We start from the raw sequence: 53,120 nt of genomic DNA, 5'->3' as shown, positions 1-53,120 counted from the left end.
GGCCTCAAAGTGAAGCAGCGCCCTTTTTCGGCTCCTTCGCACCGAGCTTGTCGAGTGCAAGACGAACCTGACGCAGATCTTCCTGCCAGCCGTCATCGTCGTCCATCGGACCCTCCGAGGCAGCCCGCTGCAGCCCACGCGCCTCGGATTCGATCTCGCGCAGTTCGGCGATTTTCTGTTCGGTGGTCAGCGAGTCATCTTCGACGATCTCCAGCACCCGCATTTCCCGGAACGTAGCCACGGCGTTTCTCCCGGCTGATGTCGATCACAACGCCGTGAGCGCCTCTCTGTTCCAGCCGGATCAGGCAACCGCATCGCAGCAGGCACGCCGCAGCCGGTGATCGCCAATTGGGGAAGCCGGCGATCATTCGGCCGGGAAAAACGCCGGCCGACCACGCGCACCGACCGCTTGCCGGCCTCGATCGAAAGGTGCTGGGCGGCACCTGGCGCTTCGGCATCGATTCCAGGGACGGCCGCAACCGTGCCGAGATCCGGCTTCGCCGTCGGCAGCGGAATAATGGCATTGCGCATGTTGGCGGGCGTCACAGTCCTGGCTCGCAGTTCGGTGACCCGCTGGTAGTATCGCTTGACGTCGCATGCCTTGAAATTCGCATCATCGCGATATCTGAAGGCTGCCGGCAGTTCGGTATAAGGCTTGCGCGTGTCGAGCGCGACCATCTGGTCGGTTTCGAGGCTGGCATCGCTCAACGTGTAGAGGTCGACGCTGGGGTCATCGCAGATGTAACGGCATTGATCGGCCGTCTCCTTCAGATCACCGCTGGCGGCGAATTGCGACTTTGGCGCCGGGAAGAAATACCCGTCCGACAGACGCACGCAAAACAGCATCGCATTGCCGCCGAACGTGGTGCTCGCCGATTGGGTGCCGGGCGCGGCGCGCGCAGACCGTTGCTTTGCCGAAGGCGCGCAGCCAAGCGCCACGAGGCGCGCTTGCAGACCCGCCGTGTCGCGGCCTGAATTCCCGGCGGCAGCGATCCGGCGCTGCACATCCGAGCGGCTCCTGGCGAGATCGGCGCAAGCGTTGAAGAGACCACCAAGCGAACTTTTCGCCGTGCACTGGCGCTGTCTCTCGATAGTCTGGATGGCTGCAAGTTGCCGGCGCAGTTGAGCAAGCTCCGGGTTCGCCCCGTTGCTGCGGCCACCCGAAAGCAACTGGCTTCTGATCGCGCCGCAGCTGTCCGCGTAGGACGAAAGCGTCCCGAACAAAACCGCCGCCAGCGAAATCAATGCGAGCATCATGGAAGGCCAGAAACGGATCATCGGACAACTCGGTCCTTTTTGCGGAGAACCCGGAATTACAGTCCATAACTTACACAAGCTTCAGCTATATGAGTAAACTCTAATTATCTCAAGAACTTCAGCTCGAATAAGCTTTTGTCTATTGTATTATGTCATCTCGTGTAAATTCGATATTACATTTTTATTTCAAGATTGAGACGAACCTCGAAGGAAAGCGCAAGCCCGACCCTCGCCGCGGACCTGCAACGAAACGGACCGCCATTATCGCCAGGCGTTCGAAACCTTTGCCCGGTCTTCCGCGTTGAAGGACCAAAGGGAGAACGCAGATGTCGATCCACTTCACCGTCTCGGACCTGACAAGAAACCTGTTTCACTCGCTGGGGCTGGATCAGCGCGCGCCAAGGCCTCTCAATCCCGAACAAAGCCTGTTGCTGGAATGCTATCTGGCCGGTCAGGTTCCGGAATCGGCCTGGAACGACTACGTCTTCGAAACGCCCGATCTTGCCCGGCATGCCGCGGCAAGGCGCAGTCACCATTGAGCCGGCGGCGGGTGCCTACTTGGGAGAGGCGAATTGCAACGTGAACACGTTGCCGGCGATGCCTTGCGCCAGTTTCGCTGAGAAGGTCAGGGGCAGACAATTCTGCAAGGCGGTCGTTGCGGCGTCGACAAAGGACTTCTTCGCCTTGGCATCGCCTTCCACCTTGATGGCTGTCGGCCTCGGTGGGCCGATCAGCGTGCCGTCCCGCTTGAAGCTGAAGCTCAAGGTGACGCTGGCGGTTCCCGCTCCCGCCGGCGGTGTCCAGCAAGCCTGGATCGCGGCCCCGACATCGTCCATCGTGTTGAGTTCAGCTGCACTTGACGCATGAACAGTGCCCGCCAGCATCACGCCCGCAACCGCAATCCGTCTCGCAACGCTTTTCATCGCCAGCCCTCACGCCTGACCACGGTCCATCTGGGACGCTCAATGGATGGTAGGGCCAACGTCGGCAATGGCAATATCTCTCGGCAAACTTGACGCCGAAAAAGCGACACCTGACTGGGCTTGCGCGGTCTGATCGCTGCTCGATCGCGCCTGGCGATAAAGCAATGCCGGTTAAGTGTGAAACGGTTTTCCCGGAAAGGCGCATAACGCTTTTCCCTTGGGAATTGCGTCGAACGAAGCGTGCGAAAAGCAAAAGGCCGGCATTGCGCCGACCTTTCCTATCGCTGCGACGTTCTGCGCCAGTACATCCGTGGTCGCGGGCCGAAAGCGAATTGCCTGCAGTAGACAGGGCTTTGGTTAACGAACCCTTAAGCTCAGGCCTTGGCCTGGGACTTCACATGGGCGATATAACCGCGCACGTCGCCGGCCGGCTCGCTATAGGCCTTGCCGAGCTTCTTCTCGATCGCCGCCACATAGTCCTTCGCCCATGTGGGCAAGGCATAGTCGATGACAGCCAGAAATTCGAGCGTCGCCGCCAGCCGGATATCGGCGATCGACGGATGCTTTCCGCCGATGAACGGCTTGCCGTCCCTGAAGAACGAGTGGAAGACCTCCAGCGGCTCGGCAATCGCAGCCATCGCCGCCTTCTGGGCTTCGGACTTCTTGTCGGGATGGGCGTCGCTGTGGCCGACCTCGCCGGCATAGTGCGGGAAGCCGAGCGCCGGATAGGTGGCGCGCGCCACATAGGGGTAGAGCGTGCCGATCAGGTAGAACATCGCACTGTCGACCATCGCCCGCTTGGCCGGCGCCTTCGGATAGAATTTCTCCAGCCCGTGCTTGTTGGCGAGATATTGCATGATGGCGCAGCTTTCCCACAGCACGCCTCTGGGCAGGCCCTTGTCCTCGATCATCGGTGTCAAATGCGCGGGATTTCGCGCCATGAACTCCGGCGAACGGGTGTGGCCCCAGGCATCGGTCTCGGCGTGGTCGAAACCCGCCGCGCGCGCAAACACCCGCACGGTCATGTTGTTGACGCTGGGCTTCAGCATGCTGAGCTTCAGCGCCGGCTTCTTGGCCGGCTTGGCCTTGGCCCTGGGCGCGGCATTTGCCGTCGCCTTCACGGCAGGCTTGGCGGCCGCCTTGGCTTTTGGCTTTGCCGCAGCTTTCGCCGCCGGCTTGGCGGCAGCTTTGGCCGCGGATTTCCCGGCAGTCTTCGTCGCTGTCTTGGCCATCTTGTTCCTCCCTCTGGTCTGCTCAGTATGGGTTCTTCGGCGCCCGATCGTCCGACAGGGTGGCACGGGAACGCTCTACGAGCGTCTGGATCGCATCGGCGAGATGCACTTCGGCGATGTTGTAGTCGCCGCGCCCGACCCGCAACCTGTGCGCTTCCATCAGCACATCCGCATGGGTGAAGCCCGCCGGCGGTTCGAAGCGGTAGGACGCCAACTCGATCAGCAAGCCGAGCGGATCCTCGAAATAGATCGAATCCATGAAACCGCGATCCTTGACGCCGCTGTGCTTGATGCCGCGCTCGTCAAGCCGGGAGACCGCCTGCAGGAAGGTGACGCGCGACACCGAAAAGGCGATGTGGTGAACACAGCCCGGATCGGTCGGCGTGCGCCGCTTCTCCGGCGTCCGGCTCTCGTCGGTGAAGATAGTGATCAGCCGGCCGTCGCCGGGATCGAAATAGAGGTGGCTTTCCCTCGGCTTGTCGAGATTGGGCTGTTCGAAGATGAACGGCATGCCGAGCACGCCTTCCCAGAAATCGATAGAGGTCTGGCGCCCGGCGCCGACCAGCGTGATGTGATGGACGCCCTGCGATTGCAGCTTCTGCATTGGCCTTCCTCCCCCATGGATCAACTGGCCTTACGGACAGCGCGGCGTTCTGCGCGCCGCTGGAGCCGCACCCAGGATCCATGATGTGATGCTAATGCAAACAGCTCCGCGGCGCCAGAAGCGACGAACGCGGTGACGCAACGGATAAAGCCGACTGATGGAAAGTGCGCCGTCCGCACTTCCGATGCCCGGCATCGGAAGCACGTACGCGCTGCGCTTTGGAGGCTGAGATCGGCGAATCCGGCCGATAGCCGACCGAATTGATGTACCGACTTACGAGCCGCTGCTGTTGACCGTAGTGCCGACGGTCGTGAAGATCCCGTTGAGCGAATTGCCAACCGCCCCGGCGCCGGTGATGATCGCGAGCGCGATGAGAGCTGCGATCAAGCCATACTCGATCGCGGTCGCGCCAGACTCGTCCCAAGCGAAACGACAAGCTATTTTCTGCATTTCAACCTCCTACAGATACTAAAGCGAAAACTAATATTCGCCGTGAGTTGCGGGGACGTTAAGGTTCTCGGTTTCGCGTCCGTTAACATTTGCCAGACGAATGAAATAATGGCCGGGTTGGTTGGTGCCACTGGGAGTTTTTAAGGCTGCGGCTACCTGTGCAGAGCGGGTTTCCCGGACGCCACAGTATCGAGGCTCCGCGACTTCAGAAACGAAATCGACGGCATCCTGCAAATTTGTCGAAAAACTTGGTACGCCCAAGGGGAATCGAACCCCTGTTCCCGCCGTGAGAGGGCGGTGTCCTGACCGCTAGACGATGGGCGCGTTCAAGAACCGGCGATATAGGCTGAGCGCTGGGAAAAAGCAACTGGGGTTTGGCCGCTTTCCCCGGTCGAGGAAAAGCCGGCCGTCAGCCTATCGTTTCGGTTCGATCAGATCCCAGAGATTGCCATGCAGATCGGCGAAAACCGCCACCGTGCCGTAGGGCTCGAAGCGCGGTGCTTCGCGGAATTCGACGCCTTTCTCCAGCATCGCCGCGTGGTCGCGGGCAAAGTCGTCGGTTTCCAGGAACAGGAAGACACGCCCGCCGGTCTGATTGCCGATACTTTTGCTTTGCGCCTCGTCGGAAGCCTCGGCCAGCAGCAGCCTGGCGCCCTGCCCGTTGGCCGGCGCCACTGTGACCCAGCGCTTGCCGCCGCCGAGATCGACATTTTCGACGAGCAGGAAACCCAGCCTCTCGACATACCAGGCAATCGCCTCGTCATAATTGGCGACGACCAGGGCGACCGTGGCGACGCGACGATGTTCGGCGAACCCGCTCATCCCCGAGGCTTGCTCATGGGCCTGCTGCCGTTCATCGTTGCGGCTCGGTCACTTGTTGCGGATCGCAAAGCGGCCGATCAGGCGTCGCTCAGTGATGTCGTAGACGAAGATCGTGCGGCTGCCGTCGGCAAGCTCGGCGTCGATCGAGACACGGTTGCCGGACAGCGACTGGCTGACCACCTTGGCCCCGACCGGCAGCACGATGTCGCCGCTGACCGGTTCGCCGGCGGGTGTCTGGATATCCCCGGCCAGCGGCGGGTTCGCCGGCGGTGCATTGCGCGCTTTGTAGACAAGGGCGCCGATCACCACCATAAGGGCGAGGAACAGCAGGCCGAGATTGATCCCGACGAAGCGGACGAGTTTCCTGCGCACCTTTTCGACCTCGGGGTCGAGCGGCTTATCCTGGTCTTCTTCGGCGATCGGGGTGGCCATGGCAAACAGTTCCGGAACGGTTTTTCAATGAGCGCTCATAACGAAGAGGCCCCTGAATTGATAGAGGCGGTACCGACCGTGCTGGTGGCGGATGCGGACGCGGCCGGTCAGCGCCTCGACCAGTGGCTGGCGGCAAGGCTTGGTCCGGACATGTCACGCAGCCGCGTGCAGATGCTGATCAGGCAGGGCGCGGTCTCGGTCGACGGCAAGCCTGTCGATGAGACCAAGCGCAAGATGGCGCCGGGCGAAAGCGTGTCGGTTACCATGCCGGAACCGGAGCCGGCGGAGCCGCAGGGCGAGAACATCGCACTCGATGTGCTTTATGAGGACGACGAGCTGATTGTCATCAACAAGCCGGCCGGGCTTGTCGTGCACCCCGGAGCGGGCAACTGGACCGGTACGCTGGTCAACGCGCTGATCCATCATTGCGGCGACAGCCTTTCCGGCATTGGCGGCGTGCGGCGGCCAGGCATCGTTCACCGCCTCGACAAGGAGACCAGCGGCGTCATGGTGGTCGCCAAGACTGACCGCGCCCACAAGTCACTCTCCGAGGCTTTCGCCGATCACGGCCTCACCGGCGATCTCGAACGTGCCTATCTGGCGCTGGTCTGGGGCATACCGCAGAGGCCGACCGGAAGGGTCGACGCGCCTCTCGGCCGCGCGGCCGACCGCGTGCGCCGTGCCGTGGTGCCGGAAGGACGCGACGACGCCCGCCATGCGGTCACCCACTTTGCTGTGCAGGAGCGCTTCGGCGAGAGCCAACAGGAGTTCGCCACCGCCAGCATGGTCGAATGCCGGCTGGAGACCGGCCGCACCCACCAGATCCGTGTCCACATGGCGCATATCGGTCATCCGGTGATCGGCGACCCCGATTATGGCCAGGCCTTCCGCACCAAGGCCAACCGGCTGCCGGAACCGCTGAAAAGCCAGGTCAAGGCATTTCCCCGGCAAGCTTTGCATGCTTGGCTCCTTGCATTTCGCCACCCCACTACCCATCTAACGATGAGGTTCGAGGCGCCGTTACCGAGGGACATGGAGGAACTCGTCGGCGGCTTCCGCAAACTCTGAACCCGTCACCGACAAGCCATCAAAAAACCTGACTGACATTGTTCACTTCACCGTGACACACTGTTTCGCGTTGAACAAATGCCTGTCTTTTCTGGTTTTGTTCCTGTATAAGATTCGATGTCGCGGGCGAGCCTTTTGGTGCTCGCGTCACATGCCCGCCGCGTTTCGGGGGCATCACTCCAATAGAGAGGGGGCGCTATCATGGCCCAGTCACTACCCAGTATCGTTTCCGGCGAAGGCGGCCTCAGCCGCTACCTGGAAGAAATCCGCCGCTTTCCCATGCTGCAGCCGCAGGAAGAGTACATGCTCGCCAAGCGTTATGCCGAGCATGAAGACACCTCCGCTGCGCACAAGCTCGTCACCAGCCACCTCAGGCTCGTCGCCAAGATCGCCATGGGCTATCGCGGCTATGGCCTGCCGATCGGCGAAGTGATCTCGGAAGGCAATGTCGGCCTGATGCAGGCCGTCAAGAAATTCGAACCCGAGCGCGGCTTCCGCCTCGCGACCTATGCCATGTGGTGGATCAAGGCCTCGATCCAGGAGTACATCCTGCGCTCGTGGAGCCTGGTCAAGATGGGCACGACCGCCAACCAGAAGCGCCTGTTCTTCAACCTTCGCAAGGTGAAGGGCAAGATCCAGGCGCTCGACGACGGCGACTTGAAGCCCGACCAGATCGCCGAGATCGCCACCAGGCTGAACGTTTCCGAAGCCGAAGTGGTGTCGATGAACCGCCGCCTGTCGGGCGATGCCTCGCTCAATGCCCCGATCCGGGCGAGCGAAGGTGAGTCCGGCGAGTGGCAGGACTGGCTGGTCGACGACCACGAAAGCCAGGAAGAGATGCTGATCGAGCAGGACGAGCTGGAAAACCGGCGCGGCATGCTGTCGGGCGCTCTTGCCGTGCTCAACGAGCGCGAGCGGCGCATCTTCGAGGCCCGTCGCCTCGCCGAGGAGCCGCTGACGCTGGAAGAGCTTTCGTCCGAATTCGACATCAGCCGCGAGCGCGTGCGCCAGATCGAGGTGCGCGCCTTCGAGAAGGTGCAGGATGCGGTCAAGGCCGCCGCCAAGCGCCAGACCCAGGCGCTGCGCACCATTGAGGCGCAGCCCGCAGTCTAAAGCCGGCTAAAGGCAACAAGATCTAAAGGCGGCGCCAGGAAACTGGCGCCGCTTTTTTTCTTGTGTGGTTGGCGAAAGCGGAGGCGACATCCGATCTCCCCCGCAAGGGGGAGATTGCAGCTTCGCCGGCAGCGATCTCTCAAAGCCCATCCAGCGGAAACTTTAGATACCGCCGGCCATTCGCTTCGGGTTCGGGCAGCCTCCCGCCATTCATGTTGACCTGCAGCGCATGCAGGATCAGCCGCGGCATCGGCAGCGTCCTGTCGCGAGCTTCGCGCAGGGCGACGAACTCGGCCTCGCTGCGGACGGCGGCAAGATGGGTGTTGGTCGCCTTCTGTATGGCGACCGTGCTTTCCCACAAGGGTTCGCGGTCGCCGGCCTGATAGTCATGACCGACGAACACCCGCGTCTCGTCCGGCAACGCCAGTATGTCCTGGATCGAGCGCCAGAGCCGCGCGGCACTGCCGCCGGGAAAGTCCGTCCTCGCTGTGCCGCTGTCGGGCATGAACAGCGTGTCGTGGACGAAGGCGGCATCGCCGATCACATAGGTGATCGACGCCAGCGTATGGCCGGGCGAGAACAGCACCTTGACCGGAAGCGTGCCGACCGTGAAGGTTTCGCCTTCACCAAACAGCCTGTCCCACTGCGAACCGTCGGCGGGAAAATCCGGCCAGTTGTAGATCGCCTTCCACAAATTCTGGACGTCGACGACCCTGTCGCCGATCGCTGTCGGCGCTCCGGTCTTCTCCCTCAGATAGTGCGCCGCCGAGAAATGATCGGCGTGCGGATGGGTGTCGAGGATCCATTCGACGCTCAGCCCCTGCTCGCTGACGAAGTCGAGCAGGATATCGGCATTCGTCGTTGCCGTAGCACCGGATTTCTCGTCGAAATCGAGGATCGGATCGATGATGGCGCAGCGTTTCGTCGCCTGGTCGGCGACGACATACTGGATGGCCCCGGTCGGCTTGTCGTAGAAGCCGCTGACCTGCGGCCTGGCCAAAGCTACGTCCAATTCTGGCTTCCCCAACTCTCGGTCGTCAGGAATGATTTTCTCTGACGACACCCGAGAGGAGCATGGTTGTCCGCTCGGGTGAGCCAGTCAAGTATCATTTCGCTCGCGGCGACAGGAAAGCCAAAAACTGTTCCGAGGAGCGGTCAGGCAGAGGGCTGCTTGGTCTTCCGCAGATACGGCAGGATGGTCTCATAAGCGCCGAAGCGCCTGATCGCGTCCTCGTTGGAGACGGCAGCGGTGATGATGACGTCCTCGCCCTGCTTCCAGTTTGCCGGCGTCGCCACCTGATGCTTGGCGGTCAGCTGCATGGAATCGACCGCACGCAGGATCTCATCGAAGTTGCGGCCCGTGGTCATCGGGTAGGTCAGCACCAGCTTGATCTTCTTGTCCGGTCCGATGACATAGACCGAGCGCACCGTGGCATTGTCGGCCGGTGTGCGGCCTTCCGACGTCTCGCCGGCACCGCCCGGCAGCATGTCGTAGAGCTTGGCGACCTTGAGGTCCTTGTCGCCGATCAGCGGGTAGTTCACCGAATGGCCGGTCGCCGTCTTGATGTCGTCCTGCCACTTGCCGTGGCTTTCGACCGGATCGACCGAAATGCCGATGATCTTGACGTTGCGCTTCTTGAATTCGCCTTCGAGCCCCGCCATCGTGCCAAGCTCGGTCGTGCAGACCGGCGTGAAATTCTTGGGATGACTGAACAGGATCGCCCATCCGTCCCCGATCCAGTCATGGAATTTGATCGTCCCTTGCGTGGTCTCGGCGGTAAAATCCGGCGCAATGTCGTTGATACGAAGGCTCATGATACATCTCCCCTGTAAACGGAACCCGTCGGCAGCGAGGAACGACAAGCGGCAACCCCATGCCGCCATCGAGCTGCCCCGCCCGGGCATCGTTGCATCTTAGCGCAAAAATCGTGACTGCAAGATAATATGAAACTCTTGTCGGCGGCACGCGAGCATTTTTATGCTGCCGAATGCTCGGCACGCGGATGAGAGCCTGTTGAGCTGGACAGGAGAGATCCTGCCTCAGCTCTTGTTGACCGCCATTGTCACAGTCAGGTCTTCCATGCGCTGTGCCAGCGCGCTGAGCGCGTTGGTCAGCACGCTATCGCTCTTGTCGGCCTTGGTCAGAGCCTCGTCGCGGGTCTTGCGCAAGGTCAGCACTTCGCTTTCCATGCCCTTGACGCGTTTCTGCAACTCCGAGAGTTCATCCATCACCATGATGCCGGCCATCACGGTCAGCCGCTGATCGCCAATCTCGCCGAACGAGTCCTTCAGGTGTGAAACATAGCGGTCGAAACGTTCGGCAAGATCGATCAGATGCTCTTCCTGGCCCTCGTCGCAGGCCATGCGATACTGCTTGCCGTCGATTGAAACCGTGACCTGTGCCATCGGGCCAGCTCCTATCTGTCCAACACGGCGCGGATGGTTTCCATGGCGGTCACCAAACGTCGCGAGACTTCCTTGTTGGCATCTTCCAGCCGTTCGGCGCGCGCTTCGGAATTGTCGAGTTCCTGCGCCAGCCGCGAGCGATCGGCATTCATCCGCTGCACCTCGGCCTCGGCTTCGGAGTAGTCGCGTTCATGCTCGAGCTTGGCCGCGACGGCGTTTTCCAGCCCCTCGATGGCCTTGCCCAGCCTCGCGATGACTTCCTTGAGTGTGGCTTCCCCGGTCATGGCCTTCGTCCTGTGCCCTGCCCATCACCGAATCGTTCACGTTCAGAACGCGTTATCCCTGAAACATTAGGCACCGGGTGAAGGCAACGTCAACAAAGCTCTCGCGACTGTCCCCCGCTAACGCTAATGTAGGTCCGCCGCCGGCATCACAAGACCGGCAAATATGCACCCGATTTGTTGACTAAAAGCCCGCGCCTGCTATGTGTCGCGCACCCTTTTCAAGGGCTCTCCCAAGCCCCCAAACCCCCACTTCTGGAGGAACCATGACGTCGCGTGAACAACATGACCGGATGGCCAATGCGATCCGCTTTCTCTCCATGGACGCCGTCGAGAAGGCAAACTCCGGCCATCCCGGCCTGCCCATGGGCTGCGCCGACATCGCCACGGTGCTGTTCACGAAGTTCCTGAAATATGATCCGAGGGCCCCCCATTGGCCCGACCGGGATCGCTTCATCCTGTCGGCCGGCCACGGTTCGATGCTGCTCTATTCGCTGCTGCACCTGACCGGCTACGAGGACATGACGATCGACCAGATCAAGCATTTCCGCCAGTTGGGCTCGAAGACCGCCGGCCATCCCGAATACGGCCATGCCACCGGCATAGAGACGACCACCGGCCCGCTCGGCCAGGGTCTCGCCAATTCGGTCGGCTTCGCGCTCGGCGAACGCATCATGAACGCAGCCTTCGGCAACGACCTCGTCGACCATTACACCTACGTACTGGCCGGTGACGGCTGCCTGATGGAAGGTGTTTCCCAGGAAGCCATCGCGCTTGCCGGCCATCTCAAGCTCAACAAGCTGATCGTCTTCTGGGACAACAACAACATCTCGATCGACGGCCCGGTCTCGCTTGCCGACAACACCGACCAGGTCGCCCGCTTCCAGGCCTCGGGCTGGAACGCCAGCCACATCGACGGCACCGATCCGGAAGCCATCGCCTATGCCATCGAAGCCGCTCGTCACTCCGACAAGCCGACGATGATCGCCTGCAAGACGACCATCGGCTTCGGCGCTCCAACCAAGGCCGGCACCAACAAGGCGCACGGTTCGCCGCTCGGCGCCGACGAGATCGCCGGTGCGCGCAAATTCTTCAACTGGGACTCGCCGCCCTTCGAGATTCCGGCCGACATCCTTGACGCATGGCGCGCCGCCGGTAAAACCGGCGCCAAGCCGCGCACCGACTGGGAGGGACGTCTGGCCAAGGCCGAGCCCAAGTTGAAGGCCGAGTTCGAACGCCGCCTCGCCGGCAAGCTGCCGTCGAATTTCGACGCCGTCATCGCCGACTACAAGAAGAAGCTGTCGGCCGACAAGCCGAAGGTCGCCACCCGCAAATCCTCGGAAATGGCGCTGGAGGTCATCAACGGCGCCGTGCCGGAAACCATAAGCGGCTCCGCCGACCTGACCGGCTCCAACAACACCAAGACCAGCCAGACCAAGAACATTACGCCCGACGATTACGGCCAGCGTTATGTCCACTACGGCATTCGCGAACATGGCATGGCGGCCGCCATCAATGGCTTGACGCTGCATGGCGGCCTCATCGCCTATGGCGGTACCTTCCTGTGCTTCTCCGACTATGCCCGTCCGTCAATGCGTCTGGCTTCGCTGATGGGCATCCGCTCGATCTTCGTCATGACCCATGATTCCATCGGTCTGGGCGAAGACGGCCCGACCCACCAGCCGGTCGAGCATCTGGCGGCATTGCGCGCGATCCCAAACCACAATGTCTTCCGCCCGGCCGACGCGGTCGAAACCGCGGAATGCTGGCAGATCGCCCTGGAGTCGGAAAAGACGCCGTCGACCTTGGCGCTGACCCGCCAGAACCTGCCGACGGTGCGCACCGAATTCTCGGCCAAGAACCTCAGCAGCCAGGGCGCCTATGAGCTGGCCGCCGCCAGCGGCGAGGCGGCGATAACGATCTTCGCCACCGGCTCCGAGGTCGAGATCGCACTTGGCGCGCGCGAGCTGTTGGAAAAGCACGGCCATCCGACCCGCGTCGTCTCGGTTCCCTGCTTCGAACTGTTCGACCAGCAGAGCGACGACTACCGCAAGAAGACGATCGGCAATGCGCCGATCAAGATGGCGATCGAAGCCGGCATCCGCCAGGGATGGGATCATCTGATCGGCTCCGACGGCATCTTCGTCGGCATGACCGGCTTCGGCGCGTCGGGCACGATCGAGCAACTCTATCCGCATTTCGGCATTACCGCCGAGGTCGCGGCCAAGGCGGCGGAAGCCCGCCTGCACGCCAAGTAAGATTCTGGGCCAGTTCGGCGAAACCGCGAAAACGGCTTCGCCGGGCTGGCTTGACTTAATCGATTTAAATCCACGCCAGTGCGGCTGGATTCTTTCTGCTTCCGCCGCTATGAAACTGCAGACCCCTCGTCTGCCCTCCAACTCCCAGGGAGAGAATTATGACCGTCAGAGTTGCCATCAACGGATTTGGCCGCATCGGCCGCAACATCCTGCGCGCTATCCATGAATCCGGCCGCAAGGACATCGACGTCGTCGCCGTCAACGACCTCGGCCCAGTCGAGACCAATGCGCACCTCTTGCGCTATGACAGCGTGCACGGCCGCTTCCCGCATGAAGTCTCGGTATCCGGCGACCAGATCACCGTCGGCAAGGAGACGTTCAAGGTCACCGCGATCAAGGACCCGACGCAGTTGCCGTGGAAAGAACTCGGCATCGACATCGCGCTCGAATGCACCGGCATCTTCACCGCCCGCGACAAGGCAGCGGCACATCTGACCGCCGGCGCCAAGCGCGTCATCGTTTCGGCCCCTGCCGAAGGCGCCGACCTCACCGTGGTCTACGGCATCAACCACGACCAGTTGACCAAGGATCATATCGTCATCTCGAATGCCTCGTGCACCACCAACTGCCTGGCGCCGCTGGCAGCCGTGCTGCACGAAACGGTCGGCATCGAAAAAGGCATGATGACGACGATCCACTCCTACACCGGCGACCAGCCGACGCTGGACACCATGCACAAGGATCTCTACCGCGCCCGCGCCGCCGCGCTGTCGCAGATCCCGACCTCGACCGGTGCCGCCAAGGCGATCGGCTTGGTGCTGCCCGACCTCAAGGGCAAGCTCGACGGCATCTCGATCCGCGTGCCGACCCCGAACGTCTCGGTCGTCGATTTCAAGTTCATCGCCAAGCGGTCGACCACGGTGCAGGAGATCAACGAAGCGGTGATCGCCGCCTCCAACGGCAAGCTCAAGGGCATTCTCGGCGTCACTCATCACCCGAACGTGTCGATCGACTTCAACCACGATCCGCGCTCCTCGATCATGGCGCTCGACCAGACCAAGGTGATGGACGGCAATTTCGTATCGGTGCTCTCCTGGTACGACAATGAATGGGGTTTCTCCAACCGCATGGGCGACACATCGGTCGCCTTCGGCAAGACCATCGCCTGATCACAAAGCCCTCTTTTCGAGACTTGGAACGCCCGGCTTTGCCCGGGCGTTTTTCATGAGCGCAGCTTGCGCCTTCCCGAATCGTGTCCTGGGCGCCAAAACATCCGAAAATCAGCGGCATAGGCCAAAAAGCCACCCTGCCGCCTTGCACTGGTCACGTCTTCGCCCCACTCTCTCGCAAAGCAGGAGACAGACGAATTTGAGGGGCTGATTTCAGGATGGAGCATGCGATCTATCTCGTCACGCTGGTCGGCACAGCGCTTGTCGTCGCCGCCGCGTTTTCGAGCCTGATCGCCTTCCGCTTCGGCGCCCCTCTTCTGCTCCTGTTCCTCTGCATTGGCCTCGCCACCGGCACCGACGGTCTCGGCATCCAGTTCGACAATGCCCGCATCGCCTATTTTGCCGGCTCACTGGCGCTGGCCGTCATCCTGTTCGATTCCGGCTTCGGCACGCCGCTCAACGCCTTGCGGCAGGCAGCCGGCCCGGCGTTGTCGCTGGCGACCTTCGGCGTAATTCTGACCACCGGCCTGTTCGGCGCCGCCGCCCACTATCTGCTCGACCTCACCTGGCTGGAATCCTTCCTGCTCGGCGCCGCCGTCGCCTCCACGGATGCGGCCGCCGTGTTCTTCCTGCTGCGTGCCGGCGAAATCAATCTGCGCGAACGCGTGCGCTCGACGCTCGAGGTGGAATCCGGCACCAATGACCCCATCGCCATCTTCCTGACCATCACGCTGGTCGAGATCATCGCCGCTCATGCCAATCCCGAGACCAACGTCCTGGTCACCAGCCTTTTCCTCGGCTTCCTCCTCAACATGGGCCTTGGCGCTGTCGTCGGCGTGCTCGGCGGCCTCGCCATCGTGCGTCTCGTCGACCGGCTCAATCTCGACCATGGCCTGCTGCCGATCTTCGTGCTGACCTTGTCGTTGATGGTCTTTGCCGCCGCCGGCGCCATTGGCGGCTCGGGCTTCCTGGCGGTCTATATCGCCGGCCTCATCTCGGGCAATTCCGATATCCGCGCCGTCACCATCCTCAAGCGCTTCCAGGACGGCATGTCATGGCTGGCACAGATCATCATGTTCCTCATCCTCGGCCTGTTCGCGACGCCCTCGCAATTCCCGGCGATCATGGTGCCGGCGGTGCTGCTCGGCCTGTTCCTGATGTTCGTGGCGCGGCCGGTCGCAGTCTGGCTCTGCCTGATTCCGTTCCGCATGCCGCGCCCCGAAGTCGCCTTCGTCTCGTGGGTCGGCCTGCGCGGCGCGGTGTCGATCCTGCTTGCCATCACCCCGCTGCTCGGCGGGCTGGAAAATGGCCGTGTCATCTTCAACACCGCCTTCATCATCGTGCTGGTGTCCCTGGTCATCCAGGGCTGGACGGTGGGACCGCTGGCGCGCCGCCTCGGTTTGATCGTGCCGGCGCGGCTCGGACCGCTGGACAAGGTCGAGCTGGAATTGCCGGGTTCGGCCCATCACGAGCTTCTCGCCTATCGCGTCGCACCCGGCAGCCCGGTGGCGCGCGGCGAGCGCATCCCACGCTGGGCGCGACCCTCGCTGGTGCTGCGTGATGGCCGTTCGATGCGCTTCCAGGACATGGGCCGGCTCGCCGCCGGCGACCAGGTCTACATTTTCGTCCCGGATCGCTATCCGCGCCTGCTCGACAAGCTGTTCGCCAGCCGTGCCGTGGTCGATCCCGAAGATGCCGATTTCTTCGGCGCCTTCGCCGTCGATCCAGCGCGCCCCGCCGCCGAACTGGAAGCAGCCTATACGCCAGGTCTAACCGAAGCGGAGCAAAAGCTCACCGTTGGCGCGCTGGTCACGGCGCGGCTCGGCGGCCATGCCGAATATGCCGACCGCGTGCTGCTCGGCCCGATAGAACTGATCGTCCGCGACGTCGACGACAAGGGGAAGATCATAGGCCTCGGCCTGTCGTTCGAGCCGACCGCTCCGGTGGCGCGGGTGCCGGTCTTCCTCAGCGCCGGAGAAATCGGCGACCGTCTTTCCGCCTTCATCCGCAATTGGCGCAAGCCGACCGAGGCGCAGGCGGACGAGGCGCGGGCGGACGACAAACCGGCCCCGGAGCCAGCGCCGGAAAAGGCAGCAACCGAAAGCTGACAAACCCGCTATTGAGCGCTGCCATTCATCCGCCCGCCGGCGCAGGATCGTGCCCACTTCAAAATTTCGGTTCGAGCGCGCCCTAAGCCTTGCATCGTCGCCGATGCGGGGTATGGTCCCCCGGTTTTTCGCGAAAGGAACCCGCATGGCCGCCTTCAAGACACTCGACGATATCGGCAACATCAGCGGCAAGCGCGTGCTGGTGCGCGTCGACCTCAACGTGCCTGTCACTGAGGGCAAAGTCACCGACGCCACCCGCATCGAACGCATCGCACCGACCATCGCCGAGCTGTCGGCCAAGGGCGCCAAGGTCATCCTGCTCGCCCATTTCGGCCGACCCAAGGATGGTCCTTCGCCCGAATTCTCGCTGGAGCCGATCGCCAAAGCCACGGCAGAAGTGCTCGGCCGCCCCGTCGGTTTCGCCTCGGATTGCGTCGGCGACACGGCCGGAAGCGCTGTCGCCGCCATGAACAAGGGCGACGTGCTGCTGCTCGAAAACACTCGCTTCTACAAGGCCGAAGAAAAGAATGACCCGGCCTTCACCGAAAAACTCGCCGCCAATGGCGATATCTTCGTCAACGACGCCTTCTCGGCCGCGCACCGCGCGCATTCTTCGACCGAGGGGCTGGCGCATCTGTTGCCGGCTTTTGCCGGCCGCACCATGCAAGCCGAGCTTGAGGCGCTGGAGAAGGGCTTGGGAAAACCGGTTCGTCCGGTCGTCGCCATTGTCGGCGGCGCCAAGGTCTCGACCAAGATCGATCTGTTGATGAACCTGGTGAAGAAGGTCGACGCGCTGGTCATCGGCGGCGGCATGGCCAACACCTTCCTCGCCGCGCGCGGCACCGATGTCGGGAAATCGCTGTGCGAGCATGATCTCGCCTCAACCGCCAAGCAGATCATGATCGAGGCGGCCGAGGCCGGCTGCGCCATCATCCTGCCGGTCGACGGCGTCGTCGCCAGGGAGTTCAAGGCGGGCGCGGCCTGCGAGACCGTCGCCATCTCCGATGTGCCGGCCGAAGGGATGATCCTCGATGTCGGCGCCAAAACCGTGACGACCATCGGCGAATGGATCGACCGCGCCGCGACACTGGTCTGGAACGGCCCGCTCGGCGCCTTCGAGATCGCGCCCTTCGACCATGCGACGGTGGCGGCGGCCAAGCATGCGGCGGCGCGCACCAAGGAAGGCAAGCTGGTCTCGGTCGCAGGCGGTGGCGATACGGTCGCGGCGCTCAACCACGCCGGCGTCGCCGACGACTTCACCTATGTCTCGACCGCAGGCGGCGCCTTCCTGGAGTGGATGGAAGGCAAGCCGCTGCCCGGCGTCGATGTGTTGAAGCGCTGAGGCTCCGAGGCGATCAACACTCGGAGAGCGAACAAGGCCGCCCGAGGCTTCAATCGATTCGAGCTTTCCGATGCCATTCCTTTGGCGGTAGACTTCCGTTAAGCGCGGAACAACCGTTTCAGGAGAAGCAACAATGAGCGAACGTCTCGAAGACATTGCCGCTGCGATCGTCGCCGATGGCAAGGGCCTGCTGGCCGCCGACGAAAGTTCCGGCACCATCAAGAAGCGCTTCGACGTCATCGGCGTCGAATCGACCGCCGACAGCCGCCGCGACTACCGCGAGATGATGTTCCGCACCAGGGACGCGATGACCCGCTACATCTCCGGCGTCATCCTCTATGACGAGACGATCCGCCAGAAGGCCGCCGACGGCACGCCGCTGGTCGACATCATCAAGGCGGCCGGCGCCATCCCCGGCATCAAGGTCGATGCCGGCGCCAAGCCGCTGGCCAGGTTTCCCGGCGACACCGTCACCGAAGGCCTCGATGGCCTGCGCGAACGGCTTGCCGACTACTACAAGCTCGGCGCCCGCTTCGCCAAATGGCGCGCGGTGATCGACATCGATATCGCCAAGGGCGTCCCTTCGGCGACCTCGATCGGCTCCAACGCTCATGCGCTCGCCCGCTATGCCGCCCTCTGCCAGGAAGCCGGCATCGTGCCGATCGTCGAACCGGAGGTGCTGATGGACGGCGCCCACGACATCGACACTTGTTACGACATTTCGAAGGCAACGCTGATCAAGCTCTATGACGAGCTCCATGCGGCGCGCGTCGTGCTGGAAGGCACCATCCTGAAGCCCAACATGGTGCTGGCCGGCAGGAAATCGGGCAAGGTGAGCAGCCCCGAAGAAGTCGCCGAAAAAACCATAAAACTGTTCCGCGAGACAGTGCCGGCAGCGGTGCCGGGCATCGCCTTCCTTTCCGGCGGCCAGGAAGACGAAGAGGCGACCGCCAATCTCAACGCCATCAACGCCATCGGGCCGCACCCGTGGAAGCTGACCTTCTCCTATGGTCGCGCGCTGCAGGCCGCGCCACAGAAAGCCTGGAGCGGCAAAGCCTCGAACGTTGCCGCCGGCCAGGCCGCCTTCACCCATCGCGCCCACATGAACCATCTGGCAGCGCTCGGAAAATGGAAAGCGAGCCTGGAACAGGCTGCCTGATCACAGTCCTTTCTTCTTCCTTCGAACCCGGGCCGATGCGCCCGGGTTTTTTGTTTGTGACTTGCAGGGCTTGGGGCGGAGCCTCTCCGTCCTTATTTCCTCTCCGGCGATGTCGGATTACGCCCATCCCCAACGTCCTTGGGATGACATTCAGGGAGAGGTTCATGCATCGCAACAAGATCGTTTCGCGCGAAGACTGGTTCCAGGCGCACAAGGCACATCTGGCGCGCGAGAAGGAACTGACGCGGCTCCGCGAGCGGATCGCCGCGGAACGGCGTGAACTGCCCTGGCTGAAGATCAGGAAAGACTATGTCTTCGAGACCGAACAAGGGCCAAACAGACTGACCGACCTGTTTGGCACTAACAGCCAGCTGATCGTCTATCATTTCATGTTCGGGCCGGGCTGCACCCATCATTGCGAGGGCTGCTCATTCCTTGCCGACCATATCGACGGCGCCAATCAGCATCTGCGGCATCACGACGTGTCGCTGGTCGTGGTTTCGCGCGCTCCCCTGGCGGAACTTCTGCCTTACAAGCAGCGCATGGGCTGGAAGTTCGACTGGGTGTCGTCCTATGCCTCGGATTTCAACTTCGACATGCAGGTCTCCTTCACCGACAAGCAGATCGCCGACGGCTGCACCACCTACAATTTCGAGACCCGTCCACGGACATCGAAGGAGCTTCCCGGCACCAGCGTCTTCTACAGGGACGAGGCCGGCGACATCTTCCTCACCTTCATGTCGCGCGCCCGCGGCGGCGAGGCGCAGATCGGCGCCTACGACTATCTCGACATGACGCCGAAGGGCCGCAACGAGAACGGCCCCTATCACGGCCTGATGGATTGGGTGCGGCTGCACGACGAATATCAGGGCAAGCAGGCGGGGCAGGCGAGTTGCTGCGATTGAAGATCGTTCCCGTCGGCCAAAACATGCGCTAAGGCTGCCGCTGATCGTTTAACGGTACTGCCATGCGCTTCCCGGCCCTACTCACCTGGCTCGCCTTCCCGGTCTATATCTGGCAAGGCCTCGGCGTGCGACGCCGCACCACGCGCATGCTGCCGGCGCAAGGGCCGGTCATGCACGAAATATCAGGCACAGCACCGGCAATCTCGCTTCTGGTGCTGGGCGATTCCTCCGCCGCTTCGGTCGGCATCGGCAATTCGGAAGACGGACTTGCCGCGCAACTCGCCGTGCTGATTTCAAAAAGCACCGGCCGCGCCGTGCGCTGGCGGGCGGCCGGCTTCAATTCGGCAACGTCCGGCCAGATCCGCGACCATGTGCTGCCCAATCTGTCGGCCGATCCGTGGACGCATATCGTGCTGGCCATCGGCACCAACGACACCAAGAATTTTCACTCCGTGCCGCGCTTCAAGAAGGAGTTCGGTGGCCTGCTCTACGGCCTGCGCGCCAAATGGCCGGAAGCGCGCGTGGTGTGGTCGCCGGTGCTGGAGTTCACGCGGGCGCCAGCCATGCCGCCGCTGCTCGGAAAGATCCTTGAGATCCGCGCCACCGACATGAACCGGATGGGCGAACGCCTTTGCCTGGAGCGCGGCGCGGTGCCGGCGTCGCGCCTGCCGATCACCAATCCGGAAGCCGGCTTTGCCTCGGACGGCTTTCACGCCTCGGAAGCAGGCTACCGGGCCTGGGCCGAGCATCTGGTCGGCCCGGTGCTTGGCAATTGAGCAGCGACGACAAGTGCCGTCCTACGTCAAATGCCCGAGCACGGCCGCCAGTGAAATCGCGGCCATGGCGAGCAGTGCCAGCTTCCAGAAATCACCGCGTCGCTTGAGGCCTGGCCAGCCAAGCGGCTTGATCAGTTGAATGACCATGAAACCGGCGATGACAAGGGCGAGGAATTTCGTCATGCCGCCTTTGACCAGCAACGCGCCCGGCTGTCAAAGCACGTCGTTCATTGCCTGAGAAAGAACGGACGCCGAGATCCCGAACCGGAACGCGGCGCCCTTTGACCGGCAAACGATCTACTTCAGCGGCTTGAGGCCAGCCTCGATCGAAGCGCGCTTCGGTTCGAGGAATGGCGGCAGGGCGAGGCTTTCCCCCAGCGTTTCCAGCGGCTCGTCGGCGGTGAACCCCGGACCGTCGGTTGCGATCTCGAACAGGATGCCGTTCGGCTCGCGGAAGTAGAGCGAACGGAAATAATAGCGCTCGACCTCGCCGCTCGACGGCAGCCGGAACTCGGCCAGCCGCGCCGTCCATTGATGCAGCGTTTCCTGGTCCGGCGCCCTGAAGGCAACATGGTGAACCGCACCGGCACCTTGCCGTGCCGGCGCCAGTCCCGGCTGCACCAGGACATGCAGCTCCGCCGCCGGCCCGCCCTCGCCCATTTCGAAGACGTGAATCTGGCCCTCCGGCGAGGCATAGTCGCGCGCCTTGCGCATGTTCATCACCGTGGTCACCACCGCCTCGGTGTTGGTGATGTCGGGAACGCTGATGACGATCGGCCCGAGCCCGCGGATCTGGTGCTCAACCGGTACCGGGCTTTGCGCCCAGGGATGGCTGCCGCCCTTGCCGCCATCGCTGACCAGGCGCAGACGCTGGCCCTCGGGATCTTCGAAGTCCAGTGACGCATAACCGCCGATGTCGCCGATCTCTCCTGTTGCCAGGCCTTCGTCGGTCAAGTGTTGCTTCCACCAGGCAAGGCTCTCCTGACTGCCGACCCTGAGGCTGGTCCGCACGATGCTGTGCGTGCCGCGCCGCTCGCGGCCGACCGGCCAGTCGAAGAAGGTAAGGTCGGTGCCCGGTGTCGCTTCGCCGTCGGCATAGAAGAGGTGGTAGGCCGAGGTGTCGTCCTGGTTTACGGTCTTCTTGACCAGCCGCAGACCCAGCACCTTCGTGTAAAAATGAAGATTGCCAGGCGCATTGGCGGTGATGGCGGTCAGATGGTGGATACCTGTCAGTTGCAAGCTCATCGTCGTCTCCCTGCTGTTGGGGAAGAATTTTCTCCCTCCATATCAGAACTGCGGCCACCCCGCTGAAGGCCTCGTATTCCGACAGTCCGTCGCCGGAAACTGAACAGCGGCGCCCAGAGCACGTCGTCGCTATGAACAATCGGAAGTCGCGAACCTGCCTTTGGCACCGTTCGATGCGGCGAAAAGCGATGCCTTGCCTGCGGCGCGCGCACTGGTCGCAACTATCGTCTCGCGCCTGACATCCTCCTGACAGACTGCTGTCAGGAGGGGTATGCGATAGTACCTCCATACAGAGAGAGGAGACTGGCCATGAACGGTTACACCATTCTGCGCGGCATGCAGCACTATGTCGGCAAGATCCGCACGATGCGCAACGAGATCCGCACCCAGCGGTTCATGAACTCGCTGCCGGCGGATATTCGCAAGGATATCGGCTGGCCGGACATGTATGCGGACCGTGGCCCTCGCGGCAATTGAAGCCAATTTTTCGACCCGGCGATTGGATGTGGGCGCGTCAACGCCCAGATAACAGGTCCGGTGCGTGAGGAATGGGAGCGAGCTTATGCCCGAACAGAAGACGATCGGTTTCCTTTTCATCGAAGGTTTTGCCGACTGGGAGTATGGGCTGCTGGCGGCCTCGGCGGTCGAATGGTTCGGCGCCCGTGCCGTGTCGCTGACGCCTGATGGCAACCCAGTGGCCGGGATCAGCGGCTTTCGGCTGACGCCCGATCGATCGGCCGGGGCGGATAAGAATGACGATCTCGACGCCATCGCCGTCATCGGCTCCGATGAGTGGGCCGGCAAGGCACCGCCCGATGTTGCCGATCTGCTCAATGCTGTTGCATCGCGCGGCGGCGTGGTCGGCGGCATCTGCGCCGGCACGCTGGCGCTAGCCCGCGCCGGCCTGTTCGAGAAGGCCAGGCATACGAGCAATGGCCGCGACTGGATCAATGGTCATGAGGCCGGCTATGCCGGCGACAACCTCTATCAGGATGTGCCGCATGCCATGGCCGACGGCAAAATTGTTTCCGCGCCAGGCTCGGCGCCGGGCACCTTCGCGCTCGCCTTTCTGAAGACGCTCTACCCCGAAAGAGGCAGCGATCTCGCTCGGATGCGAACGCTGTTTGCCAAGGAGTATGCTGAAGCCTCCTGACAGTATGCTGTCAGGAGGGCCGTGCAATGGTGCCAGCTTCGGGCACCCGTGCATCGGCGGTCGAAAGGACGATCGATGAAGAGTTGGAACGACAGACTGAGCACACCAGGCATCAACGGCCTCAAGCCGACGCCGCGCACGATGGCCGATGTCGTCGAAGGCCAGCCTATGCTGGTGCCGACAGCGCGCCAGGTCGATGATTTCATCCGCTCGATTCCCGAAGGCGTCGAGATGGATGTGCGTGCGCTGCGTACAGCACTTGCCGTCGAGCATGGCGCCGAAGTGACATGCCCGGTCACCATAGGCTATCATCTGCGCACTGTTGCCGAAGCCGCCAACGAGGACCTCCAGCGCGGCATGACGCCGAGTGACGTGGCACCGTTCTGGCGCGTGCTCGATGCGAAAACGCCGACGACGAAGAAATTGTCCTTCGGCGCGGAGTTCGTCGCCGCGCAGCGCAAGCGCGAAGGGCTGAAACCATGTGGCATGCCGCCCAAAAGTGTTCTGCGGTTTTGGGATAACGGCATGCGCGAAAACACGATGCATGCCACCCAGAGGTGGACCGGTTTCGGGCGGCATGCATAGAGACAACGCCGAGGGACCATACGATGCGCCGCGCCGACAGGCTCTTCCAGATCGTGCAGCATCTGCGCGGTGGCCGATTGGTCACCGCCCAGAAGCTCGGCACGTGGCTCGAAGTTTCCGAGCGAACCATCTATCGCGACATTGCCGATTTGCAGTCGACCGGAGTGCCGATCGACGGCGAGGCCGGCGTTGGCTACATGATGAGGGAGGGTTTCGACCTTCCGCCGCTGATGTTCACGCGTGACGAGATCGTCGCGCTGGTCGCCGGCGCCCGCATGGTGCGTGCCTTTGGCGGTGCCGCCATGGCGCGGGCCGCCGACGAAGCGCTGGTCAAGATCGGCGCCGTATTGCCCGATGCGGAGAAAGACCGCATCGCCCGCACCGAGATCCACACACCGATGTGGGTGGTCAGCGACGCCGCCCGCGAGGCGATCGACCTGATCGAGCGCGCGGTCGAAAAGCGCCAAGTGCTGACCATCGACTATTCCGACGAGGCCGGCCGCGGCACCGCCCGCGATATCCGCCCGCTCGGCCTGTGGTTCTGGGGCAAGGTGTGGACGCTGGTCGCCTGGTGCGAGATGCGCGACGATTTCCGCGCCTTCCGCATCGATCGCATCGCCTCGGTGGTGATCGCCGGCCGCATCTTCAAGCCGGAGCGCGGCAAGCAACTTGCCGACTTCTACCGCGCAGTGGAGCGCAGCGAGGACTATGGCATGGCGCCGGATCGCGCCGCGCGCAGCTGAGACCTGGCGCAGCTACAAAAAAGCCCGCTCGAAGCGGGCTTTTTCTTGGAATATCAGACAACCTCACTCGTCGTCGTCATTGTCCGTGTTCTTCGACTTCAAGGCCGAGAGCTTGGCGAACACGGCGTTGGCGTCGAGTTCGGCGTCCTCGTCCTTCGGCTTCTCGGGAGCCGGCACCAGCCGCTCGGTCAGGGCCGCCGGCAGCAGCGTGTCGCCGACCGGCTGCGCCTGTTCGCGGCCGCGCGAGGCGCGGTTGACTTCCATGTCGAGGTCGATCTGCGAGGCGAGACCCAGCGTCACCGGGTCCATCGGCTGCAGATTGGCTGAGTTCCAGTGCTTGCGCTCGCGGATCTGTTCGATCGTCGACTTGGTGGTGCCGACGAGGCGCGAGATCTGCGCGTCCTTGAGCTCGGGATGGTTGCGCACCAGCCACAGAATCGCGTTCGGCCGGTCCTGGCGCTTCGACAGCGGCGTGTAGCGCGGACCCTTGCGCTTGGATTCGGGCACCCGCACCTTGGGGTCCGAAAGCTTCAGGCGCTGGTTCGGATCCTTCTCGGCACGGGCGATCTCGTCGCGGGTCAGCTGTCCGGTCATGATCGGGTCCATGCCCTTGATGCCTTGCGCCGCTTCGCCATCGGCGATTGCCTTGACCTCGAGCGGATGCAGCCCGCAGAACTGCGCGATCTGCTCGAAGGAAAGTGCGGTATTGTCGACCAGCCAGACGGCGGTCGCCTTGGGCATCAGCAGCGTATTGGCCATTTTACAAATCCTTCTCGTTCGCCCGCGTTCCCGCGCGGGCGGTGGTTTAGAGCCACCAAAATGGGAAATTCGCGGTCTGTATAACCGCTCTCGGGTCCTTTCGCAACGTTTTTGGAGCAAAGACCGGAAGCCGTGGGTACTTACCGAAAACGTTCCGCGCTCTTGAGCAGAACGACAAGCTGGCTTTGCTGGCGAGTTCCGGTCTTGGCAAAGATCGGTTGAGATAGGGGCACCCCTGTCATGCCGGAGCCGCTGCTTCCATCAGGGTTCGCCCTTGTGAAAGCGCCGAGCCAAGATGCCATGCAGGAAACTGAGGTCAACCCTGCTCGATGGCCGGTATCGGTTGGGACGGTCGTTGATCTCCCGCCCAAAACGACAAAACCCGCCGGACTGGGTCCAGCGGGCTCGGAACCGCGACAAAGTTCGTCTGGTGCGGCTCTGGCTTCCACGGCTTGGGCCCGCCGGAGCGGACCAGGACGTGGCTTTAGATAGCCCTGCGGGCGATCTTTTCGATGTCGGCGCGGTTGATGCCGAGATCGCTGAGCTGACGTGCGTTGAGACGGTTCAGTTCGCGGACGGTCTCGGTGTACATACGCCAGTTACGGAAAGCGCGGATCGGGTTCATGGTAGTCCCTCCAGAATGATGTTCGTTTCGATGGTGCTCAAATAGGCGTCATCGATGAGGACTTGAATGGCTGATTTTGCATAGCAATGATGCAAATGCTGCATTGCAGCATTAAGCTTCTGTTCATCTTGTGGGCAGCGAGGCGCTGACCTCGCGCGCTGTCAGCCTACGTCGAGCACGATCTTGCCGATATGCTCACCCTCTTCCATGCGCTCATGCGCCCGCCAGGCTTCGCTGAGCGGGAAGATCATGTCCATCACAGGGGCAACCTTGCGCGTGCCGAGCAGCGGCCACACCTGCGCTTCCAGCGCCGCCGCGATCGCCGCCTTGAACTCGACGGTTCGCGGCCTCAGCGTCGAACCTGTGTGGGTAAGCCGCTTGACCATGATCTTCGAAAAGTCCGCGCTTGCGACAGCGCCGGCCTGAACGGCGATCTGGACGATGCGGCCTTCGACCGCCGCGGCTTCGTAATTGCGCGCCACATAGTCGCCGCCGACCATGTCGAGGATGACATTGGCGCCTTTGCCACCCGTTGCCTCCTTCACCGCGGCGACGAAATCCGCCTCGCGATAATTGATCGCCCGGTCAGCGCCGAGCTTCAGGCAGGCGTCGCATTTCTCCTTGCTGCCGGCAGTGGTGATGACATAGGCGCCGAAGGCGGAGGCAAGCTGGATTGCTGTCGTGCCGATGCCGGACGAGCCGCCATGGACGAGCAGCGTCTCGCCTTTCTTGAGGCCGCCACGCTCGAACACATTGTGCCAGACGGTGAAGTAATTCTCCGGCACCGCCGCGGCTTCGGTGTGGGTGAAGCCGGCGGGCAACGGCAGCACGCTCCCTGCATGGACCTTGACATATTCGGCATAGCCGCCGCCGGGCGTCAGCGCACAGACGCGGTCGCCAATGCGCCAGCGTGATATGTCGTCGCCAAGGGCCGCCACTTCACCCGAGGTCTCGAGGCCCGGCAGGTCGGATGCGCCGGGCGGTGGCGGATAGGCGCCTTTGCGCTGCTGGACGTCGGGCCGGTTGACGCCGGCGGCATGCACCTTGATCAGGATCTCGCCGGGGCCGGGCTGCGGCACGTCGCGTGTTTCCGGCTTCAGCACCCGAGGGCCACCTGGCTCCGAGATCGCGATGGCCGTCATTCTTGCCGGAATTTTCTGTCCGCTCGCCATGAGATTTCCCGTCTTTCCTCGCCGTTGTCCGACCGGCTGTTTGCATCGACGCCCCTGCCCTATGTATGCTGATTGCCAAATCAGGCAAATGGCCAATCTGGTCTTGGCGGAGGAGGAGCGACGATGGCGATCTTCGACGACGAACCCAAGAAGAAGGCGGGCCCGCACGAGATCGGGCAGGACCTGTCATTGCTTTCCGTCAGCGACTTGACTGAGCGGATCGGCATCCTGCGCGACGAAATCGCCCGCCTGGAAGCCGAACTCAAGGCCAAGGACACCACCAAATCCGCGGCCGAAGCACTGTTCCGCCGCGGATAGGCGCTCGGGCGTACAGCCCGCCGCCGAAAAGCCCGAATGCGACTGTCTTCAGACGCAGCGTCCCCGCCAAACCTGAGCCGGATCAACCAATGTTCGCAACCTACCGACCGATCCTCTCGCTGCTTCGCGGCACCGCTTTCCTGCTCGCGGCATCTGGTTTGCATGGGCTGCTTCTGCCCCTGCGCGGTCAGTTGGAAGGCTTCTCGACCGCATCGCTCGGCCTGATGGGCACGGCCTGGGCCGGCGGCTTCGTCACCGGCTGCTTCTTCGCACCGCGCATCGTGCGCCGCGCCGGCCACGTGCGCGCCTTTGGCGCCTTTGCCGCATCCGGCGCCATCGTGGCGCTGCTCACCGGGCTGATCATCGACGAGTATGTCTGGATCCTGCTGCGCGCCTTCACCGGCTTCACCATGGCCGGCGCCTTCATGGTCATCGAAAGCTGGTTGAACGAGAAGGCCACCAACGAGAACCGTGGCACCGTCTTCGGCCTCTACATGATGGTGACTTATGCCTCGATCATGGGCGGGCAGATGATCGTCGCCGGCGGCGACGTGAAGTCCGCGTCGCTGTTCATGATCACCGGCATCCTGTTTTGCCTGTCGCTCATTCCGACGGCGGTCTCGACCGCCTCCCACCCCAAGCCGCTGCAGGATGTCTCACTTGATGTCAGGGGCCTTTATGCCAATTCGCCGGTGTCGGCGGTCGCTTGCGTGTTGATCGGCATCGCCAACGGCGCCTGGGGCACGCTTGGCGCGGTCTATGGTGCACGCATCGGCATTTCCACGGCCGAGATCGCCCTGATGATGAGTCTTGTGGTCGTTGCCGGTGCCGCCATGCAGCTTCCGGCCGGGCGCCTGTCCGACAAGACCGACCGGCGCTTCGTGCTGGCGGGGGCGGCTTTCGGCGGGGCCTTCTTCGCGCTCATGATCTTCCTGTTCGAGCCACGCTCCGGCGTCTTCGTCATCGTCTTCACCGCCGCCTATGGCGCCTTCGCCTATACGCTCTATTCCATCGCCGTGGCGCATGCCAACGACCACGCGCGCTCGGAGGATTTCGTCAAGGTATCTGGCGGGCTGTTGCTGCTCTATGGCTTCGGCACGATGATCGGACCATTGCTTGCGGCTGCCCTGATGGGCTGGATGCGCCCGGAAGGTCTGTTCCTGGCGACCGCCTTCGCGCATCTCTGCCTGGCGGGCTACACGCTGCTGCGCATCAGCCGCCGCGCGCCGGTGCCGATCGGGGATCGTGACGCCTTCAAGACGCAGCCGGCCGACCGTTCGGTCACCCCGGAAGCATTGCGGCTTGATCCCAGAAGAAAAGCAGAAGCAGACGGTTGAGATTCGAAAGGCTTTGCCTCACTAATACAGGCATGATGTTTTCCGACGCCTTCATGGCGATTGCCGATCCCAACCGGCGCCATCTTCTGGAAGAACTTCGCCGCGGCCCGAAAACCGTCACCGAACTGGCCGCCGGCTTGCCGGTCTCGCGCCCAGCCGTGTCGCAACATCTGAAAGTGCTGCTCGATGCCGGCCTGGTCCACGCCAAGCCGGAAGGAACAAGGCGCGTCTATACGGTGAGCGGCACTGGCTTCCTCAAACTCAACATCTGGCTCGATCAGTTCTGGGAAGCCTAACCCCGATCAACCGTTGTTGTAGGGGAAGAACTTGAAGTAGGGCTGCGCCTCCCCGACCACCCGAGCGAAGGCGGGGCGCTGCAGCAGGCGGTCGTGATAGCGCTTCACAGCCGGGTACCTGTCGCCCAACGGCTCGACCTTGTTGGCATAGAACAGCGCGGGGGAGGCTGCGCAATCGGCCATGGTGAAGCTGTCGCCCATCGCCCAGATCTTCGACTGCATGTCCTGTTCGATGATGGCGTAGGAATTGCGCAACCGGTCGCGAGCCTGCTCGACGCCGAACGGGTCGGTCTTGTCGCCGGGGCGCAACCGGTCGCTGACAATCTTCTGCATCGGCTCCTGCACATAGCAATCATAGAAGCGATCGGCCTGGCGGACGGCCAGCGCCAGATCGATGTCGGCGGGAACGAGGTCGACCGGCCCCGGATGGTGCGCGGCCAGATATTCGACGACGATGGTCGATTCCAGCACCGTACGGCCACGCGCATCGTCGCGCAGCGCCGGCATCTTGCCGGTCGGCGAAATCTTCAGGAAGGCCGCGCGCGATTCAGCATCGCCAAGGTCGACGATGACAGGCGTGAACGGCGTGGCGTTCTCATACAGCGCGATCAACGGCTTCCAGCAGAAGGAGGCCAGCGGATGGAAATGAAGTGTCAGGGACATTTTTTGCTCGTCTGTTTCGTGGATTGTCGGTGGCCGCTACCCTGCAGCACGCCTGTTGCGGTTAGCCTTGTCCGTCAAACCAGCCTATGCTGCTTCAATCGGCTTGGACATGCGCGATGATCGCTGCGGACATCTCGGCCCAGTCGTCCGGATGCAGCTCGTGGCCGCCACCTTCGATGCGAATGAGTCTTGCGCCGGTGAGCGTCTCGGCCAGCGCCTCGCCGTGTTCGACCGGAAAGATCGGATCCGCCGTGCCGTGAATGACCAGCAGCGGCGCCGCGATCTCGTGCAGGCGGCCCTTCCAGGCGGCGCCGCCCTTGAGCATGAAATGGTTGGTCGCGCTCAGGAAGCCGCCGGAGCGGTCGTAATCCTGCTCGACAAAGGCCCGTATCCCCGCCGCATCGAATGGATGCGTGGTGCTGGCGATCGCCCGTGCATCCCTGACGATGAAATCGACCACTTGACCACGGTCCGACCAATCGACTTTGGCGCCTTCGGCCGAGTGTTCCATGTAGGCTTCGGTCGTCCCGGGAAGGCCGGATGTGTCGATTCCCACCGGCGAACTGCTGATCACAGTCAGAGATACGACACGCGAGGGATGTTTCAACGCCACAAGCTGCGCGATCATGCCGCCCATCGACATCCCGACGACATGCGCCTTGCCGATGCCGTGGTGGTCCAGAACATGCATTGCATCGTCGGCCATATCATCGAACGTGTAGGGCGGCTCTCCCGGCTTGTATTTCGTCGAACGGCCGGTATCGCGATTGTCGTAGCGGATCACGAACAGGCCGGCACCGGCCAGTTTCCGGCAGAACGCCTCCGGCCACCACAGCATCGAGGCCATCGCTCCCATGATCAGCAACAGCGGCGGGTTCGCCGGATCGCCAAAGACTTCGGATATAATCTCAGGGCGTTCGGTGGTCCTCATCACGCAGTCTCCTCTCTGCAAAACTGATTGCATTTTGCAATCGGTTGCACGATAATAAAACTGCTACGATAATGCAACCGGTTTTGGAGAAAAATCTCATGAGCATGGATCGCCGGTCCGGGTGCCCGATCAATCTGTCGCTGGAAGTCTTCGGCGACCGCTGGAGCCTGATCATCCTTCGCGACATGATCTTCGGCGGCAGGCGCCATTTTCGCGAGCTGCTCAACGGATCGATGGAAGGCATCGCCTCAAACATCCTCGCCGACCGGCTGAAGCGCCTGATGGAGCTGGGCATGCTGACCAAGGCCGACGATCCCTCGCACAAGCAGAAGGCGATTTACAGCCTGACCGAGATGGCGATCACGCTGGTTCCGATCCTGGCCCATCTCGGCGCCTGGGGCCGCGTCTGGCTGCCGGTCAGCGACGAATTGTCGATCCGCGCCGAACTGCTGGAAAAGGGCGGACAGCCTATGTGGGACAAATTCATGGACGAGTTGCGGCACGAGCATCTCGGCATGCCGCTCGATACAATGTCTGGCCCTTCTGTCCGCGCGACCTTGCAGGCCGCCTACGAGGCCGTGGTTGCCAGCAAGGCCCTCGCCGCCAGCCCGGCCGCGTAACCAACTTATTTTCCCGTTTTGGGGCCGGCTCTGCTAGAAGAAGCGGAAAATCACAATTCACGGGATTGGATAAGGTCTTGGTTGAGAACTCTCGGGATGCTGCCCGCGCACGCGCCGACCTGCGCTTCAAGAAGCAGGAAGAGGCGGCAACCGTCCGCCAGAAGGCGATGGCCGAATACGCCGCCGAGAGCGACGCCCGCCAGGCCAAGACCAACAAGCTGCGGGCACTGCGTCTCGCCAAGGAAGCGGAAGACCTCGCCAACGCGCCGGCGGAACCCGCCAAGAAACCGGCCCGCGCCAAGAAGAAGTAGCCCAGCCACGTCTGGAGCCATACAAGCGGCAACGCTTATCCGGATGAGCCGGCGAAGGCTGCTTTCCATCCCGCCTTTTCACGCGAAGCAATTTCAACCGGAACCGGGATGTTATCTCGCCCGCCGACGGTCGATGATCGACGCGTTTCAAACAGGAGACCGCCATGACCGCACTGCCGCTCGAAAAAGCCAGGCAAATCATCGAAACCGCCTTTGCCAAGGGCTCCGATCTCAAGCTCAAGCCGCTCGGCGTCTCGGTGCTCGACGCCGGCGGGCATCTGGTCGCCTTCCAGCGCCAGGACGGCGCCTCGTTCCTGCGTCCGCAAATGTCGGCCGGCAAGGCCTATGGTGCGCTCGCCATCGGCATGGGCTCGCGCAAAGTCGAGGCCTTCGCCAAGGAGCGCCCGCATCTCGTCGCCGGCATCTCGGACGTCTCGGGCGGGCGCGTGCTGCCGGTCGTCGGCGGCGTGCTGATCCGCGACAAGGCCGGTGCCATCATCGGCGCCGTCGGCATTTCAGGCGACACGTCGGACAATGACGAAGCCGCGGCAATCGCCGGCATCGAGGCCGCCGGTTTCACCGCCGACCCGGGGTGAGGTCGGGAACTTCGTCATCCACGGGCGGAGCAGGAGCGAGGCTCCGTCGCGCAGGACCCGAGGATCCATTCCGTAACATCAGCCGTAGAGTGCAGCGGAGCAGAATTCTGGACCGCTGAAACCCTCACGTGTCGCGGCTTGGACCCTGGGGTCTGCGCCGCGTCGCTACGCTCCTTGCTACGCCCTGGGATGACGACGTTAGGGGCGTTTGCGCCAACTGTCAGCGCAAGCGCCCGTCAAACTTCCGCCTTCCGCGCCGGGGGACCTAATTCAAATTGATGTCCCGGCTGGCCGACCGCATCGACACCGCGAATCCGGCCAGCACGTCGAACAGCGCGATGACCATCAGGGTGAAGAAAACGGAATGGGCCGCACCCTTCACCAGCAGGAACTCGACCAGGAAGGCCACGAAGACCAGCGTCGACAGAAGATGGTCCATGATCGAGGCGTTGGTGGTGCGCACCGACTTCGCCATTTCGAGGAACAGGAAGATCAGCCCGATCAGCACCATCAGGTCGCCAAGCGTCATCGAGAACACGCCACCCGACATCATGCTGAATGAGAAGACCTCGCTTGCCCACGGATCGTCACCGCTGCCGAATATTCCCAGCAGTCCGAGATTGTAGAGCACGAAAGGCACGATCAGCAGCGGAATGGCACCGAACATCTGGCGTCTCCATGTGGGGGCAATCCTTTGTAGAATGCGCCACAGGCACGCCGTCAAGATGTTTCGATGGCAGCGTTGAACACGGTCGAAGACCGCACGCAACAACAATGTCAGCCGGTTGCCTGCAACGATTGCCGCCCACGCGTCGAGATGCGCGCTACCCGCCCCCCAAACACAAAAGAACCGGCCACTGGCCGGTCCTTTTGGAATTCAAACCTTTGGAAGGCTGGTCTCAGCTTTCCTTGGGCGTCAACACCTGGCGACCGCGATACATGCCGGTCTTCAGGTCGATATGGTGCGGACGGCGCATTTCGCCGGAATTCTTGTCCTCGACATAGGTCGGGGCCTTGAGCGCGTCGGCCGAGCGGCGCATGCCGCGCTTGGACGGAGATGTTTTACGTTTCGGAACGGCCATGGATATGCTCCACTACATGGTCAAAAGCCCCGCCCGCCCTCGTGAAAGGGCCATGTCGGGGCCTAAATCTGAGAAAGTCGGGTGCCTATACACGCCCTGTGCCGTTTTGGCCAGCACTGGCGCGAATTTTTTTGGATCGGCTAGCGGAGACAACCGACATAGGCGCCCGAGCGGCCGGCTCGCCGCTCGATCAGATTGGCAAGCCGCCTCAGGCCAGGCCCGGGCTTGGCCGGATTTCGGGCGATCGGATTTGGCAAAGAGACCGCAAGCAGGGCGGCCTGCCGTCGCGACAGCTGTTTTGCCGAGACGCCGAAATGGTGCTGTGCCGCGGCCTCGATGCCGTAGATGCCCGGCCCCCACTCGGCGATGTTGAGATAGATTTCCATGATGCGCCGTTTCGACATCACCGCATCGAAATAGACGGCCAGCGGCAATTCGACCACCTTGCGCACCGAGCCCAGCGGCCGCGACCAGAGATACAGGTTCTTGACCGTCTGCATGGTGATGGTCGAGGCGCCGCGCGTCGCTTCGCCGGCCAGCGCATCGTCGACGACGCCTCTCAGCTCGCCGAGATCGACGCCACGATGAAAGCAGAACTGCCCGTCCTCCGACATGATGACGGAATTGGCCAGCACCGGCGACACGTCGTCGATCGACACCCAGCGGCGGTCGTAACCGGAGAAGGTCGCCAGGTCCTTCAGCATCAGCGTCGAGACAGGATGCACGAAGAACGGCAGGTACAGAAATGTCAGCACGACCGGAATCAAGGCCAGCACCGCGGCCACGACGATGCCGCGCCGGACCCAGCGCTTGAGACCACGGCGGTTTACGCCCCGCGATCTCGTCGCCATGTCCAGCTTTTCGGTTTCATGATCGACGATCGGTTCCGCCAAGCCGCCCAACCCGTTCCAGAGAGCTCGTTTTGAAACGCGGTCCTGTGAGCCATGTGACGGTGTTTTCGAGAACCGGAGCGAAGCGTACATTAGAGTACGCAAGCACCGGAAGCGCAGAAAACGCCCTCAGATGACCGCAGGAGTAGAGTTTCCGAACGGGCTCATACTGCTCCGGCATAATGGCGCTTGCCTTCTTGCGCAACGTCTGAGTGTCGGCTACCGGTCCCGGCCATGACGAATGACGACCAAATGGCGTTCGAAATGGCGCTGATCAGGCGGGCAGCCGCCGTCGAGGTGCTGCTGCGGCGACTGCTCGACGACCGCGCGCTTTCGGGCGAGATCGCCCGGCCGGACCGGCTGATGGCGGCGATGCGCCATGGCGTGCTGAACGGCGGCAAGCGCCTGCGGCCCTTCCTGGTCATGGAAAGTGCCGCCCTTTTTTCCGCCGACGGCGAGGCGGCACTGCGTGTCGCCGCCGCACTTGAATGCGTGCATTGCTATTCGCTGATCCACGACGATCTGCCCGCCATGGACGACGACGACCTGCGTCGCGGCCAGCCGACCGTGCACAAGGCCTTCGACGAGGCAACCGCGATCCTGGCCGGCGACGCCCTGCTGACGCTGGCCTTCGACATCATTGCCGGCGAGTCGACTGCGCTGCCGGCGGAGCGGCGGGCAGCCCTGGTGCTGGCGCTTGCCCGCGCCGCCGGAGCAGGCGGCATGGTCGGCGGCCAGAAGCTCGATCTCGAAGCCGAACAGACGCCGCCGGACGAGGCCGGCATCATCCGGCTGCAGGCGATGAAGACCGGCGCGCTGATCCGTTTCGCCTGCGAGGCAGGCGCCCTCATCGCCGGCGCCCCGGCCGATGACCGCGAGCGGCTGGCCGAATTCGGCTCGGCGATCGGTCTTGCCTTCCAGCTTGCCGACGACCTGCTCGATTTGACCGCCGACGCCAGCCAGATGGGCAAGGCGACCGGCAAGGACGCCGCCGCCGGCAAGGCGACGCTGGTGGCCTTGCATGGTGCGAATTGGGCACGTGGCCAGCTTCACGGCCTCGTCCAACAGGCGCATGCGCTGCTTGAGCCCTATGGTGACGATGCCCAGTTGCTGAAAGAAGCGGCGACATTCGTGGCGGCGCGTAACAGCTAAGGTTGGTGCCAGCCGGAACATCGAGCTGATTGCACGCACGTCCCCGCCGGCCGGTTCTGAAATAGAACTTGAGCGGAAGCCTGCCGAGGCAGAGGATTGACATCCGCACGGCAAGCACGCGGTGCGGATAAGAGTTGGAGGATGCCATGTCGACCACCGACAAGCTGTTCAGCGGTTCCATTCCCGAGATCTACGACCGGGCGATGGTGCCGCTGATCTTCGAGCCATATGCGCGGGATCTGGCGGAGCGGGTGTCGAAGCTCGGGCCGCAATCGGTGCTCGAAGTGGCGGCGGGCACCGGTGTGGTGACACGTGCGCTCGCAGCAAAGCTGCCGGCGCAAGCGCGCATCGTGGTCACCGACCTCAACCAGCCCATGCTCGACCACGCACGCACGCGGATGGTGGACGATCCTCGCATCACCTGGCAGCAGGCCGATGCTCAGGCGCTGCCCTTCGAGGACGCACAGTTCGACGCCGTGGTCTGCCAGTTTGGCGCGATGTTCTTCCCCGATCGGGTGGGCGCCTACGGGCAAGTTCGGCGCGTGGTGCGGCTGGGCGGGCACTTCCTGTTCAACGTCTGGGGTGCCATCGAAGAGAACGAGTTTGCCGATGAGGTGACGCGTGCGCTCGGCCATTTTTTCCCGGCCGATCCGCCTCGCTTCATGGCAAGGACACCGCATGGCTGTCACGATGCGGACGTCATCCGCGCCGACCTGCATGCCGCCGGCTTCCGTAACATCACCATAGAGCCGCTGGATGCCGTCAGCGCCGCTTCCTCGCCATATGAGGCGGCCACGGCCTATTGCCAGGGCACGCCCCTGCGGGCCGAGATCGAGGCGCGCGGTGGCTCGCTGGAGGAGGTGACGCGATACGTGGCGAATGCCCTTGGGAAACGGTTCGGGGAAGGCCCGGTGAGTGGCCGCATCCGCGCCCTCGTCGTGGACGCGGCCTAGGCGCGCTGTCCATCCGGCGGCTCGCACGGCTCGCCTGCCCGAACGAACGAAATTTTAATGTAAATGAAGCGTAATCCCGGCCATTAAAATGGTGCGTATGTGTTGGGGTTGCGCATGCCTGAATATTCGTCCTTCATCCGGTCGGTCCGGATCCGCTATATTTCAGGGTTGCTGATCTTCGCGCTGGCTTCCGCCGGCATCGTGATTGCGCTTGATCGCGTCAATTCCTTTCGCCGCGACATCGATGCGCTGAGCAGCAATCTCGTCATCTTCACCCGAGACCTGCGCAACGCGACCAGCTTTGCCGAGACGACCGGCACCGCCTGGCGGGCGGAGACACGCGATGCCCTGACCACATCGGCGCGCGGCCATTCGGAGCGCCTGACCGGCGAGATCGAGACGCTGACCGCCCAGCTTGCGGCGATCAAGCCGCGGCTGTCGATCAAGACCGTCGACGAACTCCAATCCGCTTCAGTTAACGGCGATCTGTTCTGGTCGCCGCGCGACATGGTGCGCAATTTCAACCTGATGTCGGTGGCGCAGAAGGTCGATGAGTGGAGCTATCGCGAAATCCGCAACCAGAATGACCTGTTCGCCCAACCCATGCTGGTTCGCGTCCGCACCGCCATGGATGATGAGCGCCATCTGGCCGATGCCTCCAGCGACAGGCTGTTGTTGTGGGCCAGCGGGATCCTGTTCGCGGCCCTTGCAATCGTCGCCTTCTGGATCTTCCGCCCGATGGAAGTGGCGATCCGCCGCGCCTTTGCCGAATCCGCCGAATCCCTGTTCAAGGCCGAGGCCGCCGACCGCGCCAAATCGGAATTCCTGGCCAATATGAGCCACGAAATCCGCACGCCGATGAACGGTGTGCTCGGTATGGCCGAACTGCTAGCCAAGACCGATCTGACCCCACGCCAAAAGACCTTCACCGACGTTATCGTGAAGTCCGGCAACGCGCTGCTCACCATCATCAACGACATCCTCGATTTCTCCAAGATCAATGCTGGCCAGCTCACCCTCGACCCTGCTCCCTTCCGCCTTTCCGAGGCGGTCGAGGACGTGGCGACGCTGGTCTCGGCTCGCGTCGCCGAAAAGAACCTCGAACTGATCGTGCGCGTCGATCCGCGCCTGCCGGCCCATGTCGTCGGCGACGCCGGCCGGTTCCGGCAGATCATCACCAACCTGCTCGGCAACGCAGTGAAGTTCACCGAGAAGGGTCACGTGCTGATCGACGTCGGCGGCGAGATCGTCAACGACGTGGTCCAGCTCAAGATCCGCGTCGAGGACACCGGCATCGGCATACCGGCCGAGAAACTGCAGAACGTGTTCGAAAAATTCGCGCAGGTCGACGGCTCGTCCACCCGCCGTCACGAGGGCACGGGGCTGGGCTTGGCCATCGCAGCACGCCTCGTCGACCTGATGGCAGGCAAGATCGGCGTCGAGAGCGAGATCGGCCGCGGCTCGGTGTTCTGGTTCGCGGTGCCGCTGCCCGCGCATCAGGCCGCGGCGCGCGACGAGATCGTGCCGGTCGACGTCACCGGCGCGCGCGTGCTGGTCATCGATGACAATCCGGTCAACCGCGAAATCCTGCTCGAGCAGCTCAGAAGCTGGAGCTTCGACTGTGCCGCCGCCGAAAGCGGCGCCGTCGGCTTGGCCTTCCTCGATCGCGCCTTTCAGTTGGGCGCCGCCGTCGACTGCATCATCCTCGACTACCAGATGCCCGGCATGAACGGCGCCGACGTCGCCAGGGCAATTGCTTCCGACAGCCGGCTGTCCTCCATCCCGGTGGTGTTGCTGACCTCGGTCGACCAGGTCGATTTCGGCAAGATGATCATCGACTTCGGCATTGCCGCGCATTTGACGAAGCCGGCGCGCTCTGCGGTCCTGCTCGGCACCGTTATTTCGGTCGTGCAGAAGGCCCGTTCGCAGGTCGGCAAGGCGCAGTTTGTCCGCGAACCGATCGTCCAGGCTCCCCCGGCAGCGCCGCCCGCCTTTACCGTCATCCGCGGCCCGGCGCTGCCAGTCGCGGCAGCACCGGAATCGACAACCACGCCGAACGGACCGATCGACATCCTGATTGCCGAGGACAACGACGTGAACCAGCTGGTGTTCGGCCAGATCCTCAATGGGTTGGGCTTGAGCTACCGCATCGCGGGCAACGGCCGCACGGCGGTCGAGATGTACCGGGCGCTGCGCCCCAAGCTGATCCTGATGGACGTCTCGATGCCGGAGATGAATGGCTACGAAGCGACCCGCGCGATCCGGGCCATGGAGACCTCGACGGGCACCCACATTCCGATCATCGGCGTCACCGCGCATGCGCTGAAGGGCGATCGCGACAAGTGCATCGAAGCCGGCATGGACGACTATCTGCCGAAGCCCGTTTCGCCCGACCGCCTGGGCACCAAGATCGGCACCTGGCTCAGCGAGACCGTGGTGGCCAAGACGGCGTAAAAGCCGGCCCTATTGGTCAGGCCGGATCAGCGCAACCGGCCGATCGGGATGATTTCCGGCGAGGTCACACCATAAGGTGTGCCCTGCCAGTCACCCAGCCACTGCTCGACCAACAGGCCAGTCTCGTCCAGCATCCCCGCAAGATCTTCCTTCTTGGGGAACGCGATCTTGGATTCGGCGCCCAGAACAGGTCTACCGCCCGGAATGTCATAGAAGGTCGAGTAGGTGACGATGCCGGTAGCGGCATCGTGTTCGGCATCATACCAGGCTTTGACCGTGCCGAGGCCGGGATGCGTAACTGCCCGTTCGGAGCGCTGCGGTGTCCATTCCAGCCATTCCTCCTCGGCGGGATTTCGTGTGTCGAAAATGAAGAGCCCGCCGGGAGCGAGATGCTCGGCGATGGTGCCCAGCACCGCCATCTGATCCTCGCCTGTCAGGAAAACCTGGAACGCATGCCCGGTGAGCAGGACCAGGTCGAAACGCCGCCCGAGCCGAACAGTTCGCGCGTCGGCCTCGACCCAGTCGACCCTGTCGCCGCCGGCCCTGCGCCGCGCCACGTCGAGCATCGCCGATGCCGGATCAACGCCAGTGACATTATGCCCATCGGCAAGTTCGGCAGCCAGTTGGCCAGTGCCACAGCCGAGATCGAGGACCGAGCCGCGATTTACGGCAAGACCGATACAGTAATCAAAATCGGCACGGCCGCTTTGGTTCTCGATATCATAGAACTGGACGAAGTCGGGATCGCTGTAGATAGGGTCGGTCATAGTCGCTGCCCATACTCCAAATTTCCAGCTGCAGCCCATCGATGCATCAGGCGGCTGCGTCGAGGCGATAGCGGCGCATCCAGTCGAGGCTCGTGTCGTCGGAGAGCTTTGCAACGCCGGGCCTCACGTCATCGGCATTCGGCGCTTGAACGCCCAAGACTTCACAGATGCCTAGCAACGTCGCCGCCGGATTGCTCGAAAGGCGCTCGTAGCCAACCCGAAGCGGGGTTATGCCTTGCTCAGCGAACCAAATGTTCCATGCCGCATCATAGGTCTCGAGTACCTCGACCTCACGCCTGATCCGCTCGAAATCATATTGGGGCTCTTTCGGCGGTGCGACCCTTTCGATCTCGGTGCCGTCGGGAGCGATATGCCAAAGAACGGTCTGCTCTGCCTTGATCAGGGAGACAGCCTGCGCAAGCTTGTCCTCCCGCGAGAGGTGTATGTAGAGAACATTGCCGAATGCTCTTTCGAACCGTGCTCTGTCGGATGGCAGTTTTGGGAAAATCCGGTCGAGGATCGCCGAAAGCTCACCCAGATTTTCGCGCATCAAGCGGAGGCCGAAGAGGCCGGTCCCACCCTTACCGGCGGCGATCGCGGCATCGAGATACGCGGCATCGAATTCGAGCTCGCTCATCGCGGCGCGATCGGGCAGCTTCCACTCTTCGGCCCACTCCACCACGTCCTGGCACCGATAAAACGAGTGCGGATCGCCGGCCGTCTTCGTGGACGCCAGGAGCTTGCACAGCAGCGTGCTCCCCGTCCTCGGCGTACCGCAGATAATGTATCCATCGAACATGTTGTGCCCACGCGGCTTGTCAAAGGCAGGGGCTGTCGCTCCTGGTAGGATGGCCGCCGCCATAGCTGAAATCCTTGCTGGATGCGACGTCACGGCTGTCGCTTTTCAAATGCCTCTCTCAGACAAGATACCCTGCCGGCAGGGGTCAAATCACCGGTTGCGCACCACCACGCATGCCCCACCGATGCTTTGCAATTTCTGGCAGATGACGTTTGCATCGGCGCGGTGGTCGACACCGATCCTGACCGCATAGATACCCCGCCGGCCGATCGGCGTGCGCACCCGGCTGACGACTGGATCGTGCCCGTTGAGCAGGGCCGGGAACCGGCTCCTTACCCTGAGCCACTGGTTGATCGCGGCACTGCGGCGGAAATTGCCGGCCACCTGGATGCCCCATGGCTTTACGTTGATCGAGGCCATCGCCACGGTCCGCGACATGATCACCGGCAGTTTTCGGCAAGCGACGGCAAAATCCGCCTTTGCGTCGAGCGGTTCGACCCTTCCGGCATAGGCTCGGTCGGTGAACTTGTCTGCTGGTTCGCCCATGATGTCGAAGACATAGCTTTCGGTTTCCATCGGCAGGAAACCGCCGGAACTGAGCCAGCGCGACACCCGGCTCTCGCCGGCATTGTAGGCGGCGGCCGCCAGGCCGAGATTGCCGTAGCCGGTTTTCATTTCGGCGAGATATTTCGCCGAAGCCGGGATCGCCTGATTGATGTCGAAGGAATTGGCAAGCCCGCGCATCTTGGCGGTTCCCGGCATGAACTGGGCAATGCCTTCGGCGCCGACGGGACTGACTGCGTTGGGATCGAAACGGCTCTCCTTCCAGATCAGCCGGGCGAAGAAATCCCTGGGCAAACCATTCTGGTCGGCATGCGCCTGGATCAGGTTGCAGACCTTGTCGATAAGCCGTTGCTTGGCGGATTGCGGCGGATCGGCCTGAGCCAGTGTCGACCAGACTAGCCCACACAGCAGGACCAGCGTCGCCCACAGGAAACGCTGCATTTGACCTACTCTGCCGCGGCCTTGCCGCCGCGACCGAACCGCTGTTCGATATAGTCGGCGACCATTTTCTCGAAATCCGCCGCGATCGACGGTCCGCGCAGCGTCGCCGCCTTCTTGCCGTCGACGAAGACAGGCGCCGTCGGCGTCTCGCCGGTGCCGGGCAGCGAAATGCCGATATCGGCATGCTTGGACTCGCCCGGGCCATTGACGATGCAACCCATCACCGCGACCTTGAGGTTCTCGACGCCGGGATATTTGTCGCGCCACACCGGCATGTTCTTCCTGAGATCTGCCTGGATGTTCTGAGCGAGCTCCTGGAACACGGTCGAGGTCGTGCGGCCGCAGCCGGGACACGCGGCGACGATCGGCACGAACTGCCTGAACCCCATCGTCTGCAGCAATTCCTGCGAAACCTGCACCTCGCGCGTGCGGTCGCCATTCGGCTCCGGCGTCAGCGAGATGCGGATGGTGTCGCCGATGCCTTGCTGCAGCAGGATGCCCATGGCGGCCGACGAAGCGACGATGCCTTTCGAGCCCATGCCGGCTTCAGTCAGGCCGAGATGCAGCGCATGGTTGGAGCGGGTGGCGAGCTCGGCATAGACGGCAATCAGGTCCTGCACGCCGCTGACCTTGGCCGACAGGATGATTTTCTCGCGGCCAAGGCCGATCTCTTCCGCCATCTCGGCCGACAGGATCGCCGACTGCACGATCGCCTCGCGCATCACCTCTTGCGCCGTCAGCGGAAACCCCTTGTCCTGGTTGTCGTCCATCAGCCGGGTCAAAAGCTCCTGGTCGAGCGAGCCCCAGTTGACACCGATGCGCACCGGCTTGTCATGCCTGATCGCCATCTCGACGATGTCGGCGAACTGCCGGTCCTTCTTGTCCTTGAAGCCGACATTGCCGGGGTTGATGCGATATTTGGCCAGCGCCTCGGCGCAGGCCGGGTGATCGGCCAAGAGCTTGTGGCCGATATAGTGGAAGTCGCCGACCAGCGGCACGTTGATGCCAAGCCGCTGAAGCCGCTCATGAATGCGCGGTACGGCGGCGGCACTCTCGTCGCGATCGACGGTGATGCGCACGATCTCGGAGCCGGCCCGGTGCAGTGCTGCGACCTGCGCGACGGTCTGGTCGATATCGGCCGTGTCGGTGTTGGTCATCGACTGCACGACAACAGGCGCGCCGCCGCCGACGACCACGCCGCCGACATCGACGCCGACCGAGGTGCGGCGGGGGAAAGGAGAGGAAAAATATCCGGTCATGCCGGCAGCCTTTTGTCTCTGGAGCATCTTGTGTCCTGCATGGGCGCACAACGACGCCCCGGGCCGATGCGCTGAGGTCCGGGCATGAGGTGGAGGAGCAAAGATGGCTTGTCAATGGCGACAGGTCGCCACTGGCCGGAATCGGCACGCCGCCAACGACCAAAAACAATCGATGATCTGGCGGACGGGCGACAGCCGAAGCGGATATTAAGCCGGGTGCAAGTCCAGCTTCGGCTGACAGACCGGTGCTGGGAAATCAAACCCCTCCACGCCGGCGGCGGGGAGCCGCCGGGAAAAGAGGCCGCGGATACCGGGCGGCTATGTCAGGAGGGCATCAATGCGTGGTCGGTTTTCCTCTTAGTTTTTCAATCTCGTCCTTGAGTGCCAGCTTGCGTCGCTTAAGATTCACGATTTCGAGGTCGTCGACCGATGGATGATTCATCGCGTCATCGATTTCACGTTCGATGTCGCCGTGTTTCCGCTGCAACTCATCAAGATGGGATGCAAGAGACATGATTGGTTCTCCCTTTCATGGTTTTCCTCGATTGCAACCGTCACGGCGCGTCCACCGCAGGTTCGCTTCTGTGACGGCACGGTGACAGTGTGTCACCTTCCGCGGGCGATGTCGAATGATCCGTGGTAGCATTCCACGACACTGTGAAATGTGATATGGGCTGCACGCCGGTGACAAAACACCCGGCCCCGCCCAATCAGGCCCAGCTTTGGGCGCCGCAGACGTGCAGACGGTAGAGAATGTCCGATCAGGAACAGGCCGATATTCGCCTCGAATTTTCCCGCCTGAAGCAGGAACACGCCGATTTCGATGCAGCCATCAACGCGATGATCGCCATGGCCTGCGATCCGCTGCAGATCCAGCGCATGAAGAAGAAGAAGCTGTTCCTCAAGGACCGGCTGATGGCGCTGGAAGACAAGATCATTCCCGACATTATTGCGTGAACGATGTGATGTGCTGATCCCGCTCGAGCGCCAGGCAGCGGCGATCTGCATCTCCCTGCGCGGTCGTGTGACGGTGCCTTTGGCCGGTCAATCGTTGGGCTCTTTTTCGCCGGTGCACTAGCCGCGACGGCGCGTCCTGCCGGGCGATCTCGCACATGGAGCACCTCGAACTCGACGGCTTCGTCGCACGTTTCCGCAAAACGGCGGCTGAGGACGGTCCTCCCCGGTCACTGATACCACCGTTCTGACGGATTGTCCGGCGACGCCGCTGGGAAACCTGCGCCTTCGCGCGGCTCAGCCCGGCCGTCGACACAGCTCACCGCCCGCCCCCCAAAACAATAACTTTACAAATATTTGTATTTATGTGAAGTCATGACGATTGAAGGATCGACCATGACAGCCACTCGTTTCGCCACGCGCCTAAATTCCTTTGCCTCGCGGCCGCAGGCCGAATGGCCTGATCTTACCGGCAAGCCGTCGCTGCTGCAGATGGCGGCGCGCGCCGCCAAGGTCGGCGGGCTTACCGATCTCGACCTCAACTTTCCCGACCATGTCAGTGAAAAGCCTGCGGAAATCGCCCTCAAACTGAGCGATCTCGGGCTTTCCATCAATGGCTTTGCCATGCGCTACTACTCCAACCCCGCCTTCAAGCTCGGCGCATTCACCAATCCGGATCCGGCGGTGCGCCGCGAGGCCATCGACCTGACCAAAGCCGGCATCGATGCCGTGCGTGAGGCCGGCGCCAGCCTGATGACGCTGTGGCTCGGCCAGGATGGCTTCGACTACACCTTCCAGGCCGACTATGTGACGCTTTGGCAACACGAAATCGATGGGATTCGTGAAGTATCCGCACATGATCCCGACTGTCAGATCAGCCTTGAGTACAAACCGAACGAACCACGATCCTACAGCCTGATGCCGGATGCGGCGACGACCTTGCTGGCGATCCGCGATGTCGGCGTGCCCAATCTGGGCGTCACCCTCGATTTCGCCCATGTGCTCTATGCCGACGAACAGCCGGCCTTTGCCGCGGCCCTGGTGGCGCGCCACAGCAAGCTGCTCGGCGTGCATCTGAACGACGGCTACGCCAAGCGCGACGACGGCCTGATGGTCGGCGCGGTGCACACGCTGCAGACCATCGAGCTGCTCAGGCAGATTCGCCGCGACGGTTACGCCGGCGCCATCTATTTCGACACGTTCCCCGACATGACCGGGCTCGATCCGGTGCGCGAGTGCGAAGTCAACATCGCCACCGTCAAGCGCATGCTGCGCGTCGTTGACCGGCTGGAGCAGGACAATCGCCTGTCCGCCGCCATGGACAGCCAGGATGCGGTGACGTCGCAGGCCATCATCCAGGAAATCATGCTCGGGCCGGATAGCTGAGGCATCCGCACCATTATCGTTTTCAACAAGGGAGGAATACAATGAAACTTCTGCTTGCCACTGCTACCGCCGCACTGATGGCGCTGTCGATCGGCTCTGCCTTTTCGGCCGACCTCGCGCCGCTCAATTCCGACACGGAAAAGGACCGCATCGACTGGTCGCAGGTCGAGGCCAAATTCGGCGCGTTCCCCAAGCTGCCCGAAGGCACCAAGGCAGGCGCCGTCTCCAAGACGCTGACCAATGAATACTGGCGCTCGCTGGGCGAGGGCTACACGGCATTCGGCGCCAAGGTCGGCGTTCCCGTCGTCTATCAGGCAGCGCAAAGCGAGGGCGACCAGCTCGGCCAGCTCACCATTGCCGAAGGCCTGGTGACGCAGGGCTACAACGTGCTGCTCGTCTCGCCGCAGACGGATGCCAATCTGCAGCCGATCATGGAGCAAGCCAAGGCCGCCAACGTGCCGGTGGTCAACGTCAATGACGCCGTCATCCCGCAGGCCGAACATTATGTCGGCAATGTCCAGCGCGACAATGGCGTGCGCGTCGCCAAATGGTTCATCAAGAACCGTCCGGATGGCGGCAAGGTCGCCATCGTCGAAGGCCAGGCTGGCGTCTATGCCGCCGTGCAGCGCACCGACGGCTTCAAGTCGACCATCACCGAGGCAGGCAAGTTCGAGGTCGTCGCCAGCGTTCCCGGCAACTGGGACCGCCAGACCTCCTATGATGCGGCCACCAACATCCTGCAGCAGCACCCCGACCTGATCGGCTTTTATGCCAACAATGACGGCATGGCGCTCGGCATCGTCGAGGCAGTCAAGGCCGCCGGCCTGCAGGACAAGGTTGCGGTCTTCGGCACCGACGGCATTTCCGACGCCTATGCCTCCATACGGGCCGGCGAACTGACCGGCACGGTCGACAGTTTCCCGGTGCTGACCGGCGAAGTGGCGTTGGAAACTGCTCTGCGTCTCGTCGCGGGACAGAAGCTGCCCCGCGTCGTCGCCACGCCCCAGGCACTGATCACCAAGGACAATGCCGACCGCTATTCCGGCGCCGGCGCGCGCAAGGCACTGCTCGAGGACGCGGCTGCGGGCCAGTAAGGCCAATCGGCGAGTGCCGGCCAGAGCAATTCGCTCCCGCCGGCACCGTTGCCCGGAGATAGAACCCAATGTCACCCCGGCTGCAATTCCAGGGCATTTCCAAGCTGTTTCCGGCCGTGCGGGCGCTTGACGGCGTGTCGTTCTCGGTAGGTGCCGGTGAAATCCACGGCCTGCTCGGGGAAAATGGCGCCGGCAAGTCGACGCTGCTGCGCATCCTGTCTGGCGTCTACAGGCCGACAGCGGGAAGCGTCCTCATCGACGGCAAGCCGGTTACACTCGTCAACCCGGTCGCCGCACGCGCTGCGGGCGTCGCCATGATCCATCAGGAATTGCAGCAGGTACCACGCCTTAGCGTCGCCCAGAACATGTTCCTAGGCCATCCGCTGACGCGCGGCGCCATCTTCGTCGCCCGGCGCGAACAGGAGCGCCGTGCTGCGGAGGCTCTTGCGGCCATCGATCCCTCCATCGATCCGGCTGCACCCCTCGGTACCCTGAAGGTGGCGCAGCGGCAGATTGTCGAGATCGCCCGCGCGCTGCTCGATCGCGCCCGCATCGTCGCCATGGACGAGCCGACATCGAGCCTGACGCCGAGCGAATTCGAACGGCTGGCGCAAGTCATCACCGGCCTCGCCCGCGACGGCGTCGCCGTCGTCTATGTCTCGCACAAGCTGGACGAGGTGTTCGGCATCTGCCGGCGCGCCACCATCATGCGCGATGGCGTCGTCGTCGATTCCGTCGATCTGAACGACCTGTCGGAGAAAGCGGTCGTGGCGATGATGGTCGGCCGCGAACTGGCGCAGGAGCAGCATAATTCCCATGCCACGAACAAGGTCATGCTGAGCGCGCGTGGCCTCTCCTCGGCGACGAAGGTGCGCAACGTGTCGTTCGATCTGCATCGCGGCGAGGTGCTGGGCATTGCCGGCCTGGTCGGTTCCGGCCGCACTGAACTGCTGCGGCTCTTGGCCGGCGCCGATCGCGCCACGGCCGGGACGATTGCAATCGACGGCAAGGCGGCACGGTTCTTCAGCCCGCGTGACGCGATTGCCGCCGGCGTCGGACTGGTGCCGGAGGAGCGCAAACGCGAAGGCATCGTGCCGCTGCGCTCGATCACCAGCAATATGGCGCTGGCCTCGATGGCCGTGTTCGCGCCGCGCGGCCTCATCGATCACGCCAGGTTGAAACAGGTGGCGGCCGAGAAGATGAGCCGCGTCAATCTGCGCCCATTCCTGCTCGACCGGCCGATCCGCCTGTTCAGCGGCGGCAACCAGCAGAAGGCGATCATCGGCCGCTGGCTGGCGGCGGGAACACGCATCCTCTTGTTCGACGAGCCGACGCGCGGCATCGATGTCGGCGCCAAGGCGGAGATCTATCATCTGATCGAGGAACTCGCCGCCGAGGCCCATGCGGTGGTCGTCGTCTCCTCCGAACTGCCCGAGGTGATCCGGCTTGCCGACCGCGTGTTGGTCATGCGCGACGGCACCATCGCCGCCGAACTCGATAGGGCAAATCTCTCAGAACAGGCGATCGCGGCGCACGCCATCCCGCAAACGCAAACGCCGGCCGCACAGCCGGCAAGGCAGTAGGTGACGGATATGTCGGATGCCACTCTGGTGCGGCCCCAGGCCGAATTCCTGCGCGGTGTTTCCATGCGCGACGCCGGCACGCTGATCGGGCTTGTCGTGATCCTGGCCGTGTTCGGCGCGCTGGTGCCCGGCTTCTTCGCCGAGCGCAACCTGATCAACATCCTGCAGCAGTCGAGCATCAATGCCTGTCTGGCGCTGGGCATGACGCTGGTCATCATCTCCGGCGGCATCGACCTGTCGGTCGGGCCGACGGCGGCACTCTCGGCCGTCATCTCGGCCTCTATGATGGTCGCCGGCGTGCCGTTTCCGCTGGCCATCGCCGCCGGCTTCGCCATTGGTCTTGCCTGCGGCCTAGTCAACGGCGTGCTCGTCGCCCATGTTGGGCTGCAGCCCTTCATCGTCACGTTGGGAACGCTCAGCACCTATCGGGCACTGGCGCTGATCTACACCGGCGGCAATCCGGTCCTCGGCCTGCCCCCAGGCTTTCGCGCCGTCTTCAACGGTTCGCTGTTCGGACTGCCTCTGGCGGTCGTCATCGTCGCCTGCGTGGCTGTCGTCGCCTGGGTCGTTTTGAAGAAGACGCCCTTCGGCGAATATCTGCTCGCCGTCGGCGGCAACGAGGAGGCGGCCTACATCGCCGGCGTGCCGATTGCCCGCACCAAGATCGCCGCCTACATGATCTCAGGCCTGCTGGCGGCGCTTGCCGCGCAGATCCTGATCGGCCGGTTGGGCGCCGCCGAACCCATCCTCGGCAATCTCTGGGAGCTCGACGCCATCGCGGCTGCCGCCATCGGCGGCGCCTCGCTGATGGGCGGCAAGGGCAGCGTCGTCGGCACCATCCTGGGCGCCGTCATCCTCGGCGCCATGCGCAATGGTTTGACGCTGATGAACGTCCAGTCCTTCTATCAGCTTCTGGCAACTGGTCTTATAATCCTCGCCGCGATGCTTATCGATCGCGTGACGAGGGGGCGTGGATGACCTTGAGCGGGCTGGACCTGAAAGCGGTAGGACCGCGCATCCGCATGATGATGCCGCATCTCACTCCGCTGGAGGCGAAGGTGGTGGAAACCGTCTTCGGCCGGCGCGGCTTCGACGAGAGCATTCCGCTGAAGCAGATCGCCGAGGAATCCGGCGTGTCCGAGGCGATGGTGGTCAAGATCGCCAAGAAGCTCGGCTTTTCCGGCTATCGCGACTTCCGCACCGCCGTCTATGAATACAGTCGCCTGCCGACCGCCGAGATGCACCAGGAACTGTCATCCGACGACAGTTCGGCCGAGATCGTGCAAAAAGTGTTCCGCACCTCCATCCAGGCGCTGGAGGAGACGCTGGCGATCCTCGACATCGAGGATTTCGACCGCGCCGCCGAGCTGCTCTTCCGTGCCAAGAACCGGGATTTCTATGGCGTCGGCGGCTCGGCGCAGATCGCGCGCGACGTTTCGCACAAATTCCTGCGCATCGGCATCCGCGCATCCGTCTACGACGATTCGCACATGATGCTGATGTCGGCCTCGCTGCTTGGCGGCGACGACATCGCCGTCGGCTTCTCGCATTCGGGCAACACGTCGGCCGTTATCGACGCCATCCAGTTGGCTCGCAAGAACGGTGCCCGCACGCTGGCCATCACCAATTACGACAACTCGCCCCTGGCCGCCGTCGCCGATATCGTTCTGTGCTCGACCGCGCAGGGCTCGCCGCTGATGGGCGAGAACGCAGCGGCCCGCATTGCCCAGCTCAACATTCTCGACGCGTTGTTCGTCGCGGTGGCGCAGCGCGACTATCAGGCGGCGGAGCGCAATCTCGGCCGCACCATGTCGGCGGTGACATCGAAACGAAAAGACCGGGGCTCATGACGACAACGCCGCTGGTCACCGTGTTCGGCAGCCTGCATTACGACATTATGGTCGACGCGCCCGACCGCCCGCGCAAGGGCGAGACGGTGACCGGCCATGCCTGGCACCCCAAATGCGGTGGCAAGGGCGGCAACCAGGCCATCTCGGCGGCGCGGGCCGGTGTGTATGCGGCGATGATCGGCGCCGTCGGCGACGATGATTTCGGGCGGGCGTTGCTGGCCAATCTCGATCGCGCCAAGGTCGACCGCCGCTTCGTGCGGGTGGCCGCTGGCGCCGGCTCCGGCATGAGCGTGGCGATCTTCGACCAAGGCGGCGACTATGGCGCGGTGATCGTCTCGGGCAGCAATCTGACACTGGGCCATGCCGACAGTGCCTCTGCTTCCGATGTGGTGGGACAGACGGCGGTGCTCCTGCTGCAGAACGAAGTGCCGGAAGCCGCCAACATTGCCGCCGCACGCGCAGTCAAGGCACGGGGCGGTCGCGTCGTGCTCAACGCGGCCCCCGCGCGCAAACTCTCCGAGGAGTTGATCGCCCTGGTCGACATATTGGTGGTCAACGCCATCGAGGCGGAATTCCTGGCTGGCACGGCAGTGGTCGAGACACTCGACGGGGCCGCGCAAGCCGCACGGCTATTGGCCGATCTCTATCCGGTGGCAATTGTCACGGCGGGCGGCGAAGGTGTCGCCTGTTGCGACCGGAGCGGCGAGGCCTTTGCGCTGTCCGCCATCCCGGTCAAGGTCGCCAGCACGCATGGCGCCGGCGATGAATTCGTTGGCGCGCTGGCCGCGGGACTTGCCCGTGGGCAGACCATGCGGGCGGCCATCACCGCCGCCAACGCGGCTTCGGCTTTGCTGGTCTCGACGCCAGAGGCCGAGCGCGACGGCATCTGACCGGCTGGTTTCCGTCTTGCCAGACCGCAGCAGCGGCCGCCTATCCTTGCGGCCTCGCGCGAATTCCGCTAAGGCGCGCCTTTGTCGCCGGGGAACACGGACTTGGACGATCAACGCGCCGACGTCGCCATCATCATGGGCAGCCAGTCCGACTGGGCGACGATGCGCCATGCCGCCGAAACGCTGGAAGCACTTGGCATCCCGCACAAGCGGCTCATCATCTCCGCGCACCGCACACCGGACCGGCTCTATGATTTCGCCAAGGGCGCCAAGGCGGCCGGTTACCAGGTGATCATCGCCGGCGCCGGCGGTGCAGCACACCTGCCCGGCATGACGGCGGCGATGACGCCATTGCCGGTGTTCGGCGTGCCGGTGGAATCGAAAGCGCTTTCCGGGCAGGATTCGCTGCTGTCCATCGTCCAGATGCCAGCCGGCATTCCCGTTGGAACGCTGGCCATAGGCAAGGCTGGCGCCGCCAACGCAGCCCTTTTGGCCGCCGCCGTGCTGGCCCTGAACGATGACAGCCTTGCCGTCCGTCTGGATGCCTGGCGCGCCGCGCAGACTGCCAAGGTCGCGGCTGAACCGACGGATACGCCGTGAGCCTGCCCGCCGGATCGACCATCGGTATCATTGGCGGCGGCCAGCTCGGCCGCATGCTGGCTCTTGCTGCCGCCCGTCTCGGCTACCGCACCGTGGTGCTGGAGCCGCAAGCGGATTGCCCGGCCGCACAGGTCGCCAACCGGCAGATAACAGCCGCCTATGACGACCCGGCCGCCCTTGCCGAACTGGCAGCGTCGAGTTCCGTCATCACCTACGAGTTCGAGAACGTCCCGGTCGCGGCGGCCAGCGCGCTGGCGGCCAAGATTCCGGTCTATCCGCCGGCGCGTGCGCTGGAAGTGGCGCAGGACCGGGTGGACGAAAAAACATTCCTCAACGGCATCGGCATTGCCACCGCCGATTTCCACGCCGTCGACAATGATGACGAGCTGGCGGCGGCGCTGAAAGCATTCGACGGCAGCGGCATCCTGAAGACCCGGCGCATGGGATATGACGGCAAGGGCCAGCGCGTCTTCCGCAACATGGAAGCCGGCGGTTTTGCCGGCACATGCGAGGCGATGGGCAATGTGCCGCTGATTCTGGAGTCCTTCGTGCCGTTCGAGCGCGAGATATCGGTGATCGCGGCGCGTGGGCTGGACGGTGCGGTTGTCGCCTACGATCCAGCCGAGAATATCCATCGCAACGGCATTCTCCACACATCGACCTTGCCGGCCGCCATTATGCCGGAGACGGCGCAAGCAGCCCGAACGGCCGCATCGAAGATCCTTGCGGCGCTCGACTATGTCGGTATCATCGGCGTCGAGTTCTTCGTGCTGGCCGATGGCTCGCTGCTGGCCAACGAGATCGCGCCGCGCGTGCACAATTCCGGCCATTGGACGGAAGCCGCCTGTGTCGTTTCGCAGTTCGAGCAGCATATCCGCGCCATCGCCGGCCTGCCGCTCGGCGGCCCGGACCGCCATTCCGACTGCGTGATGGAAAACCTGATCGGCGACGATGTGCTGCGCGTCCCGGAGCTTCTCGCCGAGCCCGATCTGATGCTGCATCTCTACGGCAAGGCCGAAGCGCGGCCCGGCCGCAAGATGGGTCATTTCACTCGGATCAGACGTCGCGCCTCATAAGGTTGCCTACTGCGCGTCGTCGCTCTCGTCCTGCCCTGGATTGGCGCAACTCCCATCGCCTTCCTCGCAATTGGCCGCGGCAGCAAGCTGCTTGACGCGGTCATTGGTCAATCTGGTCAGGCATTGCGAAACTTCCATCGAATGGATCGATCCGCCTTCGCTGGCGGCGGTGGAATGCGCGCACTCGGCATCGCGAAAAGTGATCCAGGCGCGTTGCGCCACCTGCAGCAATCTCTTGCCGTTGGCATCGTCCGAGCTGATGAGGTTCTGATAGGCCGTGTTGAGCCTGGCGTCGGCCGCCTGGTAGTCCTCGCCGGCACAGATGTTCATCATTTGCTGGCTGTCGTCGCTGCGGTCGCATTCCTGCGCGCGCGCAACCGAAGCTGCCGCCAGCAGGACAAGGCAGGCGGCCAGGAACATCCGGCGCATAGTCGTCTCCAAATCATTTCACGGCGACCGCATCATCCCAGCCGGCCCAGGGCCGCGCAATGCCGCAAGGCCGACATGGCGGATAATTGATGACAGGGATGATTCACAGCCGCTATGGAGCACGCTTGCGGTTGACAGGGACAAGGCTCCTCGTTTATGAGCCACCCACAGTTCAAAGGCGCGTCTTCTGGCGCGCCTTAAAATTTCGACCCAACCGGGTCCACACCGACAGGCAAGACCATGAAGATCAAGAATTCGCTCAAGGCGCTGAAGGCGCGTCACCGCGACAACCAGCTGGTTCGCCGCAAGGGCCGCATCTACATCATCAACAAGACCGCCCCGCGCTACAAGGCACGGCAGGGCTGAGTTTTCGGGCAGGAGGCTGTCGCCTCCGCCCATTTGATGCTTGTCGCCGTCTGCCGGCCTTTTCACGCCAAATTCAGTTTGACGTTCTCTCGCCCGGGACTAGAGTCCGGCGATGCGGATTCCTTTTGCATTTTTGACATCTCTGCTTGTTTCCGGCGTCATTTATGGCCCGGCATGGGCGGATGGTGCTGTCGCGCCGCCGGCCACTCAGGATGCGCCGCCCGCCGCAACGACGAAACAAGCCCGCCTCGATCAGCTGTTCAGCGACTTGAAACGCGAACGCAACGAAAAGGCGGCGGAGCGCATCGCCGGCAACATCTGGAGCGAGTGGTCGCAATCCGGCAGCGCCTCGATCGACCTGATGATGCAATGGTCGCAAAAAGCCGTCGAGGGCCAGAAGTTCGACGTCGCGCTCGATTTCCTCGACCAGGTGGTGACTTTGCAGCCGACTTATGCCGAAGGCTGGAACCGACGTGCCACCGTCCATTTCATGATGAAGAACTACGGCAAGTCGATGTCCGACATCGACCATACGCTGCAGCTCGAGCCGCGCCATTTCGGTGCGCTGTCCGGCCTGGCGCAGATCATGGCGCTGACCGGCCACAAGCAATCGGCGCTCGAGGCTTGGCAAAAGGTCCTGGCCATCTATCCGATGATGCGCAGCGCCCAGGACCAGGTCGGCACGATTTCGGAGGAACTTGCCGGTGAAGGCATTTGATTGCTCTAGGGGAGTAAGGGAATAGGGCAGTAAGACAGTAGGGGCAGATCGCACCTGCGGAACACACACCCTACTCCCCTACTCCCCTACTCCCCTACTCCCCTACTCCTGGGGCGTATACCCCTCGGACGCGGCCGCCGCCGACGCGAGGGTT

At 63.1% G+C, this 53,120-nt stretch carries 62 protein-coding genes and 1 tRNA gene; 34 read left to right on the top strand and 29 right to left on the bottom strand.

Going from position 1 to position 53,120, the window contains the following annotated elements; genetic code table 11:
- Window positions 1-4: 4 nt before the first annotated feature.
- Together AC0L2D_RS28035 and AC0L2D_RS28030 are read right to left on the bottom strand one after the other, a co-directional pair.
- Complete coding sequence (locus tag AC0L2D_RS28035) at window positions 5-241, bottom strand: hypothetical protein (RefSeq protein WP_013529265.1); 237 nt, start codon at window positions 239-241, stop codon at window positions 5-7.
- A complete protein-coding gene (locus AC0L2D_RS28030; protein ID WP_473543430.1) occupies window positions 187-1,278 on the bottom strand; it encodes a DUF2865 domain-containing protein in 1,092 nt (363 codons plus the stop codon). The genes AC0L2D_RS28035 and AC0L2D_RS28030 overlap by 55 nt, the downstream gene beginning before the upstream one ends.
- A 305-nt stretch (window positions 1,279-1,583) precedes the next feature.
- Between AC0L2D_RS28030 and AC0L2D_RS28025 the strand changes: the two genes are divergently transcribed.
- Window positions 1,584-1,796, top strand: a complete 213-nt coding sequence (locus AC0L2D_RS28025) for a hypothetical protein (RefSeq protein WP_013529263.1) — start codon at window positions 1,584-1,586, stop codon at window positions 1,794-1,796.
- A 15-nt stretch (window positions 1,797-1,811) separates the two neighbouring features.
- Here AC0L2D_RS28025 and AC0L2D_RS28020 read toward each other — a convergent pair whose 3' ends face one another.
- From AC0L2D_RS28020 to AC0L2D_RS27990, 7 genes are all read right to left on the bottom strand, one after another.
- Complete coding sequence (locus AC0L2D_RS28020) at window positions 1,812-2,180, bottom strand: hypothetical protein (protein WP_473543428.1); 369 nt, start codon at window positions 2,178-2,180, stop codon at window positions 1,812-1,814.
- 374 nt (window positions 2,181-2,554) lie between these two features.
- Entirely contained in the window at window positions 2,555-3,412 is an 858-nt protein-coding gene (locus AC0L2D_RS28015; RefSeq protein WP_337123514.1) for a glutathione S-transferase family protein, read from the bottom strand.
- Between the two features lie 22 nt (window positions 3,413-3,434).
- Window positions 3,435-4,016 (bottom strand): VOC family protein, encoded by a 582-nt coding sequence (locus tag AC0L2D_RS28010; protein ID WP_013529260.1) that lies wholly within the window; start codon window positions 4,014-4,016, stop codon window positions 3,435-3,437.
- A 273-nt stretch (window positions 4,017-4,289) separates the two neighbouring features.
- Window positions 4,290-4,466: a Flp family type IVb pilin gene (locus tag AC0L2D_RS28005; RefSeq protein WP_013529259.1), complete on the bottom strand. Its 177-nt coding sequence runs from the start codon at window positions 4,464-4,466 to the stop codon at window positions 4,290-4,292.
- A gap of 249 nt (window positions 4,467-4,715) precedes the next feature.
- Window positions 4,716-4,790: transfer RNA gene (locus AC0L2D_RS28000), tRNA-Glu, on the bottom strand.
- A 90-nt stretch (window positions 4,791-4,880) separates the two neighbouring features.
- The gene (locus AC0L2D_RS27995; protein WP_023810974.1) at window positions 4,881-5,288 is read right to left on the bottom strand and encodes a VOC family protein; all 408 of its coding nucleotides are present in this window, start codon (window positions 5,286-5,288) and stop codon (window positions 4,881-4,883) included.
- 48 nt (window positions 5,289-5,336) lie between these two features.
- Window positions 5,337-5,720 carry a fimbrial protein gene (locus tag AC0L2D_RS27990; protein WP_337123513.1) on the bottom strand — a complete coding sequence of 128 codons (384 nt, stop codon included), beginning with the start codon at window positions 5,718-5,720 and terminating at the stop codon, window positions 5,337-5,339.
- 27 nt (window positions 5,721-5,747) lie between these two features.
- On the opposite strand from AC0L2D_RS27990, the gene AC0L2D_RS27985 reads away from it, so the two are divergent.
- Both AC0L2D_RS27985 and rpoH read left to right on the top strand, forming a co-directional pair.
- Window positions 5,748-6,788: an RluA family pseudouridine synthase gene (locus AC0L2D_RS27985; protein ID WP_064993253.1), complete on the top strand. Its 1,041-nt coding sequence runs from the start codon at window positions 5,748-5,750 to the stop codon at window positions 6,786-6,788.
- A 201-nt stretch (window positions 6,789-6,989) separates the two neighbouring features.
- The gene (gene rpoH / locus AC0L2D_RS27980; protein WP_473543425.1) at window positions 6,990-7,901 is read left to right on the top strand and encodes an RNA polymerase sigma factor RpoH; all 912 of its coding nucleotides are present in this window, start codon (window positions 6,990-6,992) and stop codon (window positions 7,899-7,901) included.
- Between the two features lie 139 nt (window positions 7,902-8,040).
- Here the strand turns inward: rpoH and AC0L2D_RS27975 are convergent, their stop codons facing one another.
- From AC0L2D_RS27975 to AC0L2D_RS27960, 4 genes are all read right to left on the bottom strand, one after another.
- On the bottom strand, window positions 8,041-8,913 hold the full coding sequence (locus AC0L2D_RS27975; RefSeq protein ID WP_473543423.1) for an MBL fold metallo-hydrolase: 873 nt from the start codon (window positions 8,911-8,913) through the stop codon (window positions 8,041-8,043).
- A 143-nt stretch (window positions 8,914-9,056) separates the two neighbouring features.
- Entirely contained in the window at window positions 9,057-9,716 is a 660-nt protein-coding gene (locus AC0L2D_RS27970; protein WP_013529253.1) for a peroxiredoxin, read from the bottom strand.
- 225 nt (window positions 9,717-9,941) lie between these two features.
- Window positions 9,942-10,307 (bottom strand): cell division protein ZapA, encoded by a 366-nt coding sequence (locus AC0L2D_RS27965; RefSeq protein ID WP_013529252.1) that lies wholly within the window; start codon window positions 10,305-10,307, stop codon window positions 9,942-9,944.
- Between the two features lie 11 nt (window positions 10,308-10,318).
- The gene (locus tag AC0L2D_RS27960) at window positions 10,319-10,591 is read right to left on the bottom strand and encodes a DUF4164 domain-containing protein (RefSeq protein ID WP_013529251.1); all 273 of its coding nucleotides are present in this window, start codon (window positions 10,589-10,591) and stop codon (window positions 10,319-10,321) included.
- Window positions 10,592-10,854: 263 nt separating this feature from the next.
- Here AC0L2D_RS27960 and tkt point away from each other — a divergent pair, with 263 nt between their 5' ends.
- From tkt to AC0L2D_RS27925, 7 genes are all read left to right on the top strand, one after another.
- On the top strand, window positions 10,855-12,846 hold the full coding sequence (gene tkt, locus AC0L2D_RS27955; protein WP_473543420.1) for a transketolase: 1,992 nt from the start codon (window positions 10,855-10,857) through the stop codon (window positions 12,844-12,846).
- Window positions 12,847-13,004: 158 nt separating this feature from the next.
- Window positions 13,005-14,015, top strand: a complete 1,011-nt coding sequence (gene gap, locus AC0L2D_RS27950; protein WP_013529249.1) for a type I glyceraldehyde-3-phosphate dehydrogenase — start codon at window positions 13,005-13,007, stop codon at window positions 14,013-14,015.
- Between the two features lie 218 nt (window positions 14,016-14,233).
- Window positions 14,234-16,123, top strand: a complete 1,890-nt coding sequence (locus AC0L2D_RS27945) for a potassium/proton antiporter (RefSeq protein WP_275954355.1) — start codon at window positions 14,234-14,236, stop codon at window positions 16,121-16,123.
- A 145-nt stretch (window positions 16,124-16,268) separates the two neighbouring features.
- Window positions 16,269-17,465 (top strand): phosphoglycerate kinase, encoded by a 1,197-nt coding sequence (locus tag AC0L2D_RS27940; protein WP_473543418.1) that lies wholly within the window; start codon window positions 16,269-16,271, stop codon window positions 17,463-17,465.
- Window positions 17,466-17,598: 133 nt separating this feature from the next.
- Complete coding sequence (locus tag AC0L2D_RS27935; RefSeq protein WP_064993257.1) at window positions 17,599-18,624, top strand: class I fructose-bisphosphate aldolase; 1,026 nt, start codon at window positions 17,599-17,601, stop codon at window positions 18,622-18,624.
- 164 nt (window positions 18,625-18,788) lie between these two features.
- Window positions 18,789-19,529 (top strand): DUF899 domain-containing protein, encoded by a 741-nt coding sequence (locus AC0L2D_RS27930; RefSeq protein ID WP_027163168.1) that lies wholly within the window; start codon window positions 18,789-18,791, stop codon window positions 19,527-19,529.
- Between the two features lie 62 nt (window positions 19,530-19,591).
- Window positions 19,592-20,305 (top strand): SGNH/GDSL hydrolase family protein, encoded by a 714-nt coding sequence (locus AC0L2D_RS27925; protein WP_473543416.1) that lies wholly within the window; start codon window positions 19,592-19,594, stop codon window positions 20,303-20,305.
- Window positions 20,306-20,326: 21 nt separating this feature from the next.
- Here AC0L2D_RS27925 and AC0L2D_RS27920 read toward each other — a convergent pair whose 3' ends face one another.
- Window positions 20,327-20,488, bottom strand: coding sequence for a hypothetical protein (locus tag AC0L2D_RS27920; RefSeq protein ID WP_013529243.1), 162 nt, complete (start codon window positions 20,486-20,488; stop codon window positions 20,327-20,329).
- A 114-nt stretch (window positions 20,489-20,602) separates the two neighbouring features.
- On the bottom strand, window positions 20,603-21,550 hold the full coding sequence (locus tag AC0L2D_RS27915; RefSeq protein ID WP_473543414.1) for a ring-cleaving dioxygenase: 948 nt from the start codon (window positions 21,548-21,550) through the stop codon (window positions 20,603-20,605).
- Between the two features lie 309 nt (window positions 21,551-21,859).
- Between AC0L2D_RS27915 and AC0L2D_RS27910 the strand changes: the two genes are divergently transcribed.
- The 4 genes from AC0L2D_RS27910 (at window position 21,860) to AC0L2D_RS27895 (ending at window position 24,031) form a co-directional block, all read left to right on the top strand.
- Window positions 21,860-22,027, top strand: coding sequence for a hypothetical protein (locus tag AC0L2D_RS27910; RefSeq protein WP_013529241.1), 168 nt, complete (start codon window positions 21,860-21,862; stop codon window positions 22,025-22,027).
- An 85-nt stretch (window positions 22,028-22,112) separates the two neighbouring features.
- Window positions 22,113-22,703 (top strand): DJ-1/PfpI family protein, encoded by a 591-nt coding sequence (locus AC0L2D_RS27905; RefSeq protein ID WP_473543412.1) that lies wholly within the window; start codon window positions 22,113-22,115, stop codon window positions 22,701-22,703.
- Window positions 22,704-22,778: 75 nt separating this feature from the next.
- Window positions 22,779-23,288, top strand: a complete 510-nt coding sequence (locus AC0L2D_RS27900) for a hypothetical protein (protein ID WP_473543410.1) — start codon at window positions 22,779-22,781, stop codon at window positions 23,286-23,288.
- Window positions 23,289-23,311: 23 nt separating this feature from the next.
- Complete coding sequence (locus AC0L2D_RS27895; RefSeq protein ID WP_013529238.1) at window positions 23,312-24,031, top strand: helix-turn-helix transcriptional regulator; 720 nt, start codon at window positions 23,312-23,314, stop codon at window positions 24,029-24,031.
- Window positions 24,032-24,094: 63 nt separating this feature from the next.
- On the opposite strand, the gene AC0L2D_RS27890 is transcribed toward AC0L2D_RS27895, so the two are convergent.
- The 3 genes from AC0L2D_RS27890 to AC0L2D_RS27880 form a co-directional block, all read right to left on the bottom strand.
- Window positions 24,095-24,790, bottom strand: a complete 696-nt coding sequence (locus AC0L2D_RS27890) for a DUF1013 domain-containing protein (protein ID WP_013529237.1) — start codon at window positions 24,788-24,790, stop codon at window positions 24,095-24,097.
- A 484-nt stretch (window positions 24,791-25,274) separates the two neighbouring features.
- The gene (locus AC0L2D_RS27885; protein ID WP_013529236.1) at window positions 25,275-25,415 is read right to left on the bottom strand and encodes a DUF1127 domain-containing protein; all 141 of its coding nucleotides are present in this window, start codon (window positions 25,413-25,415) and stop codon (window positions 25,275-25,277) included.
- A 161-nt stretch (window positions 25,416-25,576) separates the two neighbouring features.
- Window positions 25,577-26,587 carry an NAD(P)H-quinone oxidoreductase gene (locus tag AC0L2D_RS27880; RefSeq protein WP_473543407.1) on the bottom strand — a complete coding sequence of 337 codons (1,011 nt, stop codon included), beginning with the start codon at window positions 26,585-26,587 and terminating at the stop codon, window positions 25,577-25,579.
- Window positions 26,588-26,710: 123 nt separating this feature from the next.
- Between AC0L2D_RS27880 and AC0L2D_RS27875 the strand changes: the two genes are divergently transcribed.
- The 3 genes from AC0L2D_RS27875 (at window position 26,711) to AC0L2D_RS27865 (ending at window position 28,538) form a co-directional block, all read left to right on the top strand.
- Window positions 26,711-26,905 carry a DUF1192 domain-containing protein gene (locus AC0L2D_RS27875; RefSeq protein WP_275954358.1) on the top strand — a complete coding sequence of 65 codons (195 nt, stop codon included), beginning with the start codon at window positions 26,711-26,713 and terminating at the stop codon, window positions 26,903-26,905.
- A gap of 89 nt (window positions 26,906-26,994) precedes the next feature.
- Window positions 26,995-28,242, top strand: a complete 1,248-nt coding sequence (locus AC0L2D_RS27870; RefSeq protein ID WP_024502978.1) for an MFS transporter — start codon at window positions 26,995-26,997, stop codon at window positions 28,240-28,242.
- A 32-nt stretch (window positions 28,243-28,274) separates the two neighbouring features.
- A complete protein-coding gene (locus tag AC0L2D_RS27865; protein ID WP_013529232.1) occupies window positions 28,275-28,538 on the top strand; it encodes an ArsR/SmtB family transcription factor in 264 nt (87 codons plus the stop codon).
- A 6-nt stretch (window positions 28,539-28,544) separates the two neighbouring features.
- Here AC0L2D_RS27865 and AC0L2D_RS27860 read toward each other — a convergent pair whose 3' ends face one another.
- Complete coding sequence (locus AC0L2D_RS27860; RefSeq protein ID WP_275954359.1) at window positions 28,545-29,201, bottom strand: glutathione S-transferase family protein; 657 nt, start codon at window positions 29,199-29,201, stop codon at window positions 28,545-28,547.
- Between the two features lie 94 nt (window positions 29,202-29,295).
- On the bottom strand, window positions 29,296-30,132 hold the full coding sequence (locus AC0L2D_RS27855; protein WP_473543403.1) for an alpha/beta fold hydrolase: 837 nt from the start codon (window positions 30,130-30,132) through the stop codon (window positions 29,296-29,298).
- Between the two features lie 98 nt (window positions 30,133-30,230).
- On the opposite strand from AC0L2D_RS27855, the gene AC0L2D_RS27850 reads away from it, so the two are divergent.
- The 3 genes from AC0L2D_RS27850 to AC0L2D_RS27840 all read left to right on the top strand — a co-directional run bounded on the left by AC0L2D_RS27850 (window position 30,231) and on the right by AC0L2D_RS27840 (window position 31,659).
- Entirely contained in the window at window positions 30,231-30,752 is a 522-nt protein-coding gene (locus tag AC0L2D_RS27850) for a winged helix-turn-helix transcriptional regulator (protein WP_013529229.1), read from the top strand.
- 77 nt (window positions 30,753-30,829) lie between these two features.
- The gene (locus AC0L2D_RS27845; protein ID WP_013529228.1) at window positions 30,830-31,063 is read left to right on the top strand and encodes a hypothetical protein; all 234 of its coding nucleotides are present in this window, start codon (window positions 30,830-30,832) and stop codon (window positions 31,061-31,063) included.
- A 164-nt stretch (window positions 31,064-31,227) separates the two neighbouring features.
- The gene (locus AC0L2D_RS27840; protein WP_013529227.1) at window positions 31,228-31,659 is read left to right on the top strand and encodes a GlcG/HbpS family heme-binding protein; all 432 of its coding nucleotides are present in this window, start codon (window positions 31,228-31,230) and stop codon (window positions 31,657-31,659) included.
- Window positions 31,660-31,924: 265 nt separating this feature from the next.
- On the opposite strand, the gene AC0L2D_RS27835 is transcribed toward AC0L2D_RS27840, so the two are convergent.
- The 3 genes from AC0L2D_RS27835 to AC0L2D_RS27825 all read right to left on the bottom strand — a co-directional run bounded on the left by AC0L2D_RS27835 (window position 31,925) and on the right by AC0L2D_RS27825 (window position 33,643).
- Entirely contained in the window at window positions 31,925-32,326 is a 402-nt protein-coding gene (locus AC0L2D_RS27835) for a hypothetical protein (protein WP_013529226.1), read from the bottom strand.
- Window positions 32,327-32,558: 232 nt separating this feature from the next.
- Complete coding sequence (gene rpmF, locus AC0L2D_RS27830) at window positions 32,559-32,741, bottom strand: 50S ribosomal protein L32 (RefSeq protein WP_008834724.1); 183 nt, start codon at window positions 32,739-32,741, stop codon at window positions 32,559-32,561.
- 140 nt (window positions 32,742-32,881) lie between these two features.
- On the bottom strand, window positions 32,882-33,643 hold the full coding sequence (locus AC0L2D_RS27825) for a transglycosylase domain-containing protein (protein ID WP_013529225.1): 762 nt from the start codon (window positions 33,641-33,643) through the stop codon (window positions 32,882-32,884).
- A gap of 222 nt (window positions 33,644-33,865) precedes the next feature.
- Between AC0L2D_RS27825 and AC0L2D_RS27820 the strand changes: the two genes are divergently transcribed.
- The 3 genes from AC0L2D_RS27820 (at window position 33,866) to AC0L2D_RS27810 (ending at window position 38,190) form a co-directional block, all read left to right on the top strand.
- The gene (locus tag AC0L2D_RS27820) at window positions 33,866-34,783 is read left to right on the top strand and encodes a polyprenyl synthetase family protein (RefSeq protein WP_024502973.1); all 918 of its coding nucleotides are present in this window, start codon (window positions 33,866-33,868) and stop codon (window positions 34,781-34,783) included.
- Window positions 34,784-34,929: 146 nt separating this feature from the next.
- Window positions 34,930-35,736, top strand: coding sequence for a class I SAM-dependent methyltransferase (locus AC0L2D_RS27815; protein WP_473543400.1), 807 nt, complete (start codon window positions 34,930-34,932; stop codon window positions 35,734-35,736).
- A 114-nt stretch (window positions 35,737-35,850) separates the two neighbouring features.
- On the top strand, window positions 35,851-38,190 hold the full coding sequence (locus AC0L2D_RS27810) for a response regulator (RefSeq protein ID WP_224620080.1): 2,340 nt from the start codon (window positions 35,851-35,853) through the stop codon (window positions 38,188-38,190).
- 26 nt (window positions 38,191-38,216) lie between these two features.
- Here AC0L2D_RS27810 and AC0L2D_RS27805 read toward each other — a convergent pair whose 3' ends face one another.
- The 5 genes from AC0L2D_RS27805 to AC0L2D_RS27785 all read right to left on the bottom strand — a co-directional run bounded on the left by AC0L2D_RS27805 (window position 38,217) and on the right by AC0L2D_RS27785 (window position 42,534).
- Window positions 38,217-38,957: a class I SAM-dependent methyltransferase gene (locus AC0L2D_RS27805; RefSeq protein ID WP_224620078.1), complete on the bottom strand. Its 741-nt coding sequence runs from the start codon at window positions 38,955-38,957 to the stop codon at window positions 38,217-38,219.
- Window positions 38,958-39,003: 46 nt separating this feature from the next.
- Window positions 39,004-39,819: a Stf0 family sulfotransferase gene (locus AC0L2D_RS27800; RefSeq protein ID WP_473543398.1), complete on the bottom strand. Its 816-nt coding sequence runs from the start codon at window positions 39,817-39,819 to the stop codon at window positions 39,004-39,006.
- A gap of 87 nt (window positions 39,820-39,906) precedes the next feature.
- The gene (locus AC0L2D_RS27795) at window positions 39,907-40,761 is read right to left on the bottom strand and encodes a lytic transglycosylase domain-containing protein (RefSeq protein WP_013529219.1); all 855 of its coding nucleotides are present in this window, start codon (window positions 40,759-40,761) and stop codon (window positions 39,907-39,909) included.
- A 5-nt stretch (window positions 40,762-40,766) separates the two neighbouring features.
- Window positions 40,767-42,020: a flavodoxin-dependent (E)-4-hydroxy-3-methylbut-2-enyl-diphosphate synthase gene (ispG, locus tag AC0L2D_RS27790; RefSeq protein ID WP_024502967.1), complete on the bottom strand. Its 1,254-nt coding sequence runs from the start codon at window positions 42,018-42,020 to the stop codon at window positions 40,767-40,769.
- 334 nt (window positions 42,021-42,354) lie between these two features.
- Complete coding sequence (locus AC0L2D_RS27785) at window positions 42,355-42,534, bottom strand: YdcH family protein (RefSeq protein WP_013529217.1); 180 nt, start codon at window positions 42,532-42,534, stop codon at window positions 42,355-42,357.
- 239 nt (window positions 42,535-42,773) lie between these two features.
- On the opposite strand from AC0L2D_RS27785, the gene AC0L2D_RS27780 reads away from it, so the two are divergent.
- The 9 genes from AC0L2D_RS27780 to AC0L2D_RS27740 all read left to right on the top strand — a co-directional run bounded on the left by AC0L2D_RS27780 (window position 42,774) and on the right by AC0L2D_RS27740 (window position 51,453).
- The gene (locus AC0L2D_RS27780; RefSeq protein ID WP_013529216.1) at window positions 42,774-42,977 is read left to right on the top strand and encodes a YdcH family protein; all 204 of its coding nucleotides are present in this window, start codon (window positions 42,774-42,776) and stop codon (window positions 42,975-42,977) included.
- A 393-nt stretch (window positions 42,978-43,370) separates the two neighbouring features.
- A complete protein-coding gene (locus AC0L2D_RS27775; RefSeq protein ID WP_473543395.1) occupies window positions 43,371-44,360 on the top strand; it encodes a TIM barrel protein in 990 nt (329 codons plus the stop codon).
- Between the two features lie 41 nt (window positions 44,361-44,401).
- On the top strand, window positions 44,402-45,454 hold the full coding sequence (locus AC0L2D_RS27770; RefSeq protein WP_024502965.1) for a sugar ABC transporter substrate-binding protein: 1,053 nt from the start codon (window positions 44,402-44,404) through the stop codon (window positions 45,452-45,454).
- A 68-nt stretch (window positions 45,455-45,522) separates the two neighbouring features.
- A complete protein-coding gene (locus AC0L2D_RS27765; protein WP_473543393.1) occupies window positions 45,523-47,037 on the top strand; it encodes a sugar ABC transporter ATP-binding protein in 1,515 nt (504 codons plus the stop codon).
- 9 nt (window positions 47,038-47,046) lie between these two features.
- Complete coding sequence (locus tag AC0L2D_RS27760; RefSeq protein WP_013529212.1) at window positions 47,047-48,015, top strand: ABC transporter permease; 969 nt, start codon at window positions 47,047-47,049, stop codon at window positions 48,013-48,015.
- Complete coding sequence (locus AC0L2D_RS27755) at window positions 48,012-48,887, top strand: MurR/RpiR family transcriptional regulator (protein ID WP_013529211.1); 876 nt, start codon at window positions 48,012-48,014, stop codon at window positions 48,885-48,887. The genes AC0L2D_RS27760 and AC0L2D_RS27755 overlap by 4 nt, the downstream gene beginning before the upstream one ends.
- On the top strand, window positions 48,884-49,777 hold the full coding sequence (locus AC0L2D_RS27750) for a ribokinase (RefSeq protein ID WP_473543390.1): 894 nt from the start codon (window positions 48,884-48,886) through the stop codon (window positions 49,775-49,777). The genes AC0L2D_RS27755 and AC0L2D_RS27750 overlap by 4 nt, the downstream gene beginning before the upstream one ends.
- A gap of 102 nt (window positions 49,778-49,879) precedes the next feature.
- Entirely contained in the window at window positions 49,880-50,377 is a 498-nt protein-coding gene (gene purE, locus AC0L2D_RS27745) for a 5-(carboxyamino)imidazole ribonucleotide mutase (protein WP_063169171.1), read from the top strand.
- Window positions 50,374-51,453: a 5-(carboxyamino)imidazole ribonucleotide synthase gene (locus tag AC0L2D_RS27740; RefSeq protein WP_473543388.1), complete on the top strand. Its 1,080-nt coding sequence runs from the start codon at window positions 50,374-50,376 to the stop codon at window positions 51,451-51,453. Before purE ends, AC0L2D_RS27740 begins: the two co-directional genes overlap by 4 nt.
- Before the next feature lie 6 nt (window positions 51,454-51,459).
- Here AC0L2D_RS27740 and AC0L2D_RS27735 read toward each other — a convergent pair whose 3' ends face one another.
- Window positions 51,460-51,882, bottom strand: a complete 423-nt coding sequence (locus AC0L2D_RS27735; RefSeq protein ID WP_024502960.1) for a lysozyme inhibitor LprI family protein — start codon at window positions 51,880-51,882, stop codon at window positions 51,460-51,462.
- Between the two features lie 240 nt (window positions 51,883-52,122).
- On the opposite strand from AC0L2D_RS27735, the gene ykgO reads away from it, so the two are divergent.
- Together ykgO and AC0L2D_RS27725 are read left to right on the top strand one after the other, a co-directional pair.
- Window positions 52,123-52,248 carry a type B 50S ribosomal protein L36 gene (gene ykgO / locus AC0L2D_RS27730; RefSeq protein ID WP_006203764.1) on the top strand — a complete coding sequence of 42 codons (126 nt, stop codon included), beginning with the start codon at window positions 52,123-52,125 and terminating at the stop codon, window positions 52,246-52,248.
- 112 nt (window positions 52,249-52,360) lie between these two features.
- Window positions 52,361-52,966: a tetratricopeptide repeat protein gene (locus AC0L2D_RS27725; protein ID WP_027162485.1), complete on the top strand. Its 606-nt coding sequence runs from the start codon at window positions 52,361-52,363 to the stop codon at window positions 52,964-52,966.
- Window positions 52,967-53,120 lie beyond the last annotated feature (154 nt).

The organism is Mesorhizobium sp. WSM4833 (assembly GCF_055811095.1).
This window is presented reverse-complemented; position numbering and strand designations above follow the sequence as displayed.

Excerpts from the sequence above, each read along its gene's own strand:
- AC0L2D_RS27960 (WP_013529251.1), bottom strand. The coding sequence starts at position 10,591 with ATGACCGGGGAAGCCACACTCAAGGAAGTCATCGCGAGGCTGGGCAAG.
- AC0L2D_RS27770 (WP_024502965.1), top strand. The coding sequence starts at position 44,402 with ATGAAACTTCTGCTTGCCACTGCTACCGCCGCACTGATGGCGCTGTCG.
- AC0L2D_RS27885 (WP_013529236.1), bottom strand. The coding sequence starts at position 25,415 with ATGAACCCGATCCGCGCTTTCCGTAACTGGCGTATGTACACCGAGACC.
- AC0L2D_RS27990 (WP_337123513.1), bottom strand. The coding sequence starts at position 5,720 with ATGGCCACCCCGATCGCCGAAGAAGACCAGGATAAGCCGCTCGACCCC.
- AC0L2D_RS27850 (WP_013529229.1), top strand. The coding sequence starts at position 30,231 with ATGAGCATGGATCGCCGGTCCGGGTGCCCGATCAATCTGTCGCTGGAA.
- AC0L2D_RS27795 (WP_013529219.1), bottom strand. The coding sequence starts at position 40,761 with ATGCAGCGTTTCCTGTGGGCGACGCTGGTCCTGCTGTGTGGGCTAGTC.
- AC0L2D_RS27940 (WP_473543418.1), top strand. The coding sequence starts at position 16,269 with ATGGCCGCCTTCAAGACACTCGACGATATCGGCAACATCAGCGGCAAG.
- AC0L2D_RS27860 (WP_275954359.1), bottom strand. The coding sequence starts at position 29,201 with ATGTCCCTGACACTTCATTTCCATCCGCTGGCCTCCTTCTGCTGGAAG.
- AC0L2D_RS27820 (WP_024502973.1), top strand. The coding sequence starts at position 33,866 with ATGACGAATGACGACCAAATGGCGTTCGAAATGGCGCTGATCAGGCGG.
- AC0L2D_RS28025 (WP_013529263.1), top strand. The coding sequence starts at position 1,584 with ATGTCGATCCACTTCACCGTCTCGGACCTGACAAGAAACCTGTTTCAC.
- ykgO (WP_006203764.1), top strand. The coding sequence starts at position 52,123 with ATGAAGATCAAGAATTCGCTCAAGGCGCTGAAGGCGCGTCACCGCGAC.
- AC0L2D_RS27985 (WP_064993253.1), top strand. The coding sequence starts at position 5,748 with ATGAGCGCTCATAACGAAGAGGCCCCTGAATTGATAGAGGCGGTACCG.
- AC0L2D_RS27875 (WP_275954358.1), top strand. The coding sequence starts at position 26,711 with ATGGCGATCTTCGACGACGAACCCAAGAAGAAGGCGGGCCCGCACGAG.
- AC0L2D_RS27945 (WP_275954355.1), top strand. The coding sequence starts at position 14,234 with ATGGAGCATGCGATCTATCTCGTCACGCTGGTCGGCACAGCGCTTGTC.
- AC0L2D_RS27925 (WP_473543416.1), top strand. The coding sequence starts at position 19,592 with ATGCGCTTCCCGGCCCTACTCACCTGGCTCGCCTTCCCGGTCTATATC.
- AC0L2D_RS27840 (WP_013529227.1), top strand. The coding sequence starts at position 31,228 with ATGACCGCACTGCCGCTCGAAAAAGCCAGGCAAATCATCGAAACCGCC.
- AC0L2D_RS27750 (WP_473543390.1), top strand. The coding sequence starts at position 48,884 with ATGACGACAACGCCGCTGGTCACCGTGTTCGGCAGCCTGCATTACGAC.
- AC0L2D_RS27930 (WP_027163168.1), top strand. The coding sequence starts at position 18,789 with ATGCATCGCAACAAGATCGTTTCGCGCGAAGACTGGTTCCAGGCGCAC.
- AC0L2D_RS28030 (WP_473543430.1), bottom strand. The coding sequence starts at position 1,278 with ATGATCCGTTTCTGGCCTTCCATGATGCTCGCATTGATTTCGCTGGCG.
- AC0L2D_RS27755 (WP_013529211.1), top strand. The coding sequence starts at position 48,012 with ATGACCTTGAGCGGGCTGGACCTGAAAGCGGTAGGACCGCGCATCCGC.
- AC0L2D_RS27725 (WP_027162485.1), top strand. The coding sequence starts at position 52,361 with ATGCGGATTCCTTTTGCATTTTTGACATCTCTGCTTGTTTCCGGCGTC.
- AC0L2D_RS27785 (WP_013529217.1), bottom strand. The coding sequence starts at position 42,534 with ATGTCTCTTGCATCCCATCTTGATGAGTTGCAGCGGAAACACGGCGAC.
- AC0L2D_RS27900 (WP_473543410.1), top strand. The coding sequence starts at position 22,779 with ATGAAGAGTTGGAACGACAGACTGAGCACACCAGGCATCAACGGCCTC.
- AC0L2D_RS27835 (WP_013529226.1), bottom strand. The coding sequence starts at position 32,326 with ATGTTCGGTGCCATTCCGCTGCTGATCGTGCCTTTCGTGCTCTACAAT.
- AC0L2D_RS27965 (WP_013529252.1), bottom strand. The coding sequence starts at position 10,307 with ATGGCACAGGTCACGGTTTCAATCGACGGCAAGCAGTATCGCATGGCC.
- AC0L2D_RS27970 (WP_013529253.1), bottom strand. The coding sequence starts at position 9,716 with ATGAGCCTTCGTATCAACGACATTGCGCCGGATTTTACCGCCGAGACC.
- AC0L2D_RS27895 (WP_013529238.1), top strand. The coding sequence starts at position 23,312 with ATGCGCCGCGCCGACAGGCTCTTCCAGATCGTGCAGCATCTGCGCGGT.
- AC0L2D_RS28015 (WP_337123514.1), bottom strand. The coding sequence starts at position 3,412 with ATGGCCAAGACAGCGACGAAGACTGCCGGGAAATCCGCGGCCAAAGCT.
- AC0L2D_RS27735 (WP_024502960.1), bottom strand. The coding sequence starts at position 51,882 with ATGCGCCGGATGTTCCTGGCCGCCTGCCTTGTCCTGCTGGCGGCAGCT.
- gap (WP_013529249.1), top strand. The coding sequence starts at position 13,005 with ATGACCGTCAGAGTTGCCATCAACGGATTTGGCCGCATCGGCCGCAAC.
- tkt (WP_473543420.1), top strand. The coding sequence starts at position 10,855 with ATGACGTCGCGTGAACAACATGACCGGATGGCCAATGCGATCCGCTTT.
- AC0L2D_RS27880 (WP_473543407.1), bottom strand. The coding sequence starts at position 26,587 with ATGGCGAGCGGACAGAAAATTCCGGCAAGAATGACGGCCATCGCGATC.
- AC0L2D_RS27810 (WP_224620080.1), top strand. The coding sequence starts at position 35,851 with ATGCCTGAATATTCGTCCTTCATCCGGTCGGTCCGGATCCGCTATATT.
- AC0L2D_RS27815 (WP_473543400.1), top strand. The coding sequence starts at position 34,930 with ATGTCGACCACCGACAAGCTGTTCAGCGGTTCCATTCCCGAGATCTAC.
- AC0L2D_RS27760 (WP_013529212.1), top strand. The coding sequence starts at position 47,047 with ATGTCGGATGCCACTCTGGTGCGGCCCCAGGCCGAATTCCTGCGCGGT.
- AC0L2D_RS27935 (WP_064993257.1), top strand. The coding sequence starts at position 17,599 with ATGAGCGAACGTCTCGAAGACATTGCCGCTGCGATCGTCGCCGATGGC.
- AC0L2D_RS27805 (WP_224620078.1), bottom strand. The coding sequence starts at position 38,957 with ATGACCGACCCTATCTACAGCGATCCCGACTTCGTCCAGTTCTATGAT.
- AC0L2D_RS27995 (WP_023810974.1), bottom strand. The coding sequence starts at position 5,288 with ATGAGCGGGTTCGCCGAACATCGTCGCGTCGCCACGGTCGCCCTGGTC.
- AC0L2D_RS27890 (WP_013529237.1), bottom strand. The coding sequence starts at position 24,790 with ATGGCCAATACGCTGCTGATGCCCAAGGCGACCGCCGTCTGGCTGGTC.
- AC0L2D_RS27780 (WP_013529216.1), top strand. The coding sequence starts at position 42,774 with ATGTCCGATCAGGAACAGGCCGATATTCGCCTCGAATTTTCCCGCCTG.
- AC0L2D_RS27800 (WP_473543398.1), bottom strand. The coding sequence starts at position 39,819 with ATGGCGGCGGCCATCCTACCAGGAGCGACAGCCCCTGCCTTTGACAAG.
- AC0L2D_RS27915 (WP_473543414.1), bottom strand. The coding sequence starts at position 21,550 with ATGAGCTTGCAACTGACAGGTATCCACCATCTGACCGCCATCACCGCC.
- rpmF (WP_008834724.1), bottom strand. The coding sequence starts at position 32,741 with ATGGCCGTTCCGAAACGTAAAACATCTCCGTCCAAGCGCGGCATGCGC.
- AC0L2D_RS27775 (WP_473543395.1), top strand. The coding sequence starts at position 43,371 with ATGACAGCCACTCGTTTCGCCACGCGCCTAAATTCCTTTGCCTCGCGG.
- AC0L2D_RS28005 (WP_013529259.1), bottom strand. The coding sequence starts at position 4,466 with ATGCAGAAAATAGCTTGTCGTTTCGCTTGGGACGAGTCTGGCGCGACC.
- rpoH (WP_473543425.1), top strand. The coding sequence starts at position 6,990 with ATGGCCCAGTCACTACCCAGTATCGTTTCCGGCGAAGGCGGCCTCAGC.
- AC0L2D_RS27910 (WP_013529241.1), top strand. The coding sequence starts at position 21,860 with ATGAACGGTTACACCATTCTGCGCGGCATGCAGCACTATGTCGGCAAG.
- AC0L2D_RS28010 (WP_013529260.1), bottom strand. The coding sequence starts at position 4,016 with ATGCAGAAGCTGCAATCGCAGGGCGTCCATCACATCACGCTGGTCGGC.
- AC0L2D_RS27865 (WP_013529232.1), top strand. The coding sequence starts at position 28,275 with ATGATGTTTTCCGACGCCTTCATGGCGATTGCCGATCCCAACCGGCGC.
- ispG (WP_024502967.1), bottom strand. The coding sequence starts at position 42,020 with ATGACCGGATATTTTTCCTCTCCTTTCCCCCGCCGCACCTCGGTCGGC.
- AC0L2D_RS27920 (WP_013529243.1), bottom strand. The coding sequence starts at position 20,488 with ATGACGAAATTCCTCGCCCTTGTCATCGCCGGTTTCATGGTCATTCAA.
- AC0L2D_RS27855 (WP_473543403.1), bottom strand. The coding sequence starts at position 30,132 with ATGAGGACCACCGAACGCCCTGAGATTATATCCGAAGTCTTTGGCGAT.
- AC0L2D_RS27905 (WP_473543412.1), top strand. The coding sequence starts at position 22,113 with ATGCCCGAACAGAAGACGATCGGTTTCCTTTTCATCGAAGGTTTTGCC.
- AC0L2D_RS27870 (WP_024502978.1), top strand. The coding sequence starts at position 26,995 with ATGTTCGCAACCTACCGACCGATCCTCTCGCTGCTTCGCGGCACCGCT.
- AC0L2D_RS27765 (WP_473543393.1), top strand. The coding sequence starts at position 45,523 with ATGTCACCCCGGCTGCAATTCCAGGGCATTTCCAAGCTGTTTCCGGCC.
- AC0L2D_RS28020 (WP_473543428.1), bottom strand. The coding sequence starts at position 2,180 with ATGAAAAGCGTTGCGAGACGGATTGCGGTTGCGGGCGTGATGCTGGCG.